This window comes from Rhodococcus sp. OS5 (assembly GCF_056837585.1).
Map to the genome: position 1 here is coordinate 6,073,764 of NZ_CM166368.1, position 55,754 is coordinate 6,129,517.

The window sequence follows — 55,754 nt, forward strand, 5'->3', positions numbered from 1 at the left end:
CTCGTCGTGTCGCCACAGATGTCAGCCAGGCAGCGGGGTTTCTCGGAACCCCCGTCGCGGGCCACTGCTCGACGGCTTCGAGCAGAGCCTGCGCGGCCAGATCCTCGGCGAGATCAAGATCTCCGACGGTGCGAGTCAACGTGGCGACAATCTTCGCGGATTCGATACGCCAGACCGCGTCGACAGCCTTTCTCGTTTCTTCTCGCACCGCCTCGTCGGTCATGGTCAGCCTGCGACCGGACGATCGGTACCGAGCTCTTCACGCCAGCCGGCCTCTTTCTGGATGTACTCGTTGTCCTGATCGAAGTCCGACATCTCGCTCACGCGGCGTACCTCGAGCTTGCTTCCCGGCCCGAGCGGGCAGCGCTTCGCCCATTCCAAGGCTTCGTCTTTGGTCGACGTCTGAATGATCCAGAATCCCGAGAACAACTCCTTCGTCTCCCCGTACGGGCCGTCGGAGACCAGCGGAGGATCGGACTCGAAATCGACGATGAATCCCTCCTCCATCGCCAGTCCCTCACCGGCCAGCAAGACACCTGCCTTGATCAGGGACTCGTTGTACTGCCCCATCGCCGCGATGATCTCGTCGAAGTCCATGTCCTTGGATGCTTCGATGGCCTCATCGGTGGAACGCATGATCAGCATGTACTTCATGAGAATCTCCTTCGTTCGTGGACCGCTCTGTTCGGTCCCTCTGCTTACACGTCGAACGGCGCACTCACCGATCGACAAACTTCCGAAACAATTTTTCCGAGGACATAACCGCCGGTCGCGATACGCTGCCCACGGTATCGGCGGACGGGCCGTCGGGCCGGTCAGAAGTCGAGAAATCCCGGCACAACTTCGCGAACGAGCCCGGTCGCGTCAGAGCTCCCGTAGAAATACACCGACCCGTAACCGAATAGGTACTCCTCTACGAAATCGGGGTGGGACTCAGCAACCACCGGCCACCCCTCTTCGTTGATCTGGAACAGGAAGCTGTGTCCATCTGCCTCGACGGCATCGGCGTAGGACGGTTCGTTCTGAATGAGCACCGGTTGCGGAGCTATCAACACCAACGGCATCACCTCGTCGTCCGAGGGAATCCTGATCAACGCCGCGCTGCAAAGGCCCGCATGGCTGCCCGCCGATTCCGCACTTCGTGACGACGGCAAGTGCAGGACTGCCCTAACCCCGATGTCCGGGTATTCGAGGTCGTCGTCGCCGATGGAGAAACCTCGACGGATGAAGATCGAAAGCTCTCGCACGCCGAGCCACGGCGCCGTGTGTGCCTCGAGCGTCAGAAGGTACTCGTGCGACCGCAGAATCGCCTGACCAGCGAAAACCTGCGGAGGTCGTCCACCAATCCGTGCCCCACTTTTCGAATCGCTCGAACCCACCCCGAGATGTACCCTGTCCACCGGCGTCATCCTAGGGAGATCCGACGGGTGTCGGAGGGAGACTCTCCGATTTCCTACAATCCGCTGGTGACGTAGGCCACAATCAGGCTCGATGATGGGTGCATGACAACATTCCCGACTCTCGACCCCGAACTCGCCGCGGCACTCACCATGCTCCCGAAGGTGGACTTCGCTGACCTCCCCAACGCACGGGCCACCTACGACGCTCTGGTCGGCACCATGTTGGCCGACCTGTCATTCGACGGAGTCTCGCTTCGTGAACTGTCGGCACCCGGCCTGGACGGCGATCCGGAGGTCACGATTCGTTTCTTCACCCCGGACAACACTGCCGGCCCTGTCCCCGTTCTGCTCTGGATCCATGGCGGCGGATTCGCAATCGGCACCGCAGAATCCAGCGATCCATTTTGCGTCGAGGTGGCGCGGGAACTCGGATTCGCCGTTGCGAACGTGGAGTACCGCCTCGCCCCCGAAACCCCCTTCCCCGGCCCCGTCGACGACTGCTACGCCGCACTCCTCTACATCCACGCCCATGCCGAGGAGCTGGGGGTCGATCCACGCCGCATCGCAGTGGGAGGGCAGAGCGCAGGCGGTGGACTGGCCGCAGGCACTGTCCTCAAAGCCCGTGACGAGGGCGTTGTGCCCGTGGCCTTCCAATTCCTCGAAATCCCTGAACTCGACGACCGCCTGGCGACGGTCTCGATGACGAACTTCGTCGACACCCCCTTGTGGCACCGCCCTAACGCCATCCTGTCGTGGAAGTACTATCTCGGCGGGTCGTATTCCGGTCCCGAAGATCCTGACGTGTCCATTTACGCTGCGCCGTCCCGGGCTACCGACCTCACCGGTCTGCCGCCGACCTACCTGTCCACCATGGAACTCGACCCGCTCCGCGACGAAGGAATCGAATACGCCCTTCGGCTGCTGCAAGCGGGAGTCAGCGTCGAATTGCACTCCTTCCCCGGAACCTTTCACGGGTCGGCACTGGTCGCGACCGCCGCGGTCAGCGAAAGAGGTGCCGCCGAAGCCCTCACTGCGCTCAGGAGAGGGTTGCGTTCGCTCTCGCCGGTCTCGTAGCGTTGCGAGATGCAAGGACTGATGTACCGGCTTGCCGAGCTCGATGCAGACTCGGCAGGCCTGGTACGTGTCATCGATTACTTCGACGCCCTCGTGCGGCACGGCTCCGACACCGCGTCTTTGCTTCGTGCGAGCGCGCAGTTGGCGGACTGCGTCGTGGGTATCGAGATCGTCGAGCGCGGCAGAAGCAAGAAGAATTTGCGCCGTTGCGATCCGCGCGGCCGATGGTCACCCGATCCTCAGCTCCCACCGAGCATGACCAGAAACATTGCCGTAGACGACGAGGTTCTCGGAACGGTATGGATCGAACGACCCGGGGCCAGCTTGCCACTCGACGAAATGCTCGTCGACCGGATGGCCCTGACCGCAGCGATAATTCTGCAACCGCGACGCCTGCCTACCGAAGCCGAGCACACTCGAAATCTGTTGTTCCCGATGGATGAACTCGCGGTGCTCACCTCCTGCGCCGGTCTCGGTATCGCACCCCAAACCCCAGTCCGTGTAATGGCAACCAAGGCAGTCTCAGACACGGCCGACGGCACTGCACACCTTGTCATTTCGCCAGATTGCACACCTGGCAAAGCCGTTGGGATAGACGCTGACGGCGAGTATCTGAATCTCGTGACGGGTTCGTTCGCACCCACACCCGAGCTGTCCGAGGCCGCGCTGTCGTCATTCATTCGCGCCGGAATATCTTTGACTGCTCCCGCTTCCGAAGTGAGCACAATACTGAGCACTGCACGATTCGCTCGAGCACAGGCGTCGGCAACAACACCGATCGTGAACGCCGACAATCTCGGCGCCCTCAACCTCCTGGCGCCGGGACCACACATCGATCACTCGCGAATACCGGATCTGGTTCGTGCCGAAGAGATCGGCGACACCAAACAGGGATTAGAACTACTCGAAACCTTGAGGTCATACCTGCAGTCCGGAACCTTGAGGGCCGCAGCCGATTCCATGCATCTTCACCACAGCAGCGTCGCGCACCGATTGGCGAAACTGTCCCAGCACGTCGGATTCCACGTCGACGCCATCGAGAACCGAGCACGCGCAACGGCCATGATGCTGGTACTCGATGGCGGATAGGACCCACCGCGCATCACAGGCACTACGCAGTGGTTGACGATCTTTCGCGTTCAGCGAGCGCAACAAACGGCGCAAGCGCCGGATTCGGATTATCCGGGCGGTAGGTCACTGCCACGTCGAGAGTTGGTTGCTCACCGGCGATCTCACATAGATGGACACCCGGGATGCGGAGCATCCGCGCTCTGCCCTGGGGGATCGGCGCAATACCCACCCCGTCCGAGACGGCATGCAGCACCTGCTCGTCGTCGGCCTCGAATCGAACGATGCTGGGCGCCCCGTTTGGCCAAAGTTGTTCGAGAGTACGCAAATACATCCCCGGGGCGTTGGCCTCCGGCCAGAACACAACGCGGACGTCCACCAGATCTCCGAGTTCGAGCGTCGCTCGATCTCCGAACGGATGATCCACGGGAACAGCGACCAGGATAGGTTCGGTGTCGAGGACGATCAGGGGAAGTTCTCGATCGTCTTCATCGAGCGGCGGGCGAACAACCGCGATGTCGACGGCTCCGGTTCGGACGAGGTCGACAGTCTGCGCCGAAGTGCCACGATGAACGACAACTTCGACGCCCGGGTAGAGCCTTCGATAGGTGCTGACCAGATCCGCGACTGCGCCGCCCGCCCACGAACGGGTGTACGCGATGCGCAGTTCTCCGTCCACACCGCGCGCGGCCAACCGAATTCGTTCGACAGCCCGGTCCGCACACCCGATCAAAAAGCGCGCCTCTCGTACCGCCACCTTGCCGGCTTCCGTGAAGGTGAACTGCGGACCCCGACGATCCACCAGCGGAACTCCGAGTTCGCGCTCGAGAACCTTGATCTGTTGACTGAGGGCCGATTGCGCGACGTGGACGTTCGCAGCGGCTCGAGTGAAGCTCCCATGATCCGACAGAGCGATCAGATAACGGGCACGCTGCAGGTTCATACGGCGATTATAAGAAAAACAGATGGTGGTGTCACTACTTGGTCTTGGACACGGCATCACCTGAGGTCGGAGGATCGAGTTCACGTTGATCCACCGTCTGTCTCCCGAAAATTGTCACCCGAACGATCACAAGGTTGCACATGAACCCCCGAACACTCACTGAACCTGCAACAGACGCGAGGCTTATCGACGCCCTCGCAGAGATCGTCGGCCACACGCATGTGCTTACCGATCCCGAACTGATCGAGGGCTACACACGTGACTGGACGGGACGTTGGATCGGCGACGCGATCGCGGTCATCCGCCCCGGCAACACTTCCGAAGTGTCTGCAGTTCTTCGAGCATGCTTCGACGCGGGGGTTCCCGTCACACCGCAAGGCGGCAACACCGGACTGGTCGGTGGTGGAATCGCCTCGGCTGGGTCCGTGGTGCTGAGTACCAGACGTCTGGAGACGATCGAAGCCGTCGACCCCATCGGTCGGACAATCGCAGCCGGCGCCGGCGTGACCGTTGCTCGCGCCGACCTGGCGGCATCGGCACACGGTCTCCGCTTCGGAATCGATTTGGCATCAAAGGAATCCGCGACACTCGGCGGCATAGTCGCAACCAACGCCGGTGGGACGCGCATGGTCCGATACGGAAATACGCGCGCACAGATACTCGGTATCGAAGCCGTGCTCGCGGACGGTTCGGTGCTGAGTAGATGGACTCCACTCGTCAAAGACAATGTCGGATACGACATTCCAGGACTTCTCGCCGGAAGTGAGGGAACGCTCGCAGTCATCACCAAGGTCCTGATGAAGCTGGTCACCCCGGCGACCGACACCCAGGTCGTGCTCGCGGGTGTACGCGACGTCGATCAAGCGCTACTTTTGTGTAATCGCGTGCGTCAGAGCGGATTGACCGTCGAAGCCGCCGAGATCATGACCGACGACGGCATCTCCCTCGTCTGCGCACACACCGATGCCCGTCGCCCGTTCGGCACCCCTTCACCGATGTACACACTCATCGAGGTGTCATCACCGCGCGAAACGGAAGAGTCGCTCCTCGAAGTACTCTCCGACTCTGCCGACCTCATCGAGGACGCGACGGTCGAGCCTGGGCCGGCTCGAAAACTGTGGACTCTGCGGGAAAGCCATACCGAAAGCATCAGCGCGTCGTCGACGACGCCGGTAGTCAAGCTCGACATCTCCGTCCCCTTGTCCGTGATGGGAATGTTCATCGACAACCTCCGAGAAAGCCTGGCACAACGATTCCCCCTCGTGCGGCCAATCCTGTTCGGGCACTTCGCCGACGGAAACATTCATGTGAACCTTCTGGATGCCGAGCCGAGGGTCGCACACGAACTGACCGATACGGTGTTCCGACTCGTCGCCGTCCACCACGGAAGCATCAGCGCCGAGCACGGGATAGGCCGCGCGAAGTCGCCGTGGATATCGCTGGGGCGCACTGAAACCGACATCGCCGCAATGCAGTTGATCAAATCGTCCTGGGATCCCCGTGGAATCCTCAACCCTGGAATACTGTTGCCGGAAAAAGTCGGGTAAGCAAAAGGGGTCTCATGCAGGATCTTTACGTCGTCACTCATCCTCATGCCGAACACACAGCGCAGGACGTAGTCGGCGGTTGGCACAATTCGGTTCTCACCCCCGCTGGTCGGCGCGATGCAGGTTTGATCGCCGAAGCGCTGAAACGACGACGCACAGGAACTTCGCGCCCGGTCCGCATCACCTCGTCCGACCTCAATCGTTGCACCGAGACATCCACGATCATCGCCCGGACACTCGATGCTCCGGCGACAACGGATTCACGATTGCGCGAAATCAGCTTCGGCGAAGCCGAAGGACGCCCGAACTCGTGGCTGGCCCAGCGGCAGGTCCCGGCCCCTGACAACAACCGCCTCGATCACCGTGGCCCCGTTGCCGGTGCCGAGACCCGCCGCGACATCGCATCAAGGGTTCACGAGTGCATGTGCGAACTGATGGACGATCTCGATCACGATCACATCGTCGTAACCCACGGCTTTGCACACACATTCGTCGTCTCCGCCTGGCTACAGATTCCCGTCGAAGCCGCAGGATTTGCGACCTTCGCGACCACCCCGGGTGCAATCACACATCTCCGACACGACGACTACTGGCGCAACCGAACCCTCGTGCAACTAGCTGATACGACGCACCTGGACTGTGGCACGATGGCCTGATGCGCCATGTCTCCGACGACGAACGCCGTGCTCGCATAGGAGTACGTCATGCGCTGGAGCCAATGTTTCACGTCGATTCGCCGGAAGCTGCCACGCGGGCGATGACGGTACTGCACGCCACCGAGTCAGCGACGGTCTATCTGTCTTGCTGGGCGAGGGTTCGGTCCGTGGACGCCGCCGACGTCGACCGCGCCCTGTACGACCAACGCAGTCTCGTGAAGCAATTGGCAATGCGCCGCACACTCTTCACCTTTCCCCGCGACTTGCTGCCGGCCGCGTGGTCGAGTGCGTCCGCCCGCGTCGCGAACACCGAGCGGGCACGAATGGCCAAGGATGTCGTCAAGGCCGGACTCGCCGTCGACGGCAACGACTGGCTCGATCGCGCACGGACGGAAGTGCTGAAGTTGCTCACCGATAGGCCTGAAGGGCTTTCAGCGGTAGAGATTCGTCAGGCCGTGCCGATGATAGACGTCAAGGTCGAGGGTTCGGCAGGTGAAATCTGGTCGGCACCCAGGGTTCTCACGCATCTCGGGGCGACCGCAGACATCATGCGCGGCACCAACACCGCCCGCTTCCCCGTCTCACGCCCACTGTGGACTCTCACTCGACACTGGCTCGACGACGCCCCCGTCGATCTCGAATCTGCAGACGGCTATCGAGAAATAGTCCGCCGTTGGCTCTACACCTTCGGACCGGGCACGGAAGACGACATCGTCTGGTGGCTGGGCTCGACGAAGACGGTCGTCCGGGCCGCCCTCGCCGAACTCGACGCCGTTGCAGTCTCACTCGACGGAGGCGACACCGGCTGGTTGCTACCCGATGACGTCGCCACGGTGCCTGATCCAGGTCCTTGGGTGGCACTCCTACCGGTGCTCGACCCGACGATCATGGGGTGGAAGAACCGTGACTTCTACCTCGGCCCGCACCGCAACCAACTCTTCGACACCCGCGGTAATGCCGGCACCACCGCTTGGGTCGACGGTCGCGTCGTAGGGTGCTGGATCCAAGACGAAACCGGTGTGGTGCACGTCCGATTGCTCGAGACCGTGTCAGCGTCTGCGCGACGTTCTCTCGATGCCGAGGCGGCGCGCCTCACCGAGTGGCTGGGCGGCGTCAGAATCGGCACGGGGTACGTCTCACGGGCTATGAAGCAGGCGGCTGAAATTGCTGGAGCCACGCCTTGACTATGTGACCAGAACACTGTTCTAGCTGGTCTTTCTGCTAACGCCATCCATACGCGGCAAGGCAACCATCGACAAGTGTACGAAACGTACAGTACACTTCGAACTTCACCGATTGACCGATCTAGGAGGATCCATGGAAGGTCAAGCAGTTCGTGAATACGGTGCGTACATCGATGGAGCGTTCCGAGCCATCGGCACATCCACCTTCGAGGCGCGTGACGCCGCTTCCGGCGCTCTACTCGCCACACTGTCCCGATGCGGGGCAGAAGAAATCAATGATGCGGTCGAAGCCGCCGGGCGGGCATTTCCTGCATGGGCGAACCTGACCACTGAAGAACGATCCGCAAAAATCTTGCAGTTTGCCGCGCTCGTGGAGGATCGAACCGAAGAGCTTGCCCAACTCGAGTGCAGGGATACCGGGCGGCATATCAGGGAGATGCGAGAGGACTATCGAGCCGCCGTCTCACACCTGCGATACTTTGCGTCAATCTCGTTGGCCCACCATGGCTTCGGCCGCGAGTTGGCATCGGGATACCTGGTCGCGAAGCGAGTGCCATTGGGCGTATGTGGACAGATCATTCCCTGGAATGATCCCGTGGTGATGACGGCATTCAAGATCGCGCCGGCTCTCGCAGCCGGAAACACCGTCGTACTCAAACCTGATGAAAATGCCTGTGTTTCAGTCATGGAGCTGGCCAGGATCGCCGCCGACGTGTTTCCCGCAGGCGTTTTCAATGTTGTCCCTGGTCTTGGCGAGGAAGCCGGCGCAGCCTTGATAGACCATCCGAAGGTCAGCAAACTCGCTTTCACCGGAAGCACCGAAGTCGGCCGACTCGTGGCACACGCCGCAGCATCCCGGCTGATCTCGACCACTCTCGAACTCGGCGGCAAGAGTCCCAGCATCGTGTTTCCTGATATCGAGGACATCGATGCAGTGGTCGCCGATGCCACCGCGGGTGTCCTCATGTGCAACGGCCAATCCTGCCTGGCCGGAACACGTCTCTTCATCCACGAGGATATCTATGACGCCTTCGTGGAAAAACTCGTCGCAGGATTCCGATCATTGCGAGTCGGGCCACCACTCGAGGAGGACACCGAACTGAGTGGATTAATCCACAAGGAACATGCCGATCGTGTGATCTCGATGATCAATTCCGGAATCGAAGAAGGCGCACAAGTACTTACCGGCGGCAACCGAACAGTAGTGCCGGGATTCGAAGCCGGAAACTTCGTCGAACCGACAATTCTGGAGGTCACGAACTCGATGCGAATTGCGCAGGACGAAATCTTCGGGCCTGTTTTGTGCGTCCTCAAGTGGAACAATTACGAGCAAGTGATCACAGAAGCCAACGACACTCCATACGGACTCGCTGCTGGGATCTATACCTCGAACCTGAAGAACGCCATGGAAACCGCGGACCGTCTCGATGCGGGCTGCGTCTGGATCAATCAGTACTTCAATCTGGGAGGCGGCGTCCCCTTCGGCGGATTCAAGGAAAGCGGTCTCGGGCGAGAGTTCTGCCTCGAGACGCTCAACGAATACACCCAACTCAAATCCATCACTGTCGCCACGTCGACGCCCACGACAAACCAAGGAAACACACATTGAATATCTCGGGAAATACCATCTTCATTGCCGGCGGAACCTCCGGTATCGGGCTCGCACTTGCAGTGGCATTGCAGAACGAGGGGAACAAGGTAATCATCGGTGGACGGCGATCCACTCTGCTGCAAGAGATCTCGAGCAAGCATCCGAAGATCAGTACCGTCGTCATCGACGTAGACGACCCGAAATCCATTCGAACGGCGTATGAATCCGTAACGGAGGACTTTCCCGATCTGAACGTCCTTGTGACGATGTCGGGAATCATGTACCCGGAGGACCTGAAGAACCCGGACTTCCTCGACGTCGCCGAACGAACGATCACGACGAACCTACTCGGGACTATTCGACTGGTCGGCCAGTTCATTCCGCATCTGTTGACGAAGCCGACCGCCACCATCGTCACTGTGTCATCCGCCGTCGGCTTCGTCCCACTTCCCATCACGCCCACGTACAACGCCACGAAAGCTGCCGTTCATCTCTTCACCGAGAGCATGCGCGTTCAACTCGCCGATACTTCGATCCAGTGCATCGAACTCATCCCACCGGGCGTCCGCACCACACTGATGAACCAGGAGAACTCGGAATCGGCTCTACCCCTTGATGATTACATCGAAGAAACCATTGCTCTACTGAAAGCTGACGACAACGCCACAGAGATTGTGGTCGAAGCGGCCAAGCCACTTCGTCATGCCGAGATCAACGGTGAGTACCAGAACGTGCTGAAAATGCTCAGCTGACAGTGCCGAGTTGACACACATCGCGCAACGCTGGAGAGGGCAGTACCCTCTCCAGCACAAAGGATTTCAGCGAATATCCCCTTTAGACACCGTTCCGGAGTCCACGAACTGCATGATCGATGATCGAGCGCACCGTGTTGTCGTCGATACTCGCGTGCCCCACCAACATCCGGTAGATCAAGGGACCGAAGAAGAGATCGATCGCTTCCTCGATCTCGATGTCGTCGCGGAAGTATCCGGACTCAACACATCGTCGAATCAGTTCGGCGAAGCCGCGACGACGTTCGTCGAGGAAGAAGGTACGGAAGTATGCAGCCGTCGTCGGGTCGTTGGCACACGCGCCGACAAGTTCGGCAAAGATCGACCCGAGTGGACCTCGGTAGAACCTTCCGATGTCCTCGAGGTAATCGTTCAAATCGTCTTGCGCACTGTCGGTCTCCGGAAACGTCAAGTGCCGGGCCATGAGCACACCGAACGCTTCAGCGGCGATCGCCTGCCGCGACGGCCAGTGCCGATACAGCGTGACTTTGCTGACGCCCGATTGCTCGGAGATCGCATCGATGGTCGCCGCCTTCATTCCCCCGGATTTCAGAAGCGCTTCCGCTGACCGAAGGGCCTTCTCGTGGGCCGCCTCGCTACGTGCACCGCTCGGAGGAGTGAGCAGTCCAGCCTGGGCGCCGGCCGAGTCTCGAAACACGCCGTCATCGGGAGCGCGCTTACCCATGTCCACTCCTTCGTCCTTCAATACCGTGCAGCACAGAACATTTCCCGGAATCGGACAACCCGGAACAGCCCAAGGCAGCAGCTCGTCGCGACAGCTACTAGTCGTATCGTACACATGGCACCCTGAGCAGAATTAGCAAGGCCACTTCAAAGATCTCAATCACATTGCGTCCATGCATGATTCAAACAACCGGCGCAAGCCTCTCGTTTATTACTCAAAAGTAAGATAACGTGTGGTCGTCATCACACCAGCCCGTCAAGTACCGAGAGACATACGAAACCGAAGGGTCGATCGTGGCATCAAAGATTCTCTTTCAGGGAGCGGTGGCGCTGACAGCCATTGCACTCACAGGCATCACAGCACCTACTGTCGCCGCGCAACCGTCGGCGGATTCCTTCTATCAGTACGACGGTTCGGCACCGCTGTCGTCGTATCAGCCTGGGGCCGTGCTCAAAACGAGAACCTTGCCCTATCACGTCGTCAACATTCCTACCCCGTTGCAAGCCGTACAGGTGTTGTACCGGTCGACCGACGCTCTCGGCCGGCCGTCTGCGAATGTCACATCGATTCTTCGACCACCCAATGCCCAGCCGGACAAAGTTGTCTCGTTCCAGTCTGCCTACGATTCGCTGAACCCGGAAGACGGACCGTCACGAGCAATCGCGGGGGACACCCCGATCGGCAGCCTTACCGTCAGCGGGCGCAATGTCGCCTTCGGCGGGACTCTCGCTTCCGGCGAAGCCGTCATGTTCGGTCCTCTACTGGCGCTGGGCTACACCGTCGTCATTCCCGACACCGAGGGCCCGAACGCGGACTTCGCGGCAGGACCCGAATACGGAATGATGACTCTCGACTCCCTCCGTGCCGCTCGCAACACATCCGAGACAGGTATTTCCGACTCAGCCGAGATCGGTCTGATGGGATACTCGGGCGGAGCAATCGCCACCAACTGGGCGTCCATCCTCGCGCCGGACTACGCCCCGGACATCAACGAGGACCTGATCGGCGCCGCCCAGGGTGGTCTGTTGGTCAACCCGGCAAACAACCTCCGGTACGCAAACGGAAGCATCGGTTGGGCAGGCGTTGTCGGGATGGCGGTCGTCGGACTTGCCCGTGCCTACGACATAGATTTCGACCCGTATCTGGGCGATCGCGGACGCGAACTCCTACCTCGGATCGAGGATGCCTCGATCGGGAACGTCATCCTGCAGTACCCGGGGGTGACCTGGCAGGACCTTGCCAAACCAGAGTATGCGAACCCCAACTCGGTGCCCGAGTACGTCGACGTGGCCAACAAGATCAACATGGGCAACGCGCCGATACCCACCATCCCGATGTTCATCGCTCAAGCCGCAAACGGAGCCCTCGAGGGCACCCAGCCAGGTGGACCGGGCGTCGGCCCTGGCGACGGAGTCATGGTTGCCGGGGACGTCCGCTCACTCGCCACTCGCTATTGCGACGCAGGTTTGTCCATCCAGTACGACCAGTACGACACCATCAGTCACGTTCCGGGTGGCGCGCTGTGGCTCCCCGGCGCCATCACCTGGCTCAACGACCGTTTCAACGGAAATCAGTTGCCGAACAACTGCTCGAACATCGCACCGGGCAATTCCCTGGCGCCGGAAGAACACGCGGTGGGCTGACGAATCCAACAGTCGCATCAGATACCGATTGCCAGATCGTCGATGTCTGCGAGCGTGCCGCCGTTTTCGAGGATGCTCGTGTAGTTCCGAAGTCGGTTCTGATCTATCTCGGTAGTGCTGACCCCTCGCTTCCAGTACCCGAAGACAACTACATCGTCCTTCGCCAGGCCGACTGTCTTGCGGAAATGCGCTCGAATGGCTCGCATCTCGTCCCGTTCCCCGGCACCCCACACCGCGTAGTCTCCCGGGTTATCGAGTTCGACGGCGTACCCGGCGAGGCCGTCTTCGACATGGTGCAGCTCGAGGCCGGGGATCACGGGTAGTTCCGCGAAAGCCTCGGCGTCACCGGTGGCGACCCAGCCGACGCCGGTCAGTCCCTCGGGCCACTGAAGCAGAATCGAATAGAGGGCAGGTATCGCGGTATCGTCGGCGAACAGTGCGACGCGGCGCCCGGCGATCTCGGGAACGAGGAAGTGCGGGCGAGGACCGGTGAGTGAGAACGTGTCACCCACACGCAGGTCGGCGGCCCACCTCATCATCGGGCTGGTGTGGCCGTGCAGCACTACGTCGAAGGTCATCGAACTGCTCGGCGCGTTGCAGGTGCGCACCGTGTAGACGCGAGAGACGTCGCCGTACTGCGGACCGAGCTGGATGCGAAATGCGACGTTGGGCCGCAACCAATTCGGGTCGTCCGCCGACGAAGTCAACTGGACGGCGATGCGCAAGATGCTCTCGGTCGGCCGTTCGACGCGTTCGACGACGGCAACCACGTCGTTGAGACCGCGGTCGTGGTCTTCTCCGCGTGGCGCCTTTGCCGACGCAGACGTTTCAGTTTCTTCAGGTCGAGATGCGGTAGTCATTGATATCTCCTGATCGGTGGTTCAGTTGTGGACGGGTAGCTGACTGACAGGTCTTCGATCACGCGGAACAACAAGTGGCCGTCCGGTTTCCGGGTCTTCGAGAACCAGCGCCTCGAGGTCGAAGACTTCGCGCAGTAACTCAGGGGTGAAGACGTCCGAGGCACTGCCCTGCATGACAATTTTTCCGGACCGCATGGCAACTACGTGCGTGGCATATCTGGCCGCGAGGTTCAGGTCGTGCAGGACCGCGACCAATGTTCGACCGGACTGGTGGAGTTGGGAACAGAGGTCGAGAACCTCGATCTGGTGTGCGATGTCGAGAAAGGTGGTCGGTTCGTCGAGCAACAACACCGGGGTGCGCTGCGCAAGCGTCATGGCGATCCATACCCGCTGACGTTGTCCCCCACTCAGCTCGTCCACCGATTGGTCTGCTGCATATCGCATTCCGACTTCATTCAGGGCCTCGGAGACAACATGCTCGTCTTCGGGTGACCACTGGCGCAGCATGCTCTGATACGGATATCGGCCGCGGGATACGAGGTCTGCGACACTGATCGCTCCAGGAGAGAGCGGGGACTGTGGCAACAGGGCGATTCGCCGGGCGACTTCTTTGGTTCGATAGGACCGAATATCGTTACCGTCGAGCACAACACGACCCGATCGAGGTGCGAGCATTCTGCCGAGCGCACGCAACAAAGTCGACTTGCCACACCCGTTCGGTCCGACGACGACGGTGAACCCTCCATCGGGGATCTCGAGACTCAACTCGTCCACGATGGTTCGATCGGCGTACCGTAGTTCGATCTTCTCGGCACGCAGCCGCGATGTTGGGGTGGCAGTAGTCATGAATCTCTTTCGTAGCGAGTTTTTTCAGGCCTGACGAGCGAGCAGCCAGATCAGATAGGCACCACCGAGCAGACTGGTGACGAGACCGACCGGAGTGCGGAGACCGACCTCGACCGCTTGCGCGATCAAGTCGGCGCCCGCCAGCAGAACTGCGCCGAGCAGGAAGGAAGTCGCGACAAGAACACCGCTGCGCCGTGCCAACCGTCGTGCGATCTGGGGAGCGGCGAGCGCCACAAATGCGATGGGGCCGGTGGCCGCGGTCGCCGCGCCGGTGAGCGCGACCGCAAGCAGAATGCCGGCAAATCGGTATCGCTCCACGGAGATCCCGAGCGAGGACGCTGCGTCGTCGCCCATCTCCATCATGGTGACGCGCCGGGACACCACGACGAGAGCAGGAACGAGAACACCGACGGCGATCGCAACACTGACCGCGTGTGGCCAACCGCGCCCGGTCAGCGAGCCGGCCGTCCACTGCTGCACAACGGTGGCGTCGTCGATATCCGCACGCACCACCAGGAACGACATCACGGCGCTCAGCATCGCGCCCACGCCGATACCGACCAGGACAAGTCGAAGACCGCCGCTGACGCCGTCTTTGCGTGCCAGCGCGTACACCAGAAGCGCCGTCAGCATGCCGCCGAGAACAGCGGCGCCCGCGGTCTGCAGTACCCCGCCTCCGAAGAAGACGATCTGAACCACGGCTGCAGTCGCAGCGCCGGTGGTGAAACCGATGATGTCCGGCGATCCGAGAACATTGCGCGAAAGCGTCTGGAAAACCGCGCCGGCCACACCGAGGCTTCCGCCCACGCCGATCGCCGTGATCAGCCGCGGCAGCCTGCGATTCTGGACGGACCGAACCGCCGCTGGGGCGCCTTCGCCGTGCAGGGCACGCCATACTTCGCCCAAGGACAGATCCAGGGTTCCATACATCAGCGCGACAAACGAGAGCGCCGCCAATGCCGCACTGATTGTCACGGTTACGAACAGCACTCGCGGAACTATCCGCCACGAGTACGACCCGATTCGAACCACCCAACCGCGGAATAGCGGTGGAACCGGCTGTGCTGCAATCGCATTCACAGCGACGCCACCCGCCGCGAGCGAACAAGCGCAACAAACAAGGGGCCACCGAGCACCGCCACGGCGATCCCCGTCTGCAGATCTCCCGGCGCTGTGGCAACGCGACCGAGAACGTCGGCCAAGAGCAGAAATGCCGGTGCGACAACGAGCACGCACGGCAGAAGAAATCGCAGATCCGGCCCGACGACGCCGCGCACGATGTGCGGTGCAGCCAGGCCCACGAATCCGAGCGGTCCAGCCGCCGCAGTTGCGGCCCCTGCCAGCAGGATGACTGCGACAGCGGATCCGACCCGTGCGGGTCCGGTGCTGGCACCGAGCCCTTTGGCGACATCCTCGCCGAGCGCGATTGCGTTGAGTGGACGAATCAGCAACAACGACAACATGATACCGACGATGACGAAGGGCAGAACAGTGACGATCACGTCTCCGCCGCGGCCTTGCAACGAACCCACTGCCCAAAATCGGAACTGATTGAATGCGGCCTCGTTGCTTATGAGAACCATGCTGGTGAGAGCCGTGATCGCCGTCGCAACAGCGGCACCGGCAAGCGCCATGCGCGCTGGGGTCGCGGCGCTGCGATGCGCCGACCCCAACATGTACACACCTACCGAGGCAACGGCCGCGCCGGCAAGCGCGAACCACAGATAGCCGCCGACCGAAGTCACCCCCAGATAGGCAATCGCAATGACGACTGCTGCTGATGCTCCGGCGTTCACACCGAGTAGTCCCGGATCGGCTAGAGGGTTGCGGGTGATCGACTGCATCAGCGCGCCGGCCAGTCCGAGCGCGGCCCCGACCACAAGCCCGAGAATTGTTCGAGGCAAACGTGATTCGATCACAATCAGGTGCTCGTTGTTACCGGCGTCGTAGGAAAGAACTGCATCGAGGACAGTGGAGACGGGGATGTTGCGTGAGCCGATGACGAGTCCGCCGACGGATGCCAGCACGATTACAACGATGGAGACGAGGACCAACAACCCCGCACGCGCTGCCGTCCCGGACCGCAGTGGCGCTTCGGTCCGGGACTGCACAGAAACACCCACGCGGTCATCCACCGAACGTGGACACCAGCGACTCGACCGTCTGCTTTGCACTGAAGTAGTCGAGACGGAAGGCTGCCGTTCCCATCGCGTATACCCGATCACCCTTGACCGCAGGTTGATTCGCAAGGAGCGGGTCGGCCGCGAGTTGCTTCTCCACGTCCTTGGGCCCCATCGAGACGGCAAACAGCGTCTGCGCCCCGTCTAGTGCGGCAGACATGTTTTCGGAGCTGACGATCGCGACGCCGGAGGCACCCCGCTTGTCCGGAGCGACAAACTGCTCGGCGGGCTCGGCATAGGTGAAGCCGAGCGAGGCCAGCAGATTGCCCTGCGGGCTGTCGGCTCGGAACGTCCAGACACCGTCGGCACCCATGTAGACCAGTGCCGTCACCGGCTGCTCGGGAAGTTTGATCTTCGCGGCTTGGGTGGTGACCCAGCTGTCGTATTCGTCGACGGTTTTGGCGGCCTCGCTCTCGAGTCCGGTGACAGTCCCGAGCTGATCAGCGAGCTCCTCCCAGGAGCTGGCGCCGTAGTCGAGAAGAACAGTGGGTGCGATGTCGCTCAGCTGTGAGTAGGCATCGAGTGTCGAGTCGCCGCCGTTGGCGGAGCCGATGATCAGATCGGGCTCGAAGGTCTCGATCGCGTCGAGGTCCAGCTCGAGATTTCGGTAGAGCACCGCGACGCCACGATCAGCCGCCACGCCCGACCACTGGGAGAAAAACCCCTGGTCATCGGTCATTCCCGACGGCGTTGTCGCCGCACTCGCGACCACCGGCGCTCCGATCGCAAGCAGCGTGCCGGTCAACGACGGCGAGGTGGACACGATCCGAGTCGGCTTTGCAGTGATCTCGGTACTGCGGCCGCCGTGATCGACGGTGCGCGGCCAGCCCTCGGTGGCCCCGGAGGTTTCCTGGGTGCCCTCGGTTCCGGTGTCGCTACCTGACGAATTCGAGCAGCCGGCAAGAGCGAGGGCGACGACCGCGGCGAGTACTGCCGCCGTCGGGCGTAGAGATCTGCGCATGAGTATGTGGCTTTCTGAAGATACGAGAGTGCGCCGCTGCGAACGCAGTCGGCAGAGGTAAAGTTAGCCATACTTAAGTTGCAAGGGTTGTCCAGGAGTGCCAACGTGTTACCACTATCGGGAAGGTCGGACGCAATCGACTTGGGGCCGATCCGCGCCTGCCGCACCGAGCCAAGCATCGGCCGCTCACCGCTGTTGTTCTGGGTTCTCGCAGGTAGTGGACGCGTCAGGACCGGATCGACCGTCTACGAGGTGCCGGCGGGCGAGTTGTTGTGGATCCCGGCGGGCGTGCGATATTCGATGGAGACGGACTCGGATTCCGTCGCGTTTCCCATCCTGCTTCCGCCCTCGAACGGCGTCAGCGCCGGGCCGGCTACCGTGACGCGTCTGCGCGTTCCGCCCGGATGGGAAGACAGACTGATCCACGAGTTCGTTCACAACCTGGGCTATCTGCGCGGCGACGCTGCACACCCGTCGTCCTTGTTCGAAATGATTACCCGGGCCGACGACGGGGCCACCTCGCTGCCGCAATTGCCGCAATCACGGGAAGCGTTCGAGATCGCGCACGCCCTGTTGCGAACACCTGGCACCGACGACACCGAGGCACAATTCGCGAAGCGTGCCGGGATCAGCATTCGAACGCTCCAGCGGTACTTCGTGGAAGAAACCGGCCTCACCTTCACGCGCTGGCGGCTACGAGCTCGGATCGCCGCGTCATTGGAGTACCTGAAGCAGGACCGCGAGATCGGTTGGATTGCAAACGAAGTCGGCTTCGAAACGGGCAGCGGATTCACGCGTGCGTTCCGGGCCCAGATGGGAGAGAGCCCGAGTGACCATCGCCGCCGGGCCCTCTCCGGTCCAACCGATCGCAGCGTGGACACCGACAACGATCAAGCATTGGTCCGCATGCTCGCAGAGCCCAGGCAGCCCGGGGAAACAGCGCCGCCGATACCGGCCAATGCGACGTGGCCGCGCGTCAACGGCGCCCACGTCGCCGTGTGGGTCTACCGAGGCCAAGCCCGGGTGGACGTCGCGGACCGCAGCTGGGAACTGCGCACCGGAGAGGCCATGATTCTTCCTGCAGGCGTCCTCAATACCGTCACGGTTCCGACTGGTTCACTGCTTCTGCCGCTCGGCTTCCGTTCCTCGAACGGGTCGACCGTATCTGCCGACGCCCTCGAGACCGTGCAGTTCTCCCCCGCTGACGAGTTGGCATTGCTGCACACTTTCGTCGCCGCATACACGCCCTTGCGCCCGCGCGGCCACGACAGCGCCACGGCATTCGACATCATCGCCACCGGCCCTCTTGCACAACCGGTTTCGAACACCTCGCCCGCCGATTCGATTGCCACACGACTGGCAGCGACGATCGCCGCCCGCCCGGCCGACCCTCGCACTCTGGACGAGTGGGCGCAAGAGTTCGGTACCGACGCGGCCAGGCTGCGCCGGGAGTTCCGTATCGAAACCGGCACCACGTATCCGCAGTGGCGATCGCTTTCACGGATGACCCAGGCACGCACCCAACTCCAACTCGGGGTTGCACCCGGCACGGTGTCGAGGAACCTGGGTTACGCGCACCTGCCCGCATTCAGCCGAGCGTTTCGCACTGCGCACGGGATCTCACCGCAGCGCTTCCAAGCCCAGTCCGTCGAACGCGCCCTCTGGTTACGTTCTGTGCCGCGCGCCGCGGAGCCGAGCGCTCGGGTTCTTCACACCCACTGAACGAGTTGCCACACGATTCCGTTGGCGTCGACGAACTGGCAGTAACGCTCACCCCACGGTTCCGTCTCCGGTTCGGTGACGACGGAGGCACCTTCAGCAGCGATGCGGGCGAACTCGGCGTCGACATCGTCGACCACGAATGCAATGAGCAAGCCTTGACCGGCCGGACCTGCGACGAAGTCGGGCTTGAACGTCCCGAGCCCGGTGCGCAGGAAGACCACGTTGACCCCGGCATCCGGATGATTCAGGGAAACGAAGCCGTCATCGGCCATGGCCTCGGTGAAACCGAAATGGGTTTTCGCGAAGTCTGCCGATGCGTCGGTGTCGGCGACGTTCAAGGACAGAGCAGTGCTGGTGATTTTCATCGTGGGCCTCCCATGATCGATAAACCTTATGCAGTGCATACAGTATGCACCGTATAAGGTATACCACCGTTGAGGTATTCCCGATTTCTGGAGACGACTGATGGCACGCGAACTGATCGACCTGCTCTGGCGCGATCACCCCCTCGCGCCGAAGGGTGGCACCCGCGGCCCACGAGCGAAGGTCACCACCTCACAGGCGGTCGACGTCGCGATCTCCGTCGCGAATACCGACGGCCTCGACGCCGTGACGGTCCGCCGATTGGCCGCCGAACTCGGAATCTCGGGCATGGCGGTGTACACCCACGTCGGATCCCGCGACGATCTGCTGGTGCTCATGGTCGACGCCGTACACGGACACAGCCCACTCCTGCCGTACGGGAACATGACCTGGCGCCAACGTGTGCGTCGGGTCGCCGAGGAAGAACTTGCCCTCTATACGGAGCATTGGTGGCTCCTGGACATCTCCGATCAGCGCTCCGCGTTGGGTCCGGGAACTATCGCGAAGTACGACCACGAACTTCACGCCTTCGATGGCACGGGACTGAGCGACATCGACCGGGACTCCGCCCTGACATTTGTCGCCGACTTCGCCCGATCCTCGGCGCAAGCGCGGCGCCCTGACCCCCGAGCAGCCGACATGGCCGAGGTGTGGTCGTCCTGGAACCAGCGTCTGGCTGCTTATCTCGGCGACGACTTCCCGCTGGCGCAGCGAGTCGGAGGGGCGGCCGGCGAGGCCAAGAACTCCCCGTACAGCCCCGAGGCGGCCTGGGAGTTCGGGCTGGACCGGGTACTGGACGCCCTGGACGGCCTCATTCACATCGAATGACATTCCTGCAATTCGTGGGAGACAATGTGTCCGTGCAGCGTTTCGGTTGGTCTCGACGGTCCGACGGCGACCCTTCGGTGTTCGAACCGCGAGAGCTGTTGCACGCCTACGAGAATCGATCGACTCGAGAGGTACGAGATTCCGGCGAGCTTCTCATCGAGATTCCGCTGAGCGACGCGAGCATCGTCGAGATCACCGTTCTTGATGCCTCTGCGGGCTGGATCGACTCCCGCGTGCGAGGACTCTGCAGTTCCCTGGACAAGATCGACCGCCGGGCTCAACGCGTACTTCGAGGGGGATTCAGCATCGGCTGGATCGAACTCGAATCGGAGCGCCACGGCGTCATCGACTACTGGGAAAACGGGGTCAACAACGAATACCCCATCTCCATCGTGTGGAATGGAAACTCCTGGGAAGAAGCGGCAACCACCTAGCCTCGAAATCAGCGGAATACATCCGCGAAGACGGGGTAGACGAGTACATACCAGCGGCACATCGACTCAACTCCAGGCGTGGTGGACAATGTTTCTCAGCGACCAGTCAATTCGTCACCACACCCGCCGTTTCGGAGCAGCTCTGTCGCCTTCACACAAGTGGCCTCCGCCCACCGAAACACAGCGCATCGCACGCTGGAGTGAGCGGTCTGAGATGCTCGGCGCGCTGTCGGTACTCCTGTTCTGGGCTTTCGGCTTCGGCATCCTGCTGGGCGTCGGCGCGATCACAACAGGAATCTTCGCGCTCCGACGTCACCCGACGAAGTCTGGCGGGCATCTGCTCTCGAATGCCCGCCAGCTGCCATGGGATGCAATAGTCGGCCTCTTCACCGGATTTATCGGTCTGGCACTGAGCGGCTGGTTCTTCGTCGTGGTCCTACCCAACATGTAGCCCTCTGCTAGCCGAGTCCGTTCGCGGAGGTGGCCAGCGCTCGGAGTTCACGTCGGAGGATCTTGCCGGTAGTGGTGAGCGGCAAGCTGTCGATGAACGTGATCTCCCTCGGGTACTGGTAGAAAGCAAGGCGACTTTTCACGTGGGTCTGCAACTCCGAACGGAGCTCCTCCGAGGAGTTCGACCCCTCGGACAGTACGACAAAAGCGTGAACCGCTTCGCCGCGCAACGGATCCGGAACACCGATGACACCTGCCATGGCTACCTCGTCGTGCGAGAGCAGGCACTCTTCGATCTCTCCGGGGCCGATTCGGTACCCCGCGGACGAAATGACGTCATCGGCACGTCCCTGGTACCAGAAGTTCCCGGCGTCATCAGTCCGACCCAGATCACCGGTGTGAATCCAACCGTCGTACACCTTTTCATCGGTCTTCGACGGCTGGTTCCAATATCCGAGGAACTGTCCGGGGTTGCCTGCCTTCACACAGATCTCGCCTACCTCACCAATCTCGACCGGCTCGCCGAGTGGATCGAGGAGGGTGACTTCGAAGCCGGGGAAGGCGCGGCCCATCGAACCGCTGGCGGGACTCCACTTCGACCGCGACGTGCCGATGGTCAGATTCATTTCCGTCTGCCCGTAGAACTCGTTGACAGCTACGCCGAGAGTGCTCGCAACCCAGGCTTGCAGCGCGTCACCGAGTGCCTCACCACCGGTTCCCAATGCCCGCAGCTGAATACCACGCGCAGCATTCTTGTCGACGCCGATGCTTCGCATCTGCTTGAGGGCAGTGGGAGGAATGAAGGCGCCCGTCACCTTGTGACGGCTCAGAATCTCGACCGCACGCGAAGGCGTGAATTTGTCGGGCGTCGCAACTACGGGGCACCCCAACGCAAGTGCGGGGAACAGTACGTCGAACAAACCACCGATCCAGGCCCAGTCTGCCGGCGTCCAGAAGACGTCTCCCAGCTGCGGAGCATTGTCGAACGCCGTCCGCATACCGGGCATGTGCGCCAGGAGAATTCGGTGCCCGTGGAGCGCGCCTTTCGGATTCCCGGTCGTCCCTGAGGTGTAGATGATGATGGCATGTGAATCGGGGCCCGTGGCTACCAGTTCACTACTTTCTGCGGCATCGTCGACGAGGCTGTGGAAATCGAGGATTTGCACGGGCGTCGAATCGGAGAGCCGATCGAGCCTTCCGACCACGATTACGGCTTCGAGACCCGGTATCTCACCGATTCCGTCGGCAACTCTTTCATAGCAGTCCTTCTCGACCACAAGAACTTTTGCGCCGGAGTCACGCATCCGATGTACTAACGCATCCGATCCGAACTTGACCGAAAGTGGAACGGTGACCATTCCGGATCGGAAGGCGCCCAGATGTGTCGCCAGAACCTCGATTCCCTGTGGGACCATCACACCGACGCGGTCGCCTGAGACGAGGCCGAGATCTGCGAGCACGGTCGCGAACTTTCGGCTCATCGTGGCGACTTCACCGAATGTGTACCGCGCCCAGTGCCCACCGGTGTCTACGACGAGGGCCAGATCATCGGGATTCTGTTCATCGACACATGCGTGCGCAATGTTGAATTGCTCTGGCACAGCCCATTCGAAGTGTTCTGCTTCGAGGTCCTGCCACCATGACATATGCCGCCGAGAACTCACCGAGCACCCACTTCGATTTCGAGGGAATGGGTCTCGCCTACCAGGAATGAGAATTCGCCGGAGAAGACAAGGTCTCCGTCTTGGTTGACGAGTGAGCCTTTCGACGTCACGATCGCGGTCTCACCGTCCGAGCGAGGGCGCACCGACAGCACTTCCGACACCGCATGCACCGAGTCGCCGAGGTAAGTCGGCCGGTGGAATCTGACCTGATCGAGCCCGTAGAAGCACTGCAGGTAACGGGGGTCCAACTCCACCAGGCCGAGCAAGGTGGACAACATGAGAGCACCATGGGCGATCTGGCGACCGAAGCGCGTCTGCTGCGCATAGTCGGGGTCGAGGTGAAGAGGATGGCGGTCCCAGGTGAGGTCGGCGAAATTTCGCACATAGTCTTCGGTGACGACCCGCGGGTCCGTCACCGCAATGTCTCCGACAGAGATCTCTTCGAAACTCTTTGTGATCATTGAAGTTTCCTCTATTAGTTGACAACCGTGGAGCGTTGATCGACCGGCGGCAGATACGCCCCGTTGTCATCGATGTACATGTCGCGACTTCCTTCGTCGAGGTCGGTGTCACGGACGAAATAGACGCTGATCAGCGAAATAACCGACAGGGCAGCGATATACACAGCGACCGCAAACGATCCGCCGGTTGCGCGAACCAACATGGCGGCAACCATCGGCGCGATTGCACCACCCAAGAGCACCCCGATCTGAAAAGCGATGGACGCTGCGCTGTACCGCACCCGTGCGTCGAACAGTTCCGCGATGAACGTCGCCTGCGGCCCATATGAGATGCTGAGCATGAATGCGCCGACTGCCAATGCGCCGGTGGTGATCCAGAAGTTGCCGGTATCTATCGCGGCGAATGCAACGAAGACCCACACTCCCATGCCGGTGATGCCGACCATCAGGATCCGGCGTCGGCCGAATTTTTCGGACAGTTGACCGAAGATCGGAATGAAAATGACTGCAACGAGCGCGGACACCATGACCGCTCCGAGCATGAGGTTTCCGGACAGCAGATCGAACTGATCGGCATAGGTCAGGCTGTAGGTGTTGAGGATGTAGAAGTAAGCGCCCGTGCTGATCATCGAACCTGCGGCAAGAATGATTTGACGAGGGTAGTTCTTGAACGCGTCGACCATCGGAATCTTGACCGCGGTGTTCTGCTGCTTCACGCGAGCGAATGCGGGAGTCTCTTCCAACGCGGTGCGGATGTAAAGCCCAACGGCGACCAACGCGATACTCAGCAGGAAGGGAATTCTCCACCCCCACACCAGGAATTGGTCCCCCGTGAGCGCCTTGGTGCCGAACATGACGGCCGTCGCCAGCAGAAGGCCAGCAGGCACACCGACCTGCGGCATACTGCCGTAGAAGCCGCGGCGGTTCTTGGGTGCGTATTCCACAGCAGTCAGAACTGCACCGCCCCACTCACCCCCGACGCCGAAGCCCTGAATCAGTCTCAGCAATACGAGAAGAATCGGGGCCCAGACACCGATCTGGGCGGAGGTCGGAAGGACGCCGACCAGGAACGTCGCTGCTCCCATCAAGAGAAGTGCGAGCACCAAGACCTTCTTGCGTCCGATGCGGTCGCCGAAGTGGCCCATCACAACACCGCCGAGTGGCCGCGCCAGGAAGCCGACCGCGAAGGTGGCGAAGGAAAGAATCGTCGCCAGCGCGGGGTCTGCGCCCGAAAAGAACAGCGGCGCAAAGACCAACGCGGCGGAGGCGCCGTAGATCTGAAAGTCGTACCACTCGATCGTGGTGCCGACCAGAACCGATCCGGCCACACGCCGCAGGGCAGGCCTGTCGACAGTTGCGGGAGATGGGGGATTCGCGTCGTTCATGTCATTGCTCCTTGTATGGAGTGCCCTGTTAGCTCTCGCACCGAGAGGGAGGCTCGACAAGGAGACTATGCAGTGACCCAGGGCACAGTCAAGCTTTTTTCAATCGATCGATTGATTAATTGAGATGCAATTTGCCAGTACATAAACAGCTATCAATCGACTGATTGACGGACGGTCGATTTCGGCGGCGATGCTAGCATGATTGGGCAACCAACCGAAATGAGGATCATGGACCTGGGGCGCGTTCAACGGGCGGCAGTCACGCTGTTCGCGACGAAAGGATTCGCCGCCACCGGCATTCGTGAGCTCGGAGCCGAAGCCGGCATCAACTCGGCAACGCTCTACCACTACGTCGGCAGCAAAGAGTCACTGTTGGCCTCGATCATTCGGTCCTGCCTCGACGAGCTGACGCAGTCGGGCGAGCGGGCAATGCGCCGAAGCGCCGATCCCGTAGTCCAGCTCGCCGGCCTGGTGTCGTCACACGTAGGCATTACCGCCGTCAACCAACTGACTGCCCGCGTCGCCGAGTACGAGATGCGCGGGTTGACCGGAGACAACCGCATCGAGTTGCAGACGCTGCGCGACGAGTACGAGCAACTTTTCGGACAGATCCTCGAACGCGGACAACGCGTGGGCGCCTTCGACATCGAAGATCTGGCATTGAGCCGACTCGCGATACTCGAGATGTGTACCGGGGTCGCGCACTGGTACCGGCCCGGTGGGCGTCTCGAGTTGGAAGATGTCCAGCGATTCTTCGTCAGCACCACGTGCAAGCTTCTGTCGGTTCCGTCCGACGAACTGCACGGTGTGGAGTTCATCCACGACGTCCGAAAGCTGGACAGCGAGCCCGAGACTCAGTCCTCCGAGATTTGGGGAACCACTGCACAGAGCGAATTCGCGCGACAGTCCGAGCTTTAACCGCCCCCCGAAACTCCCGGCTCTGGTACGAACTGAACATGCAACTACCCGCGGACAGTCATGTTCACAGCGAGTGGTCGTGGGACACCGGCGGACCGCTGTCGCACGCATCCGGACGAATGCAACAGACTTGCGCGCGTGCCGATCCTCGACGTCGACGGCTATCTCGACAGCATCGAACGATGCCGACACCGTTTTCCTGAATTGCGGATACTCACCGGCGTCGAGTTCGGACAACCGCACCTGCACGAAGCGCAGGCGTCGCACCTCCTTGATCTCGGTGTCATCGACCGGGTATTGGGTTCCTTGCACACGCTCGAAGTCGGCGACGATCGGAGTGAACCGAACACACTGTTTCGAGAGTGGAGCGCCGACGAAGTCATGTGGGCATACCTCGATGAGATCCCGCGTATGGTGGCTGGCTCTCGGACCTTCGAGGTGTTCACCCATATCGACTACGCGGTGCGTGCATGGCCGATCGAAAGTGCCGGACCTTTCGATCCCCGTCGATTCGAAGAGGGATTCCGAAATGCGATGCGCGCCATCGCCGACAGCGACCGGATCCTCGAGATGAACACCCGTCGGCTGTTGCCCTGGATACCCCAATGGTGGAGCGAAGAGGGAGGTAAAGCGGTGACATTCGGCAGCGATGCACATGTGCCCGAAGCTCTGGCAGCCAATTTTCCGGAAGCGACCGCGATGCTCGCGCACTACGGATTCCGTCCGGGTCAACGTCCCGAAGAGTATTGGACCCGCTGATCCGCCTGATTCCCAGACCGATATTTCCGTGAACTCGGGTTGTCGGAGACGGATCAACCCGCAATAGTCGATGTATGGATCGGTACAAAATCACGATGCCCGACGGCTCTTCGACCGAGGAACCTTTCAATTCCGACAAGGAAGCAATCACTTGCGCAGTGGATGCGAACCGAGGAGTCAGCAAGAACCTCGTAGTCGAAAAATACACGGCCGACGGTCATCTGGTTCCAACCGCGCAGGCGCCTGCGAAACACACCGGTCGTCAGAAGAAGAACCGTTCGAAGAGTTGAAAACTCGACTAGTTCACAACTCTCGAACTCGGTGTGAGGCGACCGGATGCGTGACGCAGAAGTAGTTGGATCGCGTGCTCGACAGTTGCACCGAGGACAGCTTCGGGGTCACCCGAGAAAACCTGCTTCTCCGTTTCGGCGGTCCCATGGTCGACGACTCCGAACCACACAGTTCCGGGTCGAACGTTCTCCTGGGTATCAGGACCGGCTTCACCGGTGACGGCCAGCGCCAGCGACGCACCCATCAGTGTGGCGGTGCTGTGCGCCATGACCCTGGCTGCCTCTTCGCAGACCACTGGCCCGTCCGGAACATGAAGTACGGAATGTTTCACCTCGCGGGTGTACGCGACGATCCCACCACAAAACCACGATCCGGCGTCCGGCGCCTTTCCTAGATGTGCGGCGATGTTCCCGGCGGTCAACGATTCCGCCGTCGCCACCGACAGACCGTGTTCCTCTACTACTGCGGCCAACTGCCTGCACATATCGTCGAGATCCTTGTCCGACGGAAGCTCGGGTCGTGGATCGCCATTCATATGTTGCTCCTCCTGCTGTCCGATCGGTCACCTCGATAGGAAATTGGAAGTCTTGGAATGCCAATTCCAACCGTGCCCTACAGCTCACTGCCACCTTGTGAACTGCACCCTTCGAAAGTGCGTCGGGCGCACTCGTCGATCACATCAGCCACCCGTGACCGGCGTGCGAGTTGCCGGCGCTGCACGATCGCCCCGTTTCCGTTGCTGAAGACCTTGTCCAAGGAAGCCGTGACCTGCTCGAACTCTCCGAATGCGGTCAGAGCAGGTTCGACATGATCCACCAATCGCCGAACCGCCTGGTGTGCAGTCAGCAAGCGCACGGACTCCACGTCCAGCGACCTGCCGTCGAGTCCGTCACGCGCCGCCCGCCAGCAAGCCGCGCGGAGTAGCTCGTGATCGACAGCAGGCGCTGCTTCACCTTTCGTGATCGCGGCGGATGCGGTACCGACGAGTGCCTGCACCAGTGTGGCCAGAGTCATCGTCTCCTCCACGGTGGCGGGCACGTCGCTGATCCGAATCTCCACGGTGGGAAGGTGATCCGACATGCGCACATCCCAATAGACCATGTGTGGATCGAGAATGACCCCTGTCTCCAGCATTGCTGCAACAGCATCTTCGTAGTGCGCCACGGACTCGAAGTAGGGCGGCGGACCCGAACTGGGCCATCGGCCGAACAGAACGTAACGCCAACTCGCATAACCGGTATCGCGACCGGCGCTGATCGGAGAGTTCGCCGTCAGTGCCAACAAGGTCGGTAACCATGGGCGCAGATGGTTGATGATTTGGACCGATCGTTCTCGATCTTCCACACCGACATGAATGTGGCAACCACACATCACACCTTCGGTGATCGCTCCGAATTGACCGGCCATTCGCTGGTATCGCGACGTTTGAGTGATCTCGTCTACCGGCGGATCGTAGAACGGCGTCCCGACTGCGATGAGTTGACAACCCACACGGGCAGCGGCGTCGGCGGTGACGGCACGCGACTCACAGAGTTGATCACGAAGATCACGAATATGGTTTCCGATCGACGTAGACGTCTCCACCTGACAGCGCGTGAGTTCGAGTTGCAGCGAGATACCGAGTTCCCGCCCGGCGGCAGCAACCTCGGAGTTGCGCAGAGTGGGATGTCCAGTCTGCGGATCGCAGAGCAAGAACTCCTCTTCGACACCGAGAGTCGGTGTACCTACCGAGAATATGTCGGGAGTCGGCTTCGCGTTCATAGGGCTTCCTCGCACCGGTTTTCATCCACATCCGATACTTCGAGCGTACGACCTTCTACCCCTTTCGGCACTACTCCGACCGTTTCATCCAGTCACCGATCGGGTAGTTGCCCTGTGGACCGACGACGAGCGAAGAATCGCAAGTCTTCATGAGCTCAGGATGGAGTGTGCCGTGACAAACGCGAGCGAAAGTTCACCGGTAGATGACGAACACACAAATCGATCGCACGTAGGGGAGGCAATCAGCGACGGTCGCAACTATCCCGGATACCTGCTGATCGGGCTGGGTCTGGCAACACTCGGATTGACCTTGGTGGCAGCAGGTTACGGATTTCGTGGTTGGGCAGTCATTGCCGGCGTCGTGTGCGTGGTGTCCTTCATCGTCGGAACACTGGCCATCTTGATGGAACACCGACGGGTCAAACGACTGGAAGGTCAGGAACTCTTCGATCAAGAAGGGCACTGAACCGACCGCTCGAGCAGAACACAGCTCAGTGAGTGCGGAGTTGCTCGATCAGCTCACCCTTGTTCAGCTTCGAATAGCCGTGCAGATCGAGTTCCTTGGCACGTTTCTTCAGCTCGTCGACTGTCCACTCCTCGTACGGCGAGGATTGTCCGCCGGACTTGGCGACATTCGACCGCCCTCGATTGGCGGCCGCATTGGAGATTCGGGCCGCCTTCTCCTTGGAATCGCCCTTCTCGCGTAGCTCTTCGTAGAGTTCTTGATCCTTGAGTTGAGGTTGTGAGTCCTTGCGAGCCACTGTTTCGTCCCTTCACTCGTCTTCACTCCGACGGTGTGGCCGAACTGGCAATTCGGCCACACCGCAGGTTCGAACGTACGTCGGCACTCAGGATGTAGGCGGCACCTCGAAACGCCCCCACACGCGGTGCGTCTTCAGAAGCTGAGCCAGCGAGGCGAGCGCTCCTTCCGCGTCTGCATCGACGACGACTCCCAATGCAGACTCGTCGATACCGGCCGCAGCCAGCGCACTCATGCTCTCTCCCCAACCACCAATTGCCTTGCTGTGACGATACATTTCGTTCAGCAGAGTCTCCACCCGTGGATCCAACTTGCCCTCGCCGATCCGAGAAACGTCGCCGCTCAGCAGGATTGCATCGAATTCGATCGAACGAGCTGTGAGGTACGTTCGCTGCACCGTCACCGCGTCGTCACCGTCCCCGATGGTTCCGCCGTGCGGGCCGAGGATCAGCGGCACCATGCCGGCGTCGAAGATCTTGTCTCGAACGGCGACAACCGTTTCGAGATCGGAGTTCTCATCGACCAGTAGTGCGATGATCCTTCCGTCTACCGGCCATTCCGCACCAACCTGGGACAGTGCAGGGCTGAGCTCCGGATCACTCAACGGCTCGGTCGGTTCGGGAACCGGAAGGCCAAGCCCCCCTGCGACGATCGACACGAGACCCGCGTCGATATTTGCCAAGATGCCCAGATTCCGGGTCTTGATGTTCTCCTCGTAGCACTTACCCAATTCGAAGGTATACGCCTGCGCGACGTGCTCCTGTTCGACAGGGGAGAGACTGCGATAGAAGAGTCGAGCTTGCGAGAAGTGATCGTCGAACGATGCCGGCGCCTGCCTCACCTTTCGCCCTGAAACTTCTTCGGGCACCTCGATATAGGCCGCGCTCTCCGCCGAGGCCAAGAACGGGCACCCACCGTCCAACGAATTGGGATGGTACGGCGCAACTCCGGTATGTACACCGTCCTGATGAAAGCCGTCGCGAAGCATGTCGTTGACAGGCGCGTGAGGCCGGTTGATCGGGATCTGATCGAAATTGGGGCCACCGAGTCGCGTGATCTGGGTGTCGAGGTACGAGAACAAACGCGCCTGCAGGAGACGATCGTTGGTGATGTCGACACCCGGAACCAAGTGACCCGGATGGAATGCAACCTGCTCGGTCTCGGCGAAGAAGTTCGTCGGATTGGCGTCGAGTGTCATCGTTCCGATGACCTGAACCGGCGCGAGTTCTTCGGGCACGATCTTGGTGGGATCCAATAGATCTATGCCTTCGAACATTTCGTCTTCGGTATCAGGGAACACCTGCACGCCCAGATCCCAGGACGGATATGCGCCCGCCTCGATGGCGTCGGCAAGATCGCGTCGATGGAAATCCGGATCCACACCGCCGGCGATCTGCGCTTCCTCCCACACGAGTGAATGCACTCCGGCGGCCGGCTTCCAGTGGAATTTCACCAGATTCGTCTCGCCGTCGGCATTCACGAGCCTGAACGTGTGAATACCGAAGCCCTCCATCATGCGATAGGAGCGCGGAATGCCGCGATCGGACATGTTCCACAATGTGTGCGCCGTGGCCTCGGTGTGCAGCGACACGAAATCCCAGAATGTGTCGTGCGCGCTCTGCGCCTGCGGGATCTCGCGGTCCGGGTGGGGCTTCGCGGCATGGATGATGTCCGGGAATTTTATGCCGTCCTGGATGAAGAACACCGGGATGTTGTTGCCCACCAGGTCGAAGACACCTTCGTCGGTGTAGAACTTGGTGGCGAAACCGCGTGTGTCGCGTACGGTGTCCGCCGAACCTCGTGAACCCAGCACCGTCGAGAACCGCACGAACACCGGGGTTCGAGCACCGGAAGCGAACACCGATGCTTTACAGATGTTTTCGGCCGCGCCATTCGCCAGGAACGTTCCGTGTGCGGCCGCCCCGCGGGCGTGGACGACGCGCTCCGGAATTCGCTCGTGATCGAAGTGTGTGATCTTCTCACGCAGGTGGTGGTCTTGAAGAAGAGTCGGGCCACGCTCGCCGGCAGTGAGTGAGTGGTCGGTCTCGTAGAGACGTGTACCGGTTGCGGTGGTGAGGTACTCCCCCCGCTGGCCGCGACCATTTCCCTTCACCTTCTCCTCGGCACCCGCGACGGTACGCACCTCCGGCTGCCGCTGGTCATCCTTGGGCGGCAACGGCTGTCGAGGCTTGACCGGCTCTTTCAGGTCCGGCGCTTTCGGGGCCGGTGCACCTGGGACGGACTGAGATGAAGGCATCGAACAGCTCCTCTTGATCGTCATGCTGGGCGCAAGAATCTTGTTACGCCTTATGTAAGTAGAGATTTCAAACTGAACGCGGAGCCACGACTCACCCCCGGCTGGGATCAATCCCAGGCCGAGGGTGACGAGTGCGTCAGGGCTATTGCTCGGACTTCTGTCGCGCTTCGTCCGCGGCCGCTTCTGCGCGAGCCTTCTCGGCTTCTGCCTCTTTCTTCGCGACTTCTCGCTGGCTTTCGGCCTTGTCCTGCTGGGCGCGGCCCTCTCGGGTCAAACTGTCGTTTCCGGAAACCGCACCCACGGCTTCCTTGGCCTTACCCTTGACGTCCTCTACGACGCCTTTGATTCCCTCGCTGGGACCGCTCTTGTCATCTGGCACGTTGACCCTCCAATACGTTTCGGATTGTTGCTCAGGGATCCCACACAGGTAGGAATCCCCCATAGAAGGCCCTACCCCGTCGAAATTCGCATAAACATCCGTGCACCGACACGCCGCAACGCGTACAAGAAGCGGCCACCGAGGGGAGTGCCGTTCACTCTCGTGTGTTATTCAGTGCTCATGAGCCAGCTACAGACCGATCCCCCCGTGGGCGGAACGCTGTCCACGATTCGCGCGCTTGCGCCCAACCTGGCTCCGATCGAGCGATGCGTCTCGAACATCTCAAATAGCAAACAGCATTCTCAGAAACTGTTTACCGGGCACAGGAATTGGCGGGACTCGTTCCAGAAGGGGAAGAGGTCGGTGGTGGTGGCCGTGGGGTGGTCGATCTCGGCGAGAGTGTAGAAATCGAGAATCGTCCGCCCGGCGGTTGCGCTGACCTCGCATGCCTGCAAGCTCAGTTTCGCCTCCGCCACGAAGCCGATACTGCGGGCGAAAGGTCCGAGGGTCCCGGCATTGACAAAACCCTCGAGGTTTTGTCCCCACTGGTTGTAGTCCGACTGCAAAGCAAAGCTGCATGTTTCACCGAACAACTCGGTGCAGGTTGTCGGCTTCCCACCGATCGTGTGAACCGTATCGGCGAGCTCGTGCGAAGTACCTTCGCGCGGTGATCCGGAAAGGAGAAGCAAGACGGCGACGGCCAAGGCAACCACCAGAAGGATGCTCGCGGCCGTTGCCAGTATCGCCTTCACAATCCCTCGATCCACGTAAGTTCATGAGGGGAACCGTTTTTGGAACACCGGTCACTGGATTTGTACCCGTGACACTCGGGGTCCAAACATCGACCAGGCTGGGAGCCGTGCATCAGGCTGGGGGGTCGCGAGAGGATCTGTGGGAAAAAGCCGGGGGAGGATCGACACCCCCTTCCACTACCAATGTATATCGCACCGGGGGCCTTGCGGCAAGGCCCGGGTAGTGCCGCAGAATGGCTCTTCCGATCCCGCACGACCCACTACGGGATCGGAACAGCCAGCGGAAGTGAGGGCACGTGCCAACCCAGGGATACGAAGAAGAACTGCGGTCCGAGCGGAACTATTTGAAGGGGCTCTACGCTCGCCTCGATGCGGAGCGCGCCCGAGTCAAGGGCAGGTACAACACCGCTCTGCGCGGAAACGGCGAAGCACTCATGGAACGCGACGCCGAGGTGCGCGCGCTCGCCAAAGAGGTGAAGAGGCTGGACGTAGCCGACAACGGCCTGTGCTTCGGCCGGTTGGACTCGCTGTCGGGTGAGACTTCGTACATCGGCCGAATCGGCCTTCTCGATGCGGACAACGACTACGAACCGGTGCTGCTCGATTGGCGGGCGCCGGCATCTCGCCCGTTCTACGTTGCCACCGCTGCAAACCCGGAGAACATGCGTCGACGCCGTCAGTTCCACACACGCAGTCGACACGTGGTCGATTTCACCGACGAGGTACTCGGGCGCCCTGACGGCGCAGAACACGACACCCACAGCGATTCCGCCTTGCTCGCTGCGGTTAACGCACCGCGAGGTGAGGGCATGCGCGACATCGTGGCCACGATCCAGGCCGAGCAGGACGACATCGTCCGACTCGAACACCCCGGGGTGCTGGTGATCGAAGGTGGCCCCGGTACCGGGAAAACCGTCGTCGCCTTGCACCGCGTCGCCTACCTGCTCTACACGCAGCGAGAGCGAATGGAACGTCACGGCGTTCTCGTGGTCGGGCCGAACCCGGCGTTCCTGAACCACATCGGCCGCGTGCTGCCCTCGCTGGGCGAGTCCGACGTGGTGTTCATGACCACCGGTGATCTCGTTCCCGGTCTACGCGTCACTGCCGAGGACACTCCGGAGGCCGCTGGGCTCAAAGGCTCGCTGAAGATCCTGGACGTTCTCGGCGCAGCGATTGCCGATCATCAGCGCTTGCCCGAGAACCCGTTGTTGATCGAATTGGCGGACGTCACAGTGCGAATCGACGCCGAAACTGCGGAATGGGCCCGAGAAGAAGCTCGTTCGAGCGGACTCCCCCATAACGACGCTCGGACTGTGTTCACCGAAATCGTCACCTGGGCACTGACCGAGCGGGCGATAGCGCAGATCGGCAAGGGATGGTTGACACGCAGTGACCGTGAAGCCTGGGAACAAGTGCGCGCAGATCTGACCGCAGAGTTGGCGGAGAATGACGCGTTTGCCGCCGCACTCGACGCACTCTGGCCGATCTTGACACCGAAAGAGCTACTGACACAGCTGTTTACTTCGCCGGAACGCCTACGCAAGGCAGGCGCAGACGAGACACTGTTGCGCCGAGAGGGCGATGCCTGGACGGTGTCCGACGTTCCGCTTCTCGACGAATTGGTGGACATGCTCGGCCGGGACAAGCCCGTCGACCAGAGTGCCGAACGTGAACGCCGCGACGAGGCTGCGTATGCAGCGGGCGTGCTGGACATGATGATCAGTCGTGAAGACTTGATGGACGACGAGGATCATCTCCTCGCCCAAGACATGCTGTACGCCGAGGACCTGGCGGATCGTTTCGTCGAACGCGATACCCGGGAGCTCGCCGAACGCGCTGCTGCTGACCGAGACTGGACGTACAGGCATATCGTGGTCGACGAGGCACAAGAGCTGTCCGAGATGGACTGGCGAGTCCTGATGCGCCGTTGCCCGGACCGGTCTTTCACGGTGGTAGGTGATCTCGCGCAACGACGTTCACCCGCAGGTGCCCGATCGTGGGCGACGATGATGGAGCCGTACGTTCCCGGCCGCTGGATCTACCGATCCCTGTCGGTGAACTATCGCACCCCCGCCGAGATCATGAGCGTCGCCGCCGCCTTGCTCGCCGAGTTCGCGCCAGACGTCCAGCCACCCGAGTCCGTCCGCGCCTGCGGGATCGCGCCGTGGTCCAGACAAATATCCGCCGACGAACTAGCCTCCGCCATCGACGAATTTAATCAGGACGAGGCCGGACGCGAGGGTACGAGCGTCGTCATCGGACCTGCGAGTGTGCCCGGCGCTGTGCCGGTTTCGGAAACGAAGGGCCTGGAGTTCGATGCCGTGCTCGTCGTGGAACCGGAGCGAATCATCGCCGACGGCCCACGCGGTGCGTCTGAACTCTATGTCGCCCTCACCCGAGCGACCCAACGTCTCGGCGTCTTACACGAGGGGCCATTGCCGCACGCATTGACCGGGCTCGTCCGGGTCGGGACGGCCAGATCACCGCAATCGTTCGCGGCGAGCGATCGTGCTGTGTAGGCCTTCGGCAGCAGCGCGCACGTAGGACACCTGGCCCTCGGGGACGAAGCGACTGGTGGGACCGGTGACACTGATGGCCGCGACGGGTTTGTCATTGGTTCCGAATACCGGCGCCGCAACGCACGCGAGACCCGGCGCTGATTCCTCGCGCTCGAACGCAATACCGGTCTCGACCACTCGGTTCAATTGAGTATTGAGAATGCCGGGCGCAACAATTGTGTGCGGGGTTCGGCGCGTCATCGGTTCCGACAACACTTCGCGGCGAAATTCGTTGTCGGAGAAAGCAAGGAGCGCCTTTCCGATTGCGGTGCAATACAGCGGTATCCGGCCGCCGGTCCGAGACGGGGAGTTGGCTTGTCGATGGCCGCCGATCTTCGCGACGTATACGACGTCGTGGCCGTCACGGACCCCCAGGTGGACTGTCTCGTGGGTCCGCTCGTACAGGTCCTGGAGGAACGGCATCGCCATCTCCAGGAGGCTACGTTCGAGAGAGGCGAGCATGCCGAGTTCGAAGAGGCCGCCGCTGAGCCGGTAGCCACCGTCGATACGGTCGAGTAGCCGGTTCGCGACCAGTTCGTTGGCCAGGCGGTGCACCGTCGCCTTGTGCAGGCCCGTCCGCTGGACCAGGGTGGCCAGAGGCAACACGTGGTCGTCGGCCCGGAAGGCGCGCAGGATCGTCACCGCCTTGCCGAGCACGGTGTCGAGGTTTGCGCTGCCAGTCACCTCCCCAGCGTATCGCTGAGTGAGACAGTTCCCTGGCGCAATCTCGGTGCCGCGGCGAAAGTAGTGGCCATGAGCCAGCCCACGAATACCAGTACAGCTAGCGAGACCGACATCGCAGCTGCTGCGGACCGCCTCGCAGCCGCCATCGCGAGCGGCACTCCCTGCGCGCCCGTGCGCGATCTGATCGGCGCCGACGACCTCGTCGCCGCCTATGCCGTCCAGCGCCGCGTCGACGAAATCCGTCGGCAGGCGGGGGCCGTGGTCGTAGGCCGCAAGATCGGCCTGACCTCGGTGGCAGTCCAGCAGCAGCTCGGTGTCGACCAGCCCGACCTCGGCGTGCTGTACGCCGACATGGAGTTCCCCGCCGGCGGCGCCATCCCCATGAGCCGTTTGATCCAGCCCAAGGTCGAAGCGGAAGTTGCCTTCGTGCTCGGTGCCGACCTCGTGGACGGACCGCTGGACAGTGCGCAGGTGCGCGGTGCGATCGACTACGCCGTCGCCGCGATCGAGATCTGCGACAGCCGCATCGAGTCGTGGGACATCAAGTTCGGTGACACCGTCGCCGACAATGCGTCCTCGGGCGTGTACGTCCTGGGAACCGAACGACGCACCCTCGACGAGGTGGAACCCGCCGGCGTCGTCATGTCGATGTCCGTCGACGGCACCGAGGTGTCCACCGGCGTCGGAACCGCCTGCCTGGGCGATCCGATCGAAGCCGTCGTCTGGCTCGCCCGCACTGCACGTGAGTTGGGGCAGCCGCTGACCGCAGGGCAGGTGATCCTGTCCGGCGCTCTCGGCCCCATGGCACCGGTCACCGCAGGCAACGTAGTCACCGTGACCGTCTCCGGGCTCGGTTCCGTCACCACCAGTTTCTCCAGCGAAGAGGACAACGCATGAGCAAGGTCAAGGTCGCGATCATCGGATCGGGCAACATCGGCACGGATCTGATGATCAAGGTGCTGCGCAACTCCGACTACCTGGAGATGGGCGCGATGGTCGGTATCGACCCCGCGTCGGACGGCCTCGCTCGCGCCGCGCGTCTGAACGTGCCAATCACGGCAGAAGGCGTCGAAGGCCTTGTCGGTCTGCCGAACTTCGACGAGATCGAGATCGTCTTCGACGCCACCTCGGCAAAGGCTCACGTGGCCAACAACGCGCGGCTGGCTCCCCTCGGCAAGCGCATGATCGACCTGACGCCTGCCGCGATCGGACCGTACGTCGTACCGGCTGTCAACGCGGACGAGCACTTGGACGCACCCAACGTCAACATGGTGACGTGTGGCGGCCAGGCCACCATCCCGATGGTTGCCGCTGTTTCTCGGGTCGTCCCGGTGGCGTATGCGGAGATCGTCGCGTCCATCGCCTCCAAGTCGGCCGGTCCCGGAACGCGCGCCAACATCGACGAGTTCACCGAGACCACGTCCGAGGCGATCGTGGCAGTCGGCGGCGCTCGTCGCGGCAAGGCCATCATCATCCTCAACCCCGCTGAGCCGCCGCTCATCATGCGCGACACGGTCTTCTGCCTCGTCGACGCACCGGACCCGGCTGTTCACGACGAGATCCGTCAGTCGATCGAGAAGATGGTCGGCGACGTCTCCGCGTATGTCCCCGGCTATCGACTCAAGCAGGAAGTCCAGATCACCGAGATCCCGGCCGACCAGCCCGTCGAGACGTTGCTCGTCGACGGCAATCGCCCCACCCACCAGGTGTCGGTGTTCCTCGAGGTCGAGGGCGCGGCACACTACCTGCCTGCGTACGCCGGCAATCTCGACATCATGACGTCCGCCGGAATGCAGATCGCGGAGCGCATCGCCCAGCAGAAGGAAGCAACCAAGTGAGCAACCGCAAGATCTTCGTCCAGGACGTCACCCTTCGTGACGGCATGCACGCTGTCCGCCACCGCATTTCGCCCACCGACGTCAAGCGGATCGTCACAGCTCTCGACGCTGCCGGCGTCGACGCGATCGAAGTAGCACACGGTGACGGCCTCGCCGGCGGCTCGCTCAACTACGGCCCCGGCTCGAACACCGACTGGGAATGGATCGAAGCAGCGGCCGAGGTACTCGAGCACGCTCGTCTCACCACGCTGCTGCTTCCGGGTGTCGGCACGATCAGTGAACTCAAGCATGCTTACGACCTCGGTGTTCGCTCGGTTCGCGTTGCCACGCACTGCACCGAGGCCGACGTCTCCGCGCAGCACATCGAAACCGCCCGCGAGATCGGCATGGACGTCTCGGGCTTCCTGATGATGAGCCACATGGCGCCTGCCGAGGAACTGGCCAAGCAGGCCAAGTTGATGGAATCGTATGGCGCGCACTGCGTCTACGTCACCGACTCGGGTGGACGTCTGGTGATGAACGACGTCGCGGATCGTGTTCGTGCATACCGCGACATCCTCGACGAGGGCACCGAAATCGGTATCCACGCCCATGAGAATCTCTCGCTCTCGGTTGCCAATTCCGTTGTTGCAGTGCAGAACGGCGTCACCCGCGTCGATGCTTCGCTTGCCGGTCACGGCGCCGGTGCCGGCAACTGCCCCCTCGAGGCCTTCATCGCCGTCGCCAACATCGAGGAGTGGGAGCACGGCTGCGACCTGTTCGCCCTGCAGGATGCCGCCGACGACATCGTCCGACCGCTGCAGGACCGGCCGGTCCGCGTCGATCGCGAAACCCTCACTCTCGGCTACGCCGGCGTGTACTCGAGCTTCCTGCGCCACGCCGAAGCTGCGTCGGAGCGCTACGGAATCGACGTTCGCACACTGCTGCTCGAAGCTGGACGCCGCCGTCTGGTGGGTGGTCAGGAGGACATGATCGTCGACATCGCGCTCACCCTCGCAGCGCAGGCGACAAAGGAAGCAGTCTGACGCGCTGCCGAGTTCGCTGACACCCGAGTCCCGCTCCCGTCTCCGGACGGGGGCGGGACTTCTCAGTTCCGCTGAGAACATTTCGCCTCGCTGTCATACGCGCGATCAGCCTGAACCTGCCGGCAGAGTACTCGAACAGTTGATCGGGCCCTTCCCACCGCGCCTCCGACTGCCGGAACTGAACCTTTTCCGCTGCAGTCGAATTCAGAGAGACTCGTCATCCGAGTAAGATCCGTCTACCGCGAGGAATTCGGTACGGATTCAGTTTCCGAGCACGGGGAGGTCCGCTCAACGTTCATCGCGCCCCACTGCTCGTTGGGACGCGGACGGTAGGCTTCGTCGGCATTCCGGTCCACATACCCAAGTGCGCGGTGTGTGGTGGACAAGTACTTCCAGGGTTGAGGATGGACGCTACCGGCAAGTGCTCCGCCTTCTGTGAGTTAGTTCAGACAGGGGCGTACCCGGCGATTCGGATGATCGCGTCGACTGTCGCGGTTCTCGTGCCACCGGGCCAGAAGGCTTTGAATTCCTCCGATTTGGTCAACATGCAGCGACGTTGGGTACATGCGGTGAATGCGGCGCGGCTCGCAGTGGGCCGTTATGTCACCAGATACGACGCCCGATTGCGGCACTCGACTTGCAGCTGCCGCAATCTGTCGACCAGACAGAGCTTGCTCAGGCGATCAACCGCCTAATCGATTACTCCGCGCCCAACGCCCAGGTCACGTTCCATCCTGCGCAGAGGAGAGCATTGCAGCGATCCACACGCCGGCCTCCGCTGACAGATCGGTAACCGATCCTTCTTCAGGTTCGTCCAGTGCATCGGACGCGAGCTGTCGGATTGCGTATACCGCGCCCACATATGCACTGAGGGGTGCGCGCGGGTTACCGGGAGAGCGCTCGCGCTCTGACTTCAATGCCTGCGCCATGCCCACCAGCGCCGCTCGGCGTTGTACACGTGCGCGTCGCCCAACAGTGTCCATCTCCACCTGGAATGCCCTCGCCACCACAGGATCTGCATTCAAAGCACTCAAGTAACCGTCGACCACCACTGCGATGGTTCGATGATCCCAGGCGAAGGATGCGGTCGGCAGGACATCACGAATGCGGTTGAGCAATACTTCGATGAACCGACCGTAGGCAGCGAACACGCACGCATCTTTGTCGGGGAAACATTCGTAGAAGGCCGCGGGTGAGACCTTCGCGCGCTTGGCTATCCGACGGACTGCCACGCCCTGATATCCGGACTCCGCCATCAACTCAGTTGTCGCGATCATGAGCCGCTCACGCTGAGCGGAAAGGACCTTGTCCCTACTCAACTCGTGCCTGCCTCGAGGCAGGTCCGCCGGAGCACTGAAGAAGACACCCTCCGTGATTCTCGAAGTCAAGACCACACCTTCCCCTGCCGCAGACACGAACCGATCCAGTGAGAGTAGCCAATGAAGGATGAGGGAAAACGATGAGGGATGACCGGATGCCAGGCACACCGTGCGTACTGACGTGCTCGTTCACGTCAGCGCAACGATTGGTGAAACAGCCAGTTCAGATCTTTGAGGGGAAGGTTCCTAGGTTGACGACATCACCCTGATCGAGTTGATGATGTCAGGCTTAGTGCCGGAATTTTGTCACGCGCATCTGTGAACTCATGCTGAGTGTGGCGATGGAGTCCGGCCACACAGTTACGTCGATCACGCTGGGTTACCTAGCCGCCAGGAGTTCGGAACACATTATGGCGCAACAAATTCAGGATAGAATTGACGCATCCTGAGTGCTGCCTACGTTTGTGTTGCACCGCCACGTGCGTGACGTATGCGCCATTAGCTGGTGGCCTCGGATATTCTCGACGATCCCGAAGGGGGCATTCTGCGTTGGGTCCGATGCAGCACCCTTGATCGAGGTTTACTCCTCGTGAAGTCGAACGAACTTTGATATCGGATTTCCACCTCGCCGCCTGTTCGGCGTCGACTCCACTGCCATCCGATAGTGACACAGGCCACCCCGACACTGTATAAAAGAATCGCACGTAACTTTTATAGCTCGAAAGCCGGAGACCCCATGATCCTTGACCGTGCGATACCGACTCTCGCGACCGCCGCCACACTCGCCGACACGTGCCTCGCCACGTCAGGCGCAGTGCTGTCGTCCAGTTCGTCGGGTTCGTTCGCCCGTGTCGTGGCCTACCCCGAGTCCGCGTCTACGTACAGGACACGGGGTCATCGTGACAGCTCGAGCTCGCAGGACTCCCAGCGCTGGAGATGCAGGGGACCAGCCTTGACCGTCACGCGGACTCAGTAGCGATCGTCAACCCGAGATAGTAAGGACCCCAAGATGAACGACGAAACACATAGCAAAGCACTCAGTCGCCGCCGCATGATGCAGATGGCTGGGGCGGCAGCCGCCGGTATCGGACTACCATTGGCCACGCATAATTCGGCTGCGGCCGATCTGATTCCCAAAGCATCAACTCCAGGCACCTCGCCCGGCGACGTGTTCTCTGAGAACGCCCTGATGAGTGACGTAGAGACGATGACGTCCTTTGGCTGGCGTCGTCCGGGATCTCCCGCAGTTCGCGACGCGGCGCGATGGGTGCGCGAGTCATTCGAGCAATCCGGGCTCCAGACCCACACCGAGGAATGGGATTTCGATGTGTACTACCCGAGCGTGTGGCACGCGAAGGTAACCAATGCGGCGTCCCCTGCCCCGGCGTTGCCGTGGGAAACGAACTCGTACCCGATCTGGTACACCAGTGCAGGACAGGTCGAGGCCGAGGTTGTCCACGTCGGTGCCGGAACTGCGCGCGACTTCGACCGTGTCGACGTCAGAGGCAAGATCGCAATGGTCGAATCCGTATATCTGATCAATGTGATGAACACCGATGGAATGCTCGATGCATACGAGTCAGCCGTCGCCCACGGCGCCGTCGGCTACATCAGAACTGCCGATGCTCCGAACAATCTGACGCGGCTGACGCACGGAAAAGGTATCGACAAGAACACCTTTCGACAGAGAAAGGAAGCGTCGATCCCAGGGCTTGTCCTGGGATCGGATGACTTCAACGCAATCCGCACCGCTCTCGGTGGCGGACCGGTGACCATGTCGCTCGAGATTCGGACCGAGAATCCCCCCTTCGGTGGAACCCGCTCCGTTACCGGGGGATCGTTGGGCCCTGGAACTCACGAGCTGCGCGCAGTCATGGAAGACGTCGTGGGTGTACTTCCCGGGGTCAGTGACGAAATTGTTCTCATTGGCGCGCATTACGACAGCACCTACGGCGGCGCAATGGATAACGGCACCGGTGTTGCGGGCATGTTGGCGCTGATGCGTCATTACGCAGCGAAAGCCAGGAGCGAGCGTCCGAGAACATTGGTGTTTCTCGCGGCAGGAGGTCACGACTGCGGGGACTTCGACCTCACGCACTTTATGCAAACCCATCTAGAGGACATGCTGCCGCGCGTGATCACGTTCGCATGGCTTGACCACCTCGCCGCCGCGGGCACCATTCGTGTGACCCAGTCCTCGGTCGATATCCCCACCGGGCTGGACGAGATCAGGGGCGTACTCGGCTCTTTCAATCCTGTGTTGCTGAACCTCGTACTTCAGGAGTGCGTTCAGAATGGAGTCGTCCCGCCCATTCCGCTCCCGATCAAGTCATCTCTGGCGCGAGTCCCCGATTTCGTCCCGAGCTTTGACATAACGACAGCGCATTCGCGGTATCACACGATCGAAGACACGATCGACCGGATCCCTCCGGCCTCACTTCGGCAAATGACCCTCGTCCTGAGAGACGTTGTAGACGCGCTGCACACTGTCGATAGTGATCTGATCCGAAACGCTCAACCCGTCGGCGGTGACGGCAACTCGACACCTGTTCGAGGCGCAGTGCGTGGATGTTGCTGAGACGAATCAAGAACCTCGACGGGCTATGACACTGAGCCGACACCGCGCCGTGGATGCAGATCAATCACCCTGTTCGGCAATCTCATCGGCTCAGCTGGACGAAGCCCGTCGCGGCCAGAGCGATTGCGGGCGAGGGTCTCCGGCAATGTCGCGCCCCGTGCCCTGACCGAACTGGAGATCCTCGAAATCATCGGTCGGTTCGTTACCGCGTCGGCGGTGGCCGAAACTGCCGAGTTCGACGGAGTAAAGATCCATGCCGCGCCCGGCTACCTCGTCGTCACCCAGTTCCTGTCGCAGCCGGCCTCGCTGATCGAAGCAACCGTCCCATCTGCCGAGGAATGCCACGTGGTCGTCGTCACACTCTACCGCTGCGGCGAGTAGTCGGTCGGTGCTTCGTTTCCAGGATTGGCGTCCATAGCCTTGAGTCCCAGCGGCAACGTCGACGCGTGCGACCAGAGAGGCTGGTCACTCTCGATGTGAAACCAATTACCCTCCGCTTCAGACAGATTCAACTTCGGCGAGACCTATCGTCTTCACCGGGAACTCTATTCCTTGTTACAGCGTCACCGGCCGGTCGAACCGTCGATCAGTTCGCGGAGGATGTCAGCGTGGCCGGCATGGCGTCCGGTCTCTTCGATCATGTGCACGAGCGCCCAGCGGACACTGGGAGCGGGTCGTTTCGCCCCCGGTCGCGGGATGGGCGCGGCAAGATCTGTGCATCCGTCGAGAACTGCGTTGGCACGCTCGACCGTCTCGCGATAGCGACTGACGACACCGTCCACGCTGTCTTCCGATGACGGCTGAAACGTCGCTTTCCAATCCGTCACGTTTTCTGCGAGAAACATCGATCGTTCGACAAAGATCAAGTGATTGACCAGCCCGAGCAAGGTTGTCCCCGACGGAACAATTGTGGTGCACACCTGAGGTTCCGGAGCACCCTCGACCTTGGCAGCGATCGAATCACGCAAGTAGTCGAGAAACGCGCGTGGCGTATCGACCTCGCTGTTTCCGGCCCGGGGCGGTGGGGCATCACGGCGGCTGCGACGCGACGCTGCCATGGTGGTTCTCCTTCCTCGGTGAAGAACGACATAGAGGCTTCATTCCTGGGTGGGCAGAACCGATCCTTCCGAATTCACTCCGATCCCGCATCAAATTTTGCTGTTGCGGCAAGGGCCGGCTTCATCGCCGGTATCACCGCGCCGAATGCAGGTCGTGCACAAGTTGGGGCCTCCGCAACTTGCCGATCTCGAAAGGCCACCGCCGCAGCGGATAGGCGAGACGAGCCACGAAATAATTGGCGTACTCGGCGACGCCGAAAGCCCACACCGCCACGACTCCCACAGCCGCGCCGGAGTGATCTGGTAGCCAGATGACAACGCCGAGAAGAGCTATCGCCAACAAGAGAACATCGAGGACCCGAAACACGCGGTAGAGCGCTGCGAGGCGGACCGGCATCGGTGCCTGCTCGACCCAGCCTCGCGCAAGCAGCCAGTAGACACCTGCTTGTACGAGTATCACAAGCAGTGGGGCCAGCGCCGACCACAACGCAGCGGAGTCTTTCGGACCTTCGAGCCGAGGCATCACGACGCCGACAGCCACAGCGGCAAATACGGCCGCGGCCGCCAGTTCGCCGAGGCCGAGGCTCAGGTACCTGCGTCGCAAACTCTTTCGCCGTTGATCTACCACGCAAGAAACCCTATCCGCCGATCACTCCGCAGCGGGTGCGCAGCAGCTGCAGGGCTTTGCCTAAGATCGATCGAAAGGCAGTCACGTGTAAAGAGGTTGTGGTGTGTGATGGTGCGATTGGCCATGGTTACGTTCGATGCAACGGATGCCCGATCACTTGCCACCTGGTGGTCGGAGCGATTCGGCGAGGCGAGTACCGATGGTGACGAAGATTTCCTGACGGTGACGGCCCCGGATCTCCCACTCACTCTCGGTTTCCAACGGATCGATCAGGCTCGCAGCCAAAGGAATACGGTTCACCTCGACTTCGACCTCGAACCGCAGGATCCTCCGCGGGACGAGGTCGTCGCGACGTTTGTCGCGGCAGGAGCAGCCCACATCGAGCGCCATGAGTCGGGCGGATCAATTTGGGACGTGTTGGCGGATCCGGCGGGAAACCTTTTCTGCGTGGGTGATCCGCATTAGGGTCTGTCCGACAACCAGTCCGAGATCGAGTCCACTGCTCATTCGGCAAAGCTTGAAAGTGCGTCACCCGCACAGCCGTACATGCATTCGTTCGCATACGGTCGGGTGTGTCCCAGCGGCAACCCAGACTGGAATGTCCGCTGTGTCAAATCTGCCGACAGGGGGGCTGGACGGGTGGGATCGCCTGACTTACTGGGTCTGACGGCCTCGCTGTCGTCGTCGACGCTTATCCTCGCCTTCGTTGCTGGGCTCATGCCGCGACTGGTCGGTGATGAACCGAATCCCGTTGTCGGCATACGAACGAAGGCAACGATCTCGAGCCCCGAGGCGTGGCAATTGGCCCATCGGATTGCGTGGCCCCTTCTACGCCGGACGGTGTGGACAGCCGTAGTGGGACTGTGCATGCAGGTCGCCATCGGTGTCGTGACAGGTTTCGGATCTGTGGTGTCGGCTGTCGCCTCAACAGTCGTGTTTCTAGCGGTGCTCCTTGTCCTGCTCTGTGCAGCGTTGAAGGGCAACGCCGCGGCAAAATCGTTGCGGCGCTGACCACCCGGGCCCGCATTTTTCAGAGGTGCCCTAGTTCTCCGATTTCAGTTCCCGATACGCGGTCGTTCGCATCGGCGTGGTCCACGGTCCCGCATCGCGAGGATCGCCGCTGCCGTGGACGCGACCGTCTTGTCGTCGTCGCGTGTCAGCCGGGCGAGCGCTTCCCGGGCCGCCGCGCCGGGAATCTCAGCGAGTGCCTGCGTGATTCGCAACCTCGTCGGGGCGTTGTCAGTGCCGTCGAGCCTTGCCTGCACGGCATCGACGACCTCACCGCTTGTCGGTGAGTGCTCCGCGAGAAGACCGAGCACCTCTCCGGCCTCGACGTCGCGTCGCCCGTCGGCGACCATCTCGAGGAGAGCGGGCATCGAGACGGCCTCTCCGCGAGATCCGAGGGTGAGAGCGGCATCAGCGCGGACTATCGCGTCCGAATCATCGAGAGCTCGCTTCAGCGCCCGAGTTGCTTCCTCGGTGTGGATCCCGGAGATGGCCGACGTCGCGCGGCGTCGAACCTCGACGTCCTCCGATTCGAGGCCCTTCGTGAGACCTGCAAGGCCCGCACCTTCGGTCCTCGCCAACGCCCACTGCAACGCTCCGGCCACGTTGGCATCCTTCTCCGACAGGATGGCCTCGACGAGTGCGTCGACGGGCAACGCCGCATTCAGCTCCTGCGACAGGATCGCTTGCTGACGATGGGCAGCGAACTCGGATTCGAGTGCACGCAACAGTGAGACCATGCGTAGGACGTCGTCCCACTCCGAAGGGGCGCTGGCATCGACCCTTTCGAGTTTGGTCAGCAATTCCTCCTCCGCCGCGATCCGTTGCCGAGTGTGTTGCATGAGTTCACCCACCAAATCGGCCGGCGCGAAGTCGGGTTCGTCCAGTGCACGCTTGGCCTCGTTCAACGAGAGCCCCAACGTCCTCAAGCTCTCGACGTGGAAGAGTCGACGGATGTCGTCGGCGGAGTACTCCCGGTAACCGCTGGACGTGCGGCCCGTCGGCTTTACCAGTCCCAAGGTGTCGTAGTGACGCAGCATCCGTGTGCTGACACCACAACGCCGCGAGACCTCGCCGATCAACATCCGTCTCCCCTTCCTACGCGTCCGGGCCGATTGCCGCGACGCGCTTCGCCAACTCGTGAGAGAGTGCGAACCCACCGTCGGGGTCGTGCCAGAGTTGCTTTGTAGCATCAGCATGCGCCCGGACACGCGGATTCGGGCTCATACCGGCCGCGTCGAGCACCGGGAGTACAGCCTCGCCGAGCCCGGTCAAAGCACGGCTCAGACTGAGCTGCATCTGCAGTTCACCCCGCCCGAGTTCGGTCGCCAGATCCGCTGCGAGTGCACCCTCGACTCCTGCCGGCACGAGTGCCACTGCGGCGCGCCACGCACTGCGCGCGACCTCGTCGTCCTGGTCGTGCACCAGCGCAGAGACCTCGGGCCACGCGATCGGATCGCCGATCTTGGACAAGGTGTGGAGCGCCTGACTGCGGGCTTGCGAACCATCGGACCCGAGCTCACGGATCAGCCTCGGCACCGTAATTTCGGCCGGCAAGCGGCACAATGCCCAGGTCAGCATGTCGCGGACGAAGAAGTCCGGCTCGACGGCGCACCGATCGATCAGGGCATCCGTCAGCTCAGGGTCCGGGCGCGTGCCGACAGCGAGCGCGGCGCGCAGCCGAACCGAGGGATCAGCCGCGGCCAATGCGTCGACGAGGTGAGCATTCTGTCCACCATGGTTGGTTGTGTTCACGACAACCACCTCCTTCGTCGACCATTGGAGTCCTTGTCACTGTGTCAAGGTCAAGCGTCGCTGTCTCCGACACGGGAAATATCGCCTCGGATCACACGCCGGTTGTCGATCCTGGCCGAAAGATCATCAACACGACGACAACGACCCAGAGCAGATTGAAGATCCCCGTCGCTGTGCCCAGTCGACGGGTGAGCCGCGTTGCGACATCCACAACGGACCCGGTTCCTTCGATCGCCGCCATTGTCAGCCGTTGGGCGGGAAGCACGACCGCGGTGAGTATCACGGCGGCAACGACGGTGAGTGCGATCGAGGTGAGGATCCACAGGTCACCGAGCACTCCGAGATTGACGGCGGTGGCGACACCGAGCATCGGAACGACAACGCCGATCGTGGCATACACCCGAACGATGCGATGCAGCATGCCCGTCGTCGCAACACTGGCGCTGTCCGGATCGGCGAGCGCGGCGCGACTCGCCACCGGGAACATACTCGCCGCCACAGCGACGGGGCCGATGGCAAGAATGGCCGCAATCACGTGGAGGGACAGCAGGATTCCGGTCATGGGATTTCTCGCGTTTCGGTACGCACAAGCGTATTCACGCAGCGTCCGGGGCGAAGGTGATTACAGGCTCGGCGCCATTGGCCGACCACACCGTTCCACGACGCTCGTAGTCGAAGAGCGCTTCGACCTCGAGACTTATCCGGGGCCCGAGGCATCGTTCCAACAGGTACAGGCCAAGGTCGAGACCGGATGTCACACCGCCGGCGGTGATCAGGTCACCGTCGTCGACGATTCGCGCCTGGATCGGAATAACGCCGCCGGCCGCCAGTGCGTCCACGGCAAGATGGTGTGTCACGGCGCGGCGCCCTTCGAGAAGCCCCGCCATCGCCAGCGCCAAAGATCCTCCACAGACGGTCGCAACAAGAACACCAGGATCGTCGAGTGCACGCCGCATCATGACAGGCAGTTCGGTTTCCGTTGTGGCCGCGAGTCTTTCCGGCAAACTGGTGCCCGGCTGGTCCGCATCGGGTTCGAAGAGACCCGAAGCTCCAGGAACGATGATCAGATCCGCGTGTTCGACACCGAGGGTTGCAGTGGCGGTCATAGCGAGTTCACCACTTCCGCTCAGGACAGTCCGAGGCCCCTCCGCACTGACGAGTTCGACACTCAACGCCCCACCGCTGGCGAGACCCCCGGCGTAGAGCACCTCGTACGGACCCACGACATCCATGGGATCGAATCCGTCGAACAACACGATCTGCGCGTGCACTGCAACCTCCGATTTTGTGCGACGCGCTCCTGTGCGCGTCGCTGTTCCTACGACAGTAGGAGGAAGTTGACCCCTGCGGCGACGGCTGAAAGCCAACCTTCGACGGCTTTCAGCCAACCTCACATATTCTGTGAAATACCAGTTGAGAGGATATTTCACGACACGAGATCACAGAATCTCGCGCCACATACGCTACGTTTCAGACATGCATGACGTTGCAGTTCTCGCGTTGCCCGGAGTGGTGCCGATGGACCTGGCAGCACCCCTCGAAGTCTTCGGACGATGCAGGCTCCCCTCGGGTGCACCGGCGTACCGGACCTCCGTGTGCGCGCTCACCGAGGAGGTGGAGACCGGAACGTTCACGATGCGAGTACCGCACGGACTCTCACGCCTCGCCCAGGCAAGCACGATCATCATCCCGGGCACCGCCGATCTCGACGTGCCGATCGACCCCGAGATCATCGAAGCCCTCAGAACTGCCGCGGATCGCGGCACGCGCATCGCCTCACTGTGCGTCGGCGCATTCACCCTCGCCGACACAGGCCTGCTCGACGGACTTCGCGCGACGACGCACTGGGCGGCTGCGTCGGAGTTGGCCCGCCGGCACCCGGCTATCGACGTCGACGCTGCCGTTCTCTACGTAGACAACGGGCACGTCCTGACTTCCGCCGGCGCCGCGGCCGCACTCGACCTGTGTCTGTACATGGTTCGTCAGGACTACGGGTCCGCGGTCGCCGCCGACACGGCGCGGCTGAGTGTGATGCCGCTCGAACGTGCCGGAGGGCAAGCACAATTCATCGTTCACGAGCCTCCCGTACCCAGCGGAACAACCCTTCGACCACTACTGAACTGGATGGAAGAGAACCTCGGGGAGCAACTCGACATCACGACAATCGCGGCCAAGGCAACGATGAGCACTCGCACGCTCAACCGCCGCTTCCAGGAACAAATCGGTACAACGCCGTTGCAGTGGCTCCATCACGCGCGGCTCCGCCAAGCGCAATTTCTGCTCGAGACTACCGACCACTCGATCGAACGTGTTGCGGGACAAGTCGGATTCAATGCCGTCACCACGTTCCGCGAACGCTTCCGAGACCTGGTCGGCACCAGCCCACAGCGGTACCGGACACAGTTTCGAACTTCCCGCTAGCGGGCCGGTCAGCCCTTGACGTTGCCGGCAGCGGTGTTCAGAACTGTGGCGACGTCGTCGAGGATGTACGGGATGGTCAGGACCGTCAGTCCGCCGAACGCGAAGTTCTTGTCGACGCTGAAGTCCTTGGTGGATGCCGTACGCCCATCGACGATCACCGGCTGAGCTGCCACCAGTGGCTCGGCGAGGAACGCGTTCAGAGAGTCCTTGTCGTAGGCCACCACGAACAGCACGTCAGACGCAATCAGCGGCGCCTGCTCGGTGCTCAGCTCGAAGTACACGGCCTCGGGATCCTTGGCGGGATCGGCCTGCTGGATCGTCGGCTCGTTCTTCAGACCCAGCTGCTCGAGGAACTCGACACGCACGTCGGCGTTCTTACTCACCGCGAAGGTGCTCGGACTGTTCGGGAGTCCGATGGTGACGGTCTTACCTTGCAACGCAGGGTTCTTCGCAGCCGTCGCGCTGATCGCGGCGTTGGTCTTGTCGATGAGCGTGCCGGCCTCGGCCTGTTTACCCAGCGCCTGACCGGCGATGGTCACCTGGTCTTGCCACGACGCGGTCCACGGCTCGTCCTGGAAGGAAACCACCGGCGCGATCTTCGACAGTGCGTCGAATTCCTGCTGAGTGAGCCCGGAGTACGGGGCGAAGATGAGATCTGGTTCAGCCTTGGCGAACTGCTCGACAGGTGCTTCGCCCGTTCCGTCACCCGACAACAAGATCGGCTGCTCGCCACCGAGCTTGTCGAGTGCCTCGGCGTCCCACTTCAGAATGCCCTGCGCGTCGGCCCCGTACTGAGGTCCGGAGAAAGTGGGCATCGCGACCGGGACGACACCGAGCGCCAGGAGGGCGTCCTGATTGGACCATCCCCAGGTTGCGACCCGCCTGGGCTCCTCCTTGATCTCGGCCGTGCCGAGGGCCGACGTGATCGTCACCGGGAACGCGGCGTCGACTGCGGATGAAGTCCGGGTGCTGTCTTTGTCGTCGGTGCTGTCTTTGTCGCCGTTGCTGCTGCAGGCCGCCATTCCGGCCGCCAGCCCGCACGCCGCCACGACGGCTACCATCCGGCGGACACGGCTGCCACCACTTCGTCGCTCTGACAGCCCTCGTCCCAAAATTCTCGCCACGCCAGGACCTCCCGGTCGATCGACCTGCTCAGACACCCCGAGCGGGTGACGGCGCCTAACGTAGCACGAAGGTAACCCTATCCTCAGTTGTCGTGCGCTCTACTTTGCCCTCTGTCGTCGCACCATCTCCGCGATCCAGATGGGCGCAAACGGCGAGGTGCAGTTCGGTGGAGTCGGGTAATCCTCGAGCACCCGCAGTCGCTCACCGATCTCGATTGCCCGGGCGCGGTACTCGGCATGTTCGATCCCGATCTGAGCCAGGCAGTGATTCATCGCCCATTGCAGGCGATCAGGAGCATCCTTCATCTCCGCCTCGATGACGTCGAGCGATCCTGAAAGATCAAGTCCCTCAGGCTTCTTCGCTACGCGCTCGGTAGTCAGAGCCCACCCGGCGCTAGCGACCACAGGATCAGGGTCAGCGGTCCAGGCCACCCGCAACTCCTCGGCATGCGGGTTCTTCTTCACCACGTAATTGACGAGCCAGTCCTGCACCTTGGGAGTGCGGGCCTCTCGCAACATGACATCCAACTCGTCACGCTCGAACGCCTTCGGGCGGCAGATCAAAAGGGCCAACAATCGCGCCGCGGTATCGCCCGTCGCCCAAAGCTGTTGTGCGAGTTCCTGCTGAGTCTTCAATCGCTTCGCAACAGCGCGCAGTTTTGTGAGGTTCACACCGTGATCGTCACCGTGTTTCTTGTTCACCGCGCGCGCCTTCGGATCCTCGAGCGCAGCCAGCTCGTCCATCACCGCGGCAACCGTCGTTTCAGCCACGTCGTCCTCCAGTCACTACTTCTGCGATTCACCTACAAGCAAAGCACGAGAAGGCGAGCGACCCACGTTTGAAACTTCGACCACTGGGTACATGTCTGCTCCTGAGGTGGCGGCACGTCACCATGAAGACAGGACGAACCTTGCATATGCGACGCGCCGCGGGTGCTGAGAACGTGGACGAAACCGCACGCGGAGATGAAGACGGCGGTAAGAGCGTTCTCACTCGGGCCATAACCGGCCCACTCCTTTTCGTGTTCATCCTCGGAGACGTTCTGGGTGCCGGCATCTACGCATTGGTGGGCGTCATCGCCGGTGAAGTTGGTGGAGCCGTCTGGGTACCACTGCTCGTAGCGCTCGTCATGGCATTGCTGACAGCAACGTCGTATGCCGAACTGGTCACCAAATATCCGCGGGCGGGCGGTGCAGCAGTATTCGCCCAACGGGCGTATCGGAAACCACTGATCTCGTTCCTTGTCGGCTTCTCGATGCTGGCGGCCGGCGTAACTAGTGCGGCGGGACTCGCCCTCGCCTTCTCGGGCGACTATCTCAAAGCCTTCATCGACGTCCCTACCGTTCCAGCGGCGCTCGTCTTCCTGCTCGTGGTGGGACTTCTCAATGCCAGAGGCATCAAGGAGTCGATGCGCGCCAACGTCGTCATGACAGTCGTGGAGGTCACCGGGCTCGTCCTCGTTGTCGTCCTCGCTTGCATAGTTCTCGGGCGCGGCGACGGAACCCTGAGCCGCGTCGTGGAGTTCGACGACAGCCGATCGCCTGCACTCGCGGTGCTGGCTGCGGCACTCCTCGCGTACTACTCTTTTGTCGGCTTCGAAACGTCCGCGAACGTCGCCGAAGAAGTGAAGAACGTGAGCAAGGTCTACCCACGCGCACTGTTCGGAGCATTGCTGACAGCCGGCGCCGCCTATGTCCTTGTCGGCCTGGCTGTCTCGGTGGTCCTGCCCGCCGACGAACTTGCCGCATCCTCCGGGCCACTGCTCGAAGTTGTGTCAGCCGCCGACGTCGGCGTTCCGCCTCGCCTGTTCAGCCTGATCGCGTTGGTCGCAGTCGCCAACGGCGCACTGCTGACAATGATCATGGCGAGCAGGCTGACATACGGGATGGCATCGGAAGGCTTGCTCCCGAGCGTCTTCGCTCGGGTACTGCCGCAGCGACGGACCCCCTGGGTGGCGATTATCGCGACCACCGCCGTCGCCATGGCTCTCTGTGTCACCGGATCACTGTCAGCCCTGGCGGAGACGGTGGTACTCCTGCTGCTTTTCGTATTCATCAGCACCAACATCGCCGTCCTGGTTCTGCGCCGTGACGCAGTGCAACACAAACACTTCCGAACGCCGATCATCTTCCCGATCCTCGCTCTCGGTACGTGCGTTGCGTTGCTCACCCAGCAGAGCGCTGCGACGTGGTTACGCGCATCATTACTCTTGGCCGTCGGAGTAGTGCTGTACGCCCTCTCCCACCGCCGATCCACGAAGTGAGGTGCGATGTACAGGAGCCGGTGTGATGACCGACAGTTCTGACGCGTCAGATGTAATTCAGCGTCGAGAGCGAAAGATCAACAGGCGAACCCTGACGTACGGCTTGTCAGTCGTTCTGGCTACCGCGGTTTTGGTTATCGCGATCGTGTGGTTGGGCTCCCGGCGGGGCGAATGCTTCGGTACCGACACCTTGCTGTGCTCACAGAAGGATCGCCGACTGGCGGTCTTCGTCCCGAGCCTGATGTTGCTGCTCGGGACCGTGGGTGCGTTCTTGCGAGCCTCCCTGCGATTGCACCGCCTGCGGCGCCTCTACATCCGGCCGTACATGGCGTGGGGCTTGGCGGGCCTCACCCTGACGTATCTGACCGGAGCTTACTTCTTGATCGGGGTCTAGATTCTCTGAATACGTCTGTTCAGCAACCAGATTGAGTCGACAGCCGCAAATCAGAATCGCGGATCGTCGATCGCAGTGAGGACTACTTCCCGCACTGACGTCGAAGACGACAAACTCGAGATCGAGCGCACCGTATCCACAACGTCATGTACCGGGACCAGAGATCCCTCTCCCCTGGCGGCAGCGACGTCTCGGGGCACGTCGAGTCCGTCTTCTGTATTGAGATATCCGAGATGAAGGACAGTCACAGCGAGTCTGTCCTTCCGGTAGCCCTCTCTCAACGCGTCGGCAATGCCGTTGATCGCGAACTTCGATGCACCGAACGCAACCTCCGGCCTACCGCTTCGCGGGAGTCCCGAGGTGGACCCGGTCAAGATGATCCGAGGTCGAGGACGGCCGATCATTCTCGGGATCAGGCGCTTGAGCAGGAGAATTGTGGCCGTGATGTTGGCGTTGATCATTTCGAGCATTTCGACATCAGATTGATCTGTGAACGCATAATCGGAAGTGAAGGCATCCCCTTCCCAAATTCCGACGTTGCAGATCAGGGTATCTACACCACCGACAACCTCCTGATCGATCGAATTCGCTGCCGTAACAGGGTCGGTCAGGTCGGCTTCGATCCACTCGGAGACGTCGAACCCGTCAGGACGCCGACGCGATATGCCGAGAACTTCGTCGCCATCGCTCCTCAGACCCTCGATCAAAGCACGACCAAGACCTCGGCTCGCACCGACAACAACCGCCCTCGCCACAATTACACCCTTCGTCGCTTGCTCATTCCCATCCTATCGATCCGGTGGTCGCCGATAATCAGCTCGTCAGGTTCGAGTGATCACGAAAAGTGTCGGAAAGTGAACGAGGCTCCCTCCCGAGCACCTCGTGCACACCGTTGGAAATGTAATCGTCACGACCTTTGGATATCGCAACGAACAGGTTTGTCAGCGACTGCACGAAAGATTCAGGAATTCCCATACGGGTTGCGTCGGATTTCCATTCGAGGACGGAGATCGATTCGAATCTCCCTGCATCCGTGCCAGTTACATCAGCGAGGACCCGGAGGGCTTCCTCGAACGAGTAGGACTTCGGACCCGTCAGCGGCAAAGGACCGCTCGGCGAAGGGTCGTCCATCGAAAGGATGGAGGAGGCCACTTCTGCGATGTCTCGGTAATCGATGAACGGCTCCGAACCGGTTCCCGCCGGGAGCCTCAATGTGCCGGTGGCCTGAAGTTGTCCCGCGAACATACCCGTCGTGAAATTCTGCGCGAACCAACTCGGTTGAAGGAAAGTGCTCTTCACCGCCGACTGGGCAAACGCGAATTCGGCCCCGACAGCTATGCCGTCACCACTGACGGATGGGTTTCGAGCGGTCAGAACAACTGCGTGCTCCACGCCGCAATTCTCCAAAAGGTCCACGAAGGCACCAAAATCCACCACTCTTTCGGGCAGCACCACGTACGCGCGCGAGACGCCTTCGACTGCTTGCCGCCACGTGTCCTGCGTGAACCAGTCGAAGGGCGTAGACCGAGACGAACGGGAGGCTCGCCGTACCGCGTGTCCTTCGCTCTCCAGTGAATCCGCCACTATCCGACCAGTTTGGCCAGTACTTCCGAGTACCAAAATCTCTCTACTTTTTGCCATGGTTGAACGCTAGTTTCGTCGTCGGTCAGCGCACCATGCTCGAGGGTTCAGGATCCATGTGATTGCGTTTCGCCCCTCCAACTCTCCATTTGCCTAGTATCAGGAGATGCTCAGTCCCGTAGACAGCGCACTCTCGGCATTTCGTATCGTGAGCTTCGATATCGCGAACACCGGCATCGCCAACACCGGCATCGAGGACTTCGATGCGTCTGCAGAGTCGTCGACATTCGAGGTGGGATTCTCCCGAAAGTTCCTTATTTTCAGCAATACTGAACTATCACTCGAGATAACATCTACCACTTCACGCGGAGAAGTTACAGCGCTCCACGCTGGTGAGGTCGGCATCCTGTGCCTGCCCGCTGACCGTGACTTTCGCCTGTCCGAACCACATCGCGATTCGGATCGAACGGAAAGGTCCAGCCGCCTACCCGTCCTCGTATTCTCCTTCGAGTCGGCAGGAAATCTGTATTCGATTCTGGAGCATCATCTTCCGAATCTTTTGACGTCGAGAACCTCAGAGGTGAGCTCGGTATCCCATGTCCTGCAGTCGCTTGCCCGGGAACACGACAACTGGGCCGATGGGAAAGGATTCCCATCCACGGCGGTCAGACTCCTCGAATCGATTGTCTGCCTGATGCTCGCGGAGTGGTCTGCCGGTTGGAATGTGGGGAACCTGTCGCACGATCCCCGTCAATCGATCAGTGCCGTATTGCGCGAGGTCTACTCAAATCCCGGGAAGAAATGGACCCTGCCGGCGATGAGCGCCATTGCCGGCATGTCGCGATCCATGTTCGTCTCTGAATTCAAAAGTTCCGTCGGTGAACCCCCGATGCAACATCTGCGCCGGTG

The 55,754-nt window shown here is 61.5% G+C and carries 60 protein-coding genes (2 of these 60 cut by a window edge); 28 read left to right on the forward strand and 32 right to left on the reverse strand.

What is annotated here, in order from left to right; all coding sequences use genetic code 11:
• From ACVZUB_RS28430 to ACVZUB_RS28440, 3 genes are all read right to left on the reverse strand, one after another.
• Nucleotides 1-223, reverse strand: partial view of an RNA polymerase sigma factor gene (locus ACVZUB_RS28430; RefSeq protein ID WP_042922905.1) — the 5' end (the start) only. 1,052 nt of this gene lie to the left of the window's left edge; 223 of the gene's 1,275 nt are visible here — the first part of the coding sequence; its start codon is at nt 221-223; the stop codon falls past the left edge of the window.
• A gap of 2 nt (nt 224-225) precedes the next feature.
• A complete protein-coding gene (locus ACVZUB_RS28435; protein WP_007735729.1) occupies nt 226-654 on the reverse strand; it encodes a YciI family protein in 429 nt (142 codons plus the stop codon).
• A gap of 161 nt (nt 655-815) precedes the next feature.
• A complete protein-coding gene (locus ACVZUB_RS28440) occupies nt 816-1,409 on the reverse strand; it encodes a hypothetical protein (protein ID WP_482627986.1) in 594 nt (197 codons plus the stop codon).
• Between the two features lie 93 nt (nt 1,410-1,502).
• On the opposite strand from ACVZUB_RS28440, the gene ACVZUB_RS28445 reads away from it, so the two are divergent.
• Both ACVZUB_RS28445 and ACVZUB_RS28450 read left to right on the forward strand, forming a co-directional pair.
• Nucleotides 1,503-2,474 (forward strand): alpha/beta hydrolase, encoded by a 972-nt coding sequence (locus ACVZUB_RS28445; RefSeq protein ID WP_065456498.1) that lies wholly within the window; start codon nt 1,503-1,505, stop codon nt 2,472-2,474.
• A 9-nt stretch (nt 2,475-2,483) separates the two neighbouring features.
• On the forward strand, nt 2,484-3,563 hold the full coding sequence (locus tag ACVZUB_RS28450; RefSeq protein WP_225320183.1) for a helix-turn-helix domain-containing protein: 1,080 nt from the start codon (nt 2,484-2,486) through the stop codon (nt 3,561-3,563).
• A 22-nt stretch (nt 3,564-3,585) separates the two neighbouring features.
• Here ACVZUB_RS28450 and ACVZUB_RS28455 read toward each other — a convergent pair whose 3' ends face one another.
• The gene (locus ACVZUB_RS28455; protein ID WP_482627987.1) at nt 3,586-4,485 is read right to left on the reverse strand and encodes a LysR family transcriptional regulator; all 900 of its coding nucleotides are present in this window, start codon (nt 4,483-4,485) and stop codon (nt 3,586-3,588) included.
• Nucleotides 4,486-4,625: 140 nt separating this feature from the next.
• On the opposite strand from ACVZUB_RS28455, the gene ACVZUB_RS28460 reads away from it, so the two are divergent.
• The 5 genes from ACVZUB_RS28460 (at nt 4,626) to ACVZUB_RS28480 (ending at nt 10,215) form a co-directional block, all read left to right on the forward strand.
• Nucleotides 4,626-6,032 carry an FAD-binding oxidoreductase gene (locus tag ACVZUB_RS28460; RefSeq protein ID WP_482627988.1) on the forward strand — a complete coding sequence of 469 codons (1,407 nt, stop codon included), beginning with the start codon at nt 4,626-4,628 and terminating at the stop codon, nt 6,030-6,032.
• Nucleotides 6,033-6,046: 14 nt separating this feature from the next.
• Nucleotides 6,047-6,688 carry a histidine phosphatase family protein gene (locus tag ACVZUB_RS28465; protein WP_054188302.1) on the forward strand — a complete coding sequence of 214 codons (642 nt, stop codon included), beginning with the start codon at nt 6,047-6,049 and terminating at the stop codon, nt 6,686-6,688.
• Nucleotides 6,688-7,872, forward strand: a complete 1,185-nt coding sequence (locus ACVZUB_RS28470) for a winged helix DNA-binding domain-containing protein (RefSeq protein WP_054188303.1) — start codon at nt 6,688-6,690, stop codon at nt 7,870-7,872. The genes ACVZUB_RS28465 and ACVZUB_RS28470 overlap by 1 nt, the downstream gene beginning before the upstream one ends.
• Before the next feature lie 133 nt (nt 7,873-8,005).
• Nucleotides 8,006-9,481, forward strand: coding sequence for an aldehyde dehydrogenase family protein (locus ACVZUB_RS28475; protein WP_482627989.1), 1,476 nt, complete (start codon nt 8,006-8,008; stop codon nt 9,479-9,481).
• Entirely contained in the window at nt 9,478-10,215 is a 738-nt protein-coding gene (locus tag ACVZUB_RS28480; RefSeq protein WP_054188305.1) for an SDR family oxidoreductase, read from the forward strand. The genes ACVZUB_RS28475 and ACVZUB_RS28480 overlap by 4 nt, the downstream gene beginning before the upstream one ends.
• A gap of 82 nt (nt 10,216-10,297) precedes the next feature.
• Here ACVZUB_RS28480 and ACVZUB_RS28485 read toward each other — a convergent pair whose 3' ends face one another.
• Nucleotides 10,298-10,939 (reverse strand): TetR/AcrR family transcriptional regulator, encoded by a 642-nt coding sequence (locus ACVZUB_RS28485; RefSeq protein ID WP_058038428.1) that lies wholly within the window; start codon nt 10,937-10,939, stop codon nt 10,298-10,300.
• A gap of 293 nt (nt 10,940-11,232) precedes the next feature.
• On the opposite strand from ACVZUB_RS28485, the gene ACVZUB_RS28490 reads away from it, so the two are divergent.
• A complete protein-coding gene (locus ACVZUB_RS28490) occupies nt 11,233-12,582 on the forward strand; it encodes a lipase family protein (protein WP_058038488.1) in 1,350 nt (449 codons plus the stop codon).
• 17 nt (nt 12,583-12,599) lie between these two features.
• Here the strand turns inward: ACVZUB_RS28490 and ACVZUB_RS28495 are convergent, their stop codons facing one another.
• The 5 genes from ACVZUB_RS28495 to fepB all read right to left on the reverse strand — a co-directional run bounded on the left by ACVZUB_RS28495 (nt 12,600) and on the right by fepB (nt 17,429).
• Nucleotides 12,600-13,442, reverse strand: a complete 843-nt coding sequence (locus tag ACVZUB_RS28495; protein WP_058038429.1) for a siderophore-interacting protein — start codon at nt 13,440-13,442, stop codon at nt 12,600-12,602.
• Nucleotides 13,443-13,463: 21 nt separating this feature from the next.
• Nucleotides 13,464-14,288 (reverse strand): ABC transporter ATP-binding protein, encoded by an 825-nt coding sequence (locus ACVZUB_RS28500; protein ID WP_482627990.1) that lies wholly within the window; start codon nt 14,286-14,288, stop codon nt 13,464-13,466.
• 24 nt (nt 14,289-14,312) lie between these two features.
• Complete coding sequence (locus ACVZUB_RS28505; protein ID WP_333821967.1) at nt 14,313-15,278, reverse strand: iron chelate uptake ABC transporter family permease subunit; 966 nt, start codon at nt 15,276-15,278, stop codon at nt 14,313-14,315.
• 86 nt (nt 15,279-15,364) lie between these two features.
• Nucleotides 15,365-16,411 carry a FecCD family ABC transporter permease gene (locus tag ACVZUB_RS28510; protein ID WP_482627991.1) on the reverse strand — a complete coding sequence of 349 codons (1,047 nt, stop codon included), beginning with the start codon at nt 16,409-16,411 and terminating at the stop codon, nt 15,365-15,367.
• A 4-nt stretch (nt 16,412-16,415) separates the two neighbouring features.
• Nucleotides 16,416-17,429 (reverse strand): Fe2+-enterobactin ABC transporter substrate-binding protein, encoded by a 1,014-nt coding sequence (fepB, locus tag ACVZUB_RS28515; RefSeq protein ID WP_007735706.1) that lies wholly within the window; start codon nt 17,427-17,429, stop codon nt 16,416-16,418.
• 105 nt (nt 17,430-17,534) lie between these two features.
• On the opposite strand from fepB, the gene ACVZUB_RS28520 reads away from it, so the two are divergent.
• Entirely contained in the window at nt 17,535-19,151 is a 1,617-nt protein-coding gene (locus ACVZUB_RS28520) for a helix-turn-helix domain-containing protein (RefSeq protein WP_482627992.1), read from the forward strand.
• Here the strand turns inward: ACVZUB_RS28520 and ACVZUB_RS28525 are convergent.
• On the reverse strand, nt 19,139-19,516 hold the full coding sequence (locus ACVZUB_RS28525; protein WP_030537422.1) for a VOC family protein: 378 nt from the start codon (nt 19,514-19,516) through the stop codon (nt 19,139-19,141). The two genes, ACVZUB_RS28520 and ACVZUB_RS28525, sit on opposite strands and share 13 nt — an antisense overlap.
• Before the next feature lie 100 nt (nt 19,517-19,616).
• Between ACVZUB_RS28525 and ACVZUB_RS28530 the strand changes: the two genes are divergently transcribed.
• The 3 genes from ACVZUB_RS28530 (at nt 19,617) to ACVZUB_RS28540 (ending at nt 21,227) form a co-directional block, all read left to right on the forward strand.
• Nucleotides 19,617-20,342 carry a TetR/AcrR family transcriptional regulator gene (locus ACVZUB_RS28530; RefSeq protein WP_007735703.1) on the forward strand — a complete coding sequence of 242 codons (726 nt, stop codon included), beginning with the start codon at nt 19,617-19,619 and terminating at the stop codon, nt 20,340-20,342.
• The gene (locus ACVZUB_RS28535) at nt 20,339-20,776 is read left to right on the forward strand and encodes a hypothetical protein (protein WP_007735701.1); all 438 of its coding nucleotides are present in this window, start codon (nt 20,339-20,341) and stop codon (nt 20,774-20,776) included. The genes ACVZUB_RS28530 and ACVZUB_RS28535 overlap by 4 nt, the downstream gene beginning before the upstream one ends.
• 88 nt (nt 20,777-20,864) lie before the next feature.
• The gene (locus tag ACVZUB_RS28540) at nt 20,865-21,227 is read left to right on the forward strand and encodes a hypothetical protein (protein ID WP_482627993.1); all 363 of its coding nucleotides are present in this window, start codon (nt 20,865-20,867) and stop codon (nt 21,225-21,227) included.
• Nucleotides 21,228-21,234: 7 nt separating this feature from the next.
• Here ACVZUB_RS28540 and ACVZUB_RS28545 read toward each other — a convergent pair whose 3' ends face one another.
• Genes ACVZUB_RS28545 through ACVZUB_RS28555 form a run of 3 tightly spaced genes read right to left on the reverse strand, consistent with a single transcriptional unit; the run spans nt 21,235 to nt 24,736 of the window.
• The gene (locus tag ACVZUB_RS28545) at nt 21,235-22,872 is read right to left on the reverse strand and encodes an AMP-binding protein (RefSeq protein ID WP_482627994.1); all 1,638 of its coding nucleotides are present in this window, start codon (nt 22,870-22,872) and stop codon (nt 21,235-21,237) included.
• Between the two features lie 14 nt (nt 22,873-22,886).
• Nucleotides 22,887-23,351 (reverse strand): MaoC family dehydratase, encoded by a 465-nt coding sequence (locus tag ACVZUB_RS28550; RefSeq protein ID WP_083056207.1) that lies wholly within the window; start codon nt 23,349-23,351, stop codon nt 22,887-22,889.
• Between the two features lie 14 nt (nt 23,352-23,365).
• Complete coding sequence (locus ACVZUB_RS28555; RefSeq protein ID WP_042448184.1) at nt 23,366-24,736, reverse strand: MFS transporter; 1,371 nt, start codon at nt 24,734-24,736, stop codon at nt 23,366-23,368.
• A 219-nt stretch (nt 24,737-24,955) separates the two neighbouring features.
• Between ACVZUB_RS28555 and ACVZUB_RS28560 the strand changes: the two genes are divergently transcribed.
• The 3 genes from ACVZUB_RS28560 (at nt 24,956) to ACVZUB_RS28570 (ending at nt 26,703) form a co-directional block, all read left to right on the forward strand.
• Nucleotides 24,956-25,654 (forward strand): TetR/AcrR family transcriptional regulator, encoded by a 699-nt coding sequence (locus tag ACVZUB_RS28560; protein WP_225320187.1) that lies wholly within the window; start codon nt 24,956-24,958, stop codon nt 25,652-25,654.
• 138 nt (nt 25,655-25,792) lie between these two features.
• The gene (locus ACVZUB_RS28565) at nt 25,793-26,413 is read left to right on the forward strand and encodes a PHP domain-containing protein (protein WP_482627995.1); all 621 of its coding nucleotides are present in this window, start codon (nt 25,793-25,795) and stop codon (nt 26,411-26,413) included.
• Between the two features lie 74 nt (nt 26,414-26,487).
• Nucleotides 26,488-26,703 (forward strand): hypothetical protein, encoded by a 216-nt coding sequence (locus ACVZUB_RS28570; RefSeq protein ID WP_063315459.1) that lies wholly within the window; start codon nt 26,488-26,490, stop codon nt 26,701-26,703.
• 8 nt (nt 26,704-26,711) lie between these two features.
• Here ACVZUB_RS28570 and ACVZUB_RS28575 read toward each other — a convergent pair whose 3' ends face one another.
• Together ACVZUB_RS28575 and ACVZUB_RS28580 are read right to left on the reverse strand one after the other, a co-directional pair.
• Nucleotides 26,712-27,239, reverse strand: a complete 528-nt coding sequence (locus ACVZUB_RS28575; protein WP_063315458.1) for a CinA family protein — start codon at nt 27,237-27,239, stop codon at nt 26,712-26,714.
• 77 nt (nt 27,240-27,316) lie between these two features.
• Nucleotides 27,317-28,465 (reverse strand): glutamate--cysteine ligase 2, encoded by a 1,149-nt coding sequence (locus ACVZUB_RS28580; protein WP_482627996.1) that lies wholly within the window; start codon nt 28,463-28,465, stop codon nt 27,317-27,319.
• 160 nt (nt 28,466-28,625) lie between these two features.
• Between ACVZUB_RS28580 and ACVZUB_RS28585 the strand changes: the two genes are divergently transcribed.
• A complete protein-coding gene (locus ACVZUB_RS28585; RefSeq protein ID WP_007735689.1) occupies nt 28,626-28,931 on the forward strand; it encodes a hypothetical protein in 306 nt (101 codons plus the stop codon).
• 25 nt (nt 28,932-28,956) lie between these two features.
• Here ACVZUB_RS28585 and ACVZUB_RS28590 read toward each other — a convergent pair whose 3' ends face one another.
• The 4 genes from ACVZUB_RS28590 to ACVZUB_RS28605 form a co-directional block, all read right to left on the reverse strand.
• Nucleotides 28,957-29,226 carry a DUF7218 family protein gene (locus tag ACVZUB_RS28590; protein ID WP_003943161.1) on the reverse strand — a complete coding sequence of 90 codons (270 nt, stop codon included), beginning with the start codon at nt 29,224-29,226 and terminating at the stop codon, nt 28,957-28,959.
• 87 nt (nt 29,227-29,313) lie between these two features.
• Nucleotides 29,314-31,482, reverse strand: coding sequence for a catalase (locus ACVZUB_RS28595; RefSeq protein WP_003943216.1), 2,169 nt, complete (start codon nt 31,480-31,482; stop codon nt 29,314-29,316).
• A 142-nt stretch (nt 31,483-31,624) separates the two neighbouring features.
• Nucleotides 31,625-31,861, reverse strand: a complete 237-nt coding sequence (mbp1, locus tag ACVZUB_RS28600) for a microaggregate-binding protein 1 (RefSeq protein WP_003943084.1) — start codon at nt 31,859-31,861, stop codon at nt 31,625-31,627.
• Between the two features lie 302 nt (nt 31,862-32,163).
• Entirely contained in the window at nt 32,164-32,628 is a 465-nt protein-coding gene (locus tag ACVZUB_RS28605) for a hypothetical protein (protein WP_225320190.1), read from the reverse strand.
• 281 nt (nt 32,629-32,909) lie between these two features.
• Between ACVZUB_RS28605 and helR the strand changes: the two genes are divergently transcribed.
• A complete protein-coding gene (gene helR, locus ACVZUB_RS28610; RefSeq protein WP_482627997.1) occupies nt 32,910-35,132 on the forward strand; it encodes an RNA polymerase recycling motor ATPase HelR in 2,223 nt (740 codons plus the stop codon).
• On the opposite strand, the gene ACVZUB_RS28615 is transcribed toward helR, so the two are convergent.
• On the reverse strand, nt 35,094-35,855 hold the full coding sequence (locus tag ACVZUB_RS28615; RefSeq protein ID WP_482627998.1) for an IclR family transcriptional regulator: 762 nt from the start codon (nt 35,853-35,855) through the stop codon (nt 35,094-35,096). The two genes, helR and ACVZUB_RS28615, sit on opposite strands and share 39 nt — an antisense overlap.
• 69 nt (nt 35,856-35,924) lie before the next feature.
• On the opposite strand from ACVZUB_RS28615, the gene ACVZUB_RS28620 reads away from it, so the two are divergent.
• From ACVZUB_RS28620 to dmpG, 3 genes are read left to right on the forward strand one after another with little or no spacing between them, the layout of a single operon-like run.
• The gene (locus ACVZUB_RS28620) at nt 35,925-36,752 is read left to right on the forward strand and encodes a 2-keto-4-pentenoate hydratase (protein ID WP_007735684.1); all 828 of its coding nucleotides are present in this window, start codon (nt 35,925-35,927) and stop codon (nt 36,750-36,752) included.
• Nucleotides 36,749-37,693, forward strand: a complete 945-nt coding sequence (locus ACVZUB_RS28625; protein ID WP_003943168.1) for an acetaldehyde dehydrogenase (acetylating) — start codon at nt 36,749-36,751, stop codon at nt 37,691-37,693. Before ACVZUB_RS28620 ends, ACVZUB_RS28625 begins: the two co-directional genes overlap by 4 nt.
• On the forward strand, nt 37,690-38,718 hold the full coding sequence (gene dmpG / locus ACVZUB_RS28630; protein WP_020909650.1) for a 4-hydroxy-2-oxovalerate aldolase: 1,029 nt from the start codon (nt 37,690-37,692) through the stop codon (nt 38,716-38,718). The genes ACVZUB_RS28625 and dmpG overlap by 4 nt, the downstream gene beginning before the upstream one ends.
• A 722-nt stretch (nt 38,719-39,440) precedes the next feature.
• Here the strand turns inward: dmpG and ACVZUB_RS28635 are convergent.
• Complete coding sequence (locus tag ACVZUB_RS28635) at nt 39,441-40,106, reverse strand: TetR/AcrR family transcriptional regulator (protein ID WP_054782007.1); 666 nt, start codon at nt 40,104-40,106, stop codon at nt 39,441-39,443.
• A 940-nt stretch (nt 40,107-41,046) separates the two neighbouring features.
• On the opposite strand from ACVZUB_RS28635, the gene ACVZUB_RS28640 reads away from it, so the two are divergent.
• Nucleotides 41,047-42,615 (forward strand): M28 family peptidase, encoded by a 1,569-nt coding sequence (locus tag ACVZUB_RS28640; protein ID WP_064689083.1) that lies wholly within the window; start codon nt 41,047-41,049, stop codon nt 42,613-42,615.
• Between the two features lie 123 nt (nt 42,616-42,738).
• Nucleotides 42,739-42,996 carry an oxidoreductase gene (locus tag ACVZUB_RS28645; RefSeq protein ID WP_058038444.1) on the forward strand — a complete coding sequence of 86 codons (258 nt, stop codon included), beginning with the start codon at nt 42,739-42,741 and terminating at the stop codon, nt 42,994-42,996.
• Nucleotides 42,997-43,178: 182 nt separating this feature from the next.
• Here ACVZUB_RS28645 and ACVZUB_RS28650 read toward each other — a convergent pair whose 3' ends face one another.
• Together ACVZUB_RS28650 and ACVZUB_RS28655 are read right to left on the reverse strand one after the other, a co-directional pair.
• Nucleotides 43,179-43,673: a DinB family protein gene (locus ACVZUB_RS28650; protein ID WP_058038445.1), complete on the reverse strand. Its 495-nt coding sequence runs from the start codon at nt 43,671-43,673 to the stop codon at nt 43,179-43,181.
• A gap of 133 nt (nt 43,674-43,806) precedes the next feature.
• Nucleotides 43,807-44,301 (reverse strand): hypothetical protein, encoded by a 495-nt coding sequence (locus tag ACVZUB_RS28655; protein WP_341513863.1) that lies wholly within the window; start codon nt 44,299-44,301, stop codon nt 43,807-43,809.
• Between the two features lie 123 nt (nt 44,302-44,424).
• Here ACVZUB_RS28655 and ACVZUB_RS28660 point away from each other — a divergent pair, with 123 nt between their 5' ends.
• Entirely contained in the window at nt 44,425-44,766 is a 342-nt protein-coding gene (locus ACVZUB_RS28660) for a VOC family protein (protein WP_198402560.1), read from the forward strand.
• A 174-nt stretch (nt 44,767-44,940) separates the two neighbouring features.
• On the forward strand, nt 44,941-45,312 hold the full coding sequence (locus ACVZUB_RS28665; RefSeq protein WP_172827069.1) for an SdpI family protein: 372 nt from the start codon (nt 44,941-44,943) through the stop codon (nt 45,310-45,312).
• Nucleotides 45,313-45,356: 44 nt separating this feature from the next.
• On the opposite strand, the gene ACVZUB_RS28670 is transcribed toward ACVZUB_RS28665, so the two are convergent.
• The 4 genes from ACVZUB_RS28670 to ACVZUB_RS28685 form a co-directional block, all read right to left on the reverse strand.
• Nucleotides 45,357-46,391: a HEAT repeat domain-containing protein gene (locus tag ACVZUB_RS28670; protein ID WP_482627999.1), complete on the reverse strand. Its 1,035-nt coding sequence runs from the start codon at nt 46,389-46,391 to the stop codon at nt 45,357-45,359.
• A 13-nt stretch (nt 46,392-46,404) separates the two neighbouring features.
• Nucleotides 46,405-47,070: a HEAT repeat domain-containing protein gene (locus ACVZUB_RS28675; RefSeq protein WP_172827070.1), complete on the reverse strand. Its 666-nt coding sequence runs from the start codon at nt 47,068-47,070 to the stop codon at nt 46,405-46,407.
• Between the two features lie 82 nt (nt 47,071-47,152).
• Entirely contained in the window at nt 47,153-47,623 is a 471-nt protein-coding gene (locus ACVZUB_RS28680) for a DUF2269 family protein (protein ID WP_003943264.1), read from the reverse strand.
• A 34-nt stretch (nt 47,624-47,657) separates the two neighbouring features.
• Nucleotides 47,658-48,332 carry a DJ-1/PfpI family protein gene (locus ACVZUB_RS28685; RefSeq protein WP_312637602.1) on the reverse strand — a complete coding sequence of 225 codons (675 nt, stop codon included), beginning with the start codon at nt 48,330-48,332 and terminating at the stop codon, nt 47,658-47,660.
• 205 nt (nt 48,333-48,537) lie between these two features.
• On the opposite strand from ACVZUB_RS28685, the gene ACVZUB_RS28690 reads away from it, so the two are divergent.
• Nucleotides 48,538-49,482: a GlxA family transcriptional regulator gene (locus ACVZUB_RS28690; protein ID WP_047889416.1), complete on the forward strand. Its 945-nt coding sequence runs from the start codon at nt 48,538-48,540 to the stop codon at nt 49,480-49,482.
• Between the two features lie 8 nt (nt 49,483-49,490).
• Here the strand turns inward: ACVZUB_RS28690 and ACVZUB_RS28695 are convergent, their stop codons facing one another.
• A complete protein-coding gene (locus tag ACVZUB_RS28695) occupies nt 49,491-50,543 on the reverse strand; it encodes an ABC transporter substrate-binding protein (protein ID WP_007735664.1) in 1,053 nt (350 codons plus the stop codon).
• Nucleotides 50,544-50,705: 162 nt separating this feature from the next.
• Nucleotides 50,706-51,377 (reverse strand): DNA alkylation repair protein, encoded by a 672-nt coding sequence (locus ACVZUB_RS28700; protein WP_253741393.1) that lies wholly within the window; start codon nt 51,375-51,377, stop codon nt 50,706-50,708.
• A 146-nt stretch (nt 51,378-51,523) separates the two neighbouring features.
• On the opposite strand from ACVZUB_RS28700, the gene ACVZUB_RS28705 reads away from it, so the two are divergent.
• Together ACVZUB_RS28705 and ACVZUB_RS28710 are read left to right on the forward strand one after the other, a co-directional pair.
• Nucleotides 51,524-52,870, forward strand: a complete 1,347-nt coding sequence (locus tag ACVZUB_RS28705) for an APC family permease (RefSeq protein ID WP_176748926.1) — start codon at nt 51,524-51,526, stop codon at nt 52,868-52,870.
• A 25-nt stretch (nt 52,871-52,895) separates the two neighbouring features.
• Nucleotides 52,896-53,264 (forward strand): hypothetical protein, encoded by a 369-nt coding sequence (locus ACVZUB_RS28710; protein WP_054188379.1) that lies wholly within the window; start codon nt 52,896-52,898, stop codon nt 53,262-53,264.
• 50 nt (nt 53,265-53,314) lie between these two features.
• Here ACVZUB_RS28710 and ACVZUB_RS28715 read toward each other — a convergent pair whose 3' ends face one another.
• A complete protein-coding gene (locus ACVZUB_RS28715) occupies nt 53,315-54,019 on the reverse strand; it encodes an SDR family NAD(P)-dependent oxidoreductase (RefSeq protein ID WP_482628000.1) in 705 nt (234 codons plus the stop codon).
• Nucleotides 54,020-54,077: 58 nt separating this feature from the next.
• A complete protein-coding gene (locus tag ACVZUB_RS28720) occupies nt 54,078-54,848 on the reverse strand; it encodes a Rossmann-fold NAD(P)-binding domain-containing protein (RefSeq protein ID WP_257232913.1) in 771 nt (256 codons plus the stop codon).
• Nucleotides 54,849-55,011: 163 nt separating this feature from the next.
• Between ACVZUB_RS28720 and ACVZUB_RS28725 the strand changes: the two genes are divergently transcribed.
• A protein-coding gene (locus ACVZUB_RS28725) for a helix-turn-helix transcriptional regulator (protein WP_003943126.1) crosses the window boundary here: on the forward strand, nt 55,012-55,754 show its 5' portion. It continues 166 nt past the right edge of the window; only the first 743 of its 909 coding nucleotides appear in the window; the start codon lies at nt 55,012-55,014; its stop codon lies off the right edge, out of view.

Bases quoted from the DNA above. Each gene is read 5' to 3' on its own strand.
- ACVZUB_RS28435 (WP_007735729.1), bottom strand. From the start codon at position 654: ATGAAGTACATGCTGATCATGCGTTCCACCGATGAGGCCATCGAAGCA.
- ACVZUB_RS28440 (WP_482627986.1), bottom strand. From the start codon at position 1,409: ATGACGCCGGTGGACAGGGTACATCTCGGGGTGGGTTCGAGCGATTCG.
- ACVZUB_RS28445 (WP_065456498.1), top strand. From the start codon at position 1,503: ATGACAACATTCCCGACTCTCGACCCCGAACTCGCCGCGGCACTCACC.
- ACVZUB_RS28450 (WP_225320183.1), top strand. From the start codon at position 2,484: ATGCAAGGACTGATGTACCGGCTTGCCGAGCTCGATGCAGACTCGGCA.
- ACVZUB_RS28455 (WP_482627987.1), bottom strand. From the start codon at position 4,485: ATGAACCTGCAGCGTGCCCGTTATCTGATCGCTCTGTCGGATCATGGG.
- ACVZUB_RS28460 (WP_482627988.1), top strand. From the start codon at position 4,626: ATGAACCCCCGAACACTCACTGAACCTGCAACAGACGCGAGGCTTATC.
- ACVZUB_RS28465 (WP_054188302.1), top strand. From the start codon at position 6,047: ATGCAGGATCTTTACGTCGTCACTCATCCTCATGCCGAACACACAGCG.
- ACVZUB_RS28470 (WP_054188303.1), top strand. From the start codon at position 6,688: ATGCGCCATGTCTCCGACGACGAACGCCGTGCTCGCATAGGAGTACGT.
- ACVZUB_RS28475 (WP_482627989.1), top strand. From the start codon at position 8,006: ATGGAAGGTCAAGCAGTTCGTGAATACGGTGCGTACATCGATGGAGCG.
- ACVZUB_RS28485 (WP_058038428.1), bottom strand. From the start codon at position 10,939: ATGGGTAAGCGCGCTCCCGATGACGGCGTGTTTCGAGACTCGGCCGGC.
- ACVZUB_RS28495 (WP_058038429.1), bottom strand. From the start codon at position 13,442: ATGACTACCGCATCTCGACCTGAAGAAACTGAAACGTCTGCGTCGGCA.
- ACVZUB_RS28500 (WP_482627990.1), bottom strand. From the start codon at position 14,288: ATGACTACTGCCACCCCAACATCGCGGCTGCGTGCCGAGAAGATCGAA.
- fepB (WP_007735706.1), bottom strand. From the start codon at position 17,429: ATGCGCAGATCTCTACGCCCGACGGCGGCAGTACTCGCCGCGGTCGTC.
- ACVZUB_RS28525 (WP_030537422.1), bottom strand. From the start codon at position 19,516: ATGAAAATCACCAGCACTGCTCTGTCCTTGAACGTCGCCGACACCGAC.
- ACVZUB_RS28530 (WP_007735703.1), top strand. From the start codon at position 19,617: ATGGCACGCGAACTGATCGACCTGCTCTGGCGCGATCACCCCCTCGCG.
- ACVZUB_RS28535 (WP_007735701.1), top strand. From the start codon at position 20,339: ATGACATTCCTGCAATTCGTGGGAGACAATGTGTCCGTGCAGCGTTTC.
- ACVZUB_RS28540 (WP_482627993.1), top strand. From the start codon at position 20,865: ATGTTTCTCAGCGACCAGTCAATTCGTCACCACACCCGCCGTTTCGGA.
- ACVZUB_RS28545 (WP_482627994.1), bottom strand. From the start codon at position 22,872: ATGTCATGGTGGCAGGACCTCGAAGCAGAACACTTCGAATGGGCTGTG.
- ACVZUB_RS28550 (WP_083056207.1), bottom strand. From the start codon at position 23,351: ATGATCACAAAGAGTTTCGAAGAGATCTCTGTCGGAGACATTGCGGTG.
- ACVZUB_RS28555 (WP_042448184.1), bottom strand. From the start codon at position 24,736: ATGAACGACGCGAATCCCCCATCTCCCGCAACTGTCGACAGGCCTGCC.
- ACVZUB_RS28560 (WP_225320187.1), top strand. From the start codon at position 24,956: ATGAGGATCATGGACCTGGGGCGCGTTCAACGGGCGGCAGTCACGCTG.
- ACVZUB_RS28570 (WP_063315459.1), top strand. From the start codon at position 26,488: ATGGATCGGTACAAAATCACGATGCCCGACGGCTCTTCGACCGAGGAA.
- ACVZUB_RS28575 (WP_063315458.1), bottom strand. From the start codon at position 27,239: ATGAATGGCGATCCACGACCCGAGCTTCCGTCGGACAAGGATCTCGAC.
- ACVZUB_RS28580 (WP_482627996.1), bottom strand. From the start codon at position 28,465: ATGAACGCGAAGCCGACTCCCGACATATTCTCGGTAGGTACACCGACT.
- ACVZUB_RS28585 (WP_007735689.1), top strand. From the start codon at position 28,626: ATGGAGTGTGCCGTGACAAACGCGAGCGAAAGTTCACCGGTAGATGAC.
- ACVZUB_RS28595 (WP_003943216.1), bottom strand. From the start codon at position 31,482: ATGCCTTCATCTCAGTCCGTCCCAGGTGCACCGGCCCCGAAAGCGCCG.
- ACVZUB_RS28620 (WP_007735684.1), top strand. From the start codon at position 35,925: ATGAGCCAGCCCACGAATACCAGTACAGCTAGCGAGACCGACATCGCA.
- ACVZUB_RS28625 (WP_003943168.1), top strand. From the start codon at position 36,749: ATGAGCAAGGTCAAGGTCGCGATCATCGGATCGGGCAACATCGGCACG.
- ACVZUB_RS28640 (WP_064689083.1), top strand. From the start codon at position 41,047: ATGAACGACGAAACACATAGCAAAGCACTCAGTCGCCGCCGCATGATG.
- ACVZUB_RS28650 (WP_058038445.1), bottom strand. From the start codon at position 43,673: ATGGCAGCGTCGCGTCGCAGCCGCCGTGATGCCCCACCGCCCCGGGCC.
- ACVZUB_RS28660 (WP_198402560.1), top strand. From the start codon at position 44,425: ATGGTTACGTTCGATGCAACGGATGCCCGATCACTTGCCACCTGGTGG.
- ACVZUB_RS28670 (WP_482627999.1), bottom strand. From the start codon at position 46,391: ATGTTGATCGGCGAGGTCTCGCGGCGTTGTGGTGTCAGCACACGGATG.
- ACVZUB_RS28680 (WP_003943264.1), bottom strand. From the start codon at position 47,623: ATGACCGGAATCCTGCTGTCCCTCCACGTGATTGCGGCCATTCTTGCC.
- ACVZUB_RS28690 (WP_047889416.1), top strand. From the start codon at position 48,538: ATGCATGACGTTGCAGTTCTCGCGTTGCCCGGAGTGGTGCCGATGGAC.
- ACVZUB_RS28695 (WP_007735664.1), bottom strand. From the start codon at position 50,543: ATGGTAGCCGTCGTGGCGGCGTGCGGGCTGGCGGCCGGAATGGCGGCC.
- ACVZUB_RS28705 (WP_176748926.1), top strand. From the start codon at position 51,524: ATGCGACGCGCCGCGGGTGCTGAGAACGTGGACGAAACCGCACGCGGA.
- ACVZUB_RS28710 (WP_054188379.1), top strand. From the start codon at position 52,896: ATGACCGACAGTTCTGACGCGTCAGATGTAATTCAGCGTCGAGAGCGA.